Consider the following 55,849-nt stretch of genomic DNA (forward strand, 5'->3'; position numbering starts at 1 on the left):
CGCTCGACTTCCTCGAGCATGATCGCGGAATGGATCGAGCGACGGCCTACGCCTATCTTTCTGCCGCAGCCGATTTCACGGTCTCGCAGGTTGTCGATCGAACCGTTGGCGTCCACGGACAGATTTTCAAATCCCACTTCGAATAGCGGGAAAGGCGATCCGTGTTGTCAGGACGGATCGTCGAAGAGGCTCTGTTGCAAGGGATCGGCAAACAAGCCCATTTGCTCAGGTTGCGGCTTTGCCGGCGTCTCGGTTCGAGAATTGGGTAGGACCACCAGTCGCAAGGCCCCTCGCAGACGGTCGACCATGAGTTCCCACCCGCCGACCTGATCCTCGTATCCCGCAGCCTCTTCGGCGTCTCCGCGACTGTGGGCGTCCACAGCCTGACTACGCAGCTGAATCTGCCATTCGTTGCTGATGTGGAGGAGCTGAAGAATCAGATCGCGATCACGACCACAGACATCGGCTACCGCGTCGAGATCCTCGGCCACGTCCAGATCGAGGTGCAGCAGGGTCTCGAGTTCGGGAGGCAGGTCCTCGGCCGTCAGATCGGGCTGCAGCGAGGAGGAGTCACCGCTCTTGTTCGCGAAGAAGAGGTCTCCGCCGACGCGTGCGGCGAACTCGTCGTCCACGGTACGCAGGAACGACGTCAGGGCGGCGCACGTATCGGTGAGTTGCTTGGGAACGAATGGCGAACCCGTCACCTCGAGGAACACCGACAGACGGTCGTCGATCAAGACGAACTTGATGCGCGACCATTTGCGGTTGAGATCGGCGATGACCTCGGCTGCACGGGTGCGGTTGCTGATGTCCTGAACGAGCGGCGAGAACAACTGCACGTCCATAGACTCGGAAAGTGGACCGACGAACATGACAGTCGAACCGACACGAATGGGTATGTCGCCGTCGCTGTCTCGCTCGGGAAGAGTGCCGAGCATGGGAAGCAAAGCGAGAGTGACCAACTCCTTGAGATGGTCGATGTCGTTGGGCATGTAGGCCGCGGTGGGGTCGAGGGTCGGAAGTTCTGTCGACTCGACGACCGACGGATCGAAATCCGGAGTCTGCTCGTTGCCGGTGAGATCGCTGGATAGAAAAGCCGGGTGCTGCACACCGAACACATCACGGAATGCAGCGACAGTCATCGCTGCAAGCTGATCGGCCCAGTTCTGCGCCTTGTCGACGCAGAAGGCGGGGGAGTTGTTCGGATCCTCGAGATTCTCGGAAGGCGGATTCCAGCCGAGTGCGATCAACTTTTGTTCGTCGGCATCTTCGAGTCGATAGCGTGGATGAAGGAAGTCGTTGGAAGGAACCTCGCAGCGGACTGTGTTCTCGTCCCACACGAGGAACTGAACGCATGGCGCTGCGCCGTCAGCTGGATCGAAGTCGCCGGTGGACGATTCCACGGCAAGCACGTCGCCGTCGACCATGATGGAAATGTGATCGCCGAGGCGACGTTGAAATTCTGCCCACGCCCGGTCGACACTGACATCGAGATCGAAGCCCATTGCGCTCATCAGCCACCTCCTTCCGCAAAAGCTCAGACCTATACGGTATCGCGAGGCTCCGACAATGCTGCTGTCCTTTTCCGGTCGACCGGATTGCAGCGGACCACGAACCGTGACGGCGAGGAAGGTAGTCGCAGGTAGATCGGTTATTCGAGAGCGGCGACTGAAGTGTGCCTGTAACCGCCGTCACGCCAGGCGGTGTGCGGGCGAAAGAGCGAGGGTTATCCGGCGAGAACGGGCGAGACCTCGACGACGGGCGGCGTGGACCCGGTCGTGACAACGGGGGTGGTGCTGGTCTTGGTGGTTGTGGCCGTCGCGGTCGGTGACGAGGTCGCGGTAGCCGACGCAGTTGTGGTGGACGAGACGGGTGTTGTCGTACTGGTGGCCGTCGTAGTCGAGGTGGCGGAGCTCGTGCTTGTCGCGGTCACCACAAGCGGCTGATTGCGAGGAGCGGTCGTCTCGTCGGCGATTCGCCAGGTCGGCGTCGGCGGGATGACAACCGTGGGGACTGCAACCGAGCTGTAGAACGCGGCCGGTTCGATCCCGGCGACGGACTCCACGGAAACCGACGAGACCAGAGTGGGAGGCTTCACCACAGGGCCGCCGGCACCGAATGCGCCGGCTGCTCCGCCGAAAACGAGGCCTGATGTCAGAGAAAGAGCGGCCACTGCGACAGCGCCGATCATGACTGTTCTGTCTTTCATGCACACCTGTCCTTCGGGAGCAGTACGGAAGTACTGTAGGCGAAAAGATGCCGCAATGGAGTATCAGGGCCTGCTGGGCGGGACGCGAATCTGTGTGGCGTAGAACACAAAAGGCCCTGGGTGTCGACGCGGACGTCGGCACCCAGGGCCAGGTCAAGCAGTGAATCAGGCGGGGATCGTCAGTACCTGACCGGCGTTGATGAGATCCGGGTTCGGGATGCCGTTTGCATCCGCGATGCGCTGGTACTGGTTGCCGTCACCGTAGAAACGCTCTGCGATCGCCCACAGGGTGTCGCCGCTTTCGACGGTGTAGCTCTGCGCTGCCGGAGCGGCGGGGGCAGGCTCGGGCTCGGGTGCCGGAGCGGGCTCCGGGGCAGCCTCGGCGGCCGGCGCTGCGATTGCAGTGTCCGAAGACCACAGGGCATTTCCGCCGGCGGACAGAACGACGTTGCGATCGTCCTGAACCGAGAGGGAGGCACCGTCGTTGCCTGCGGTCTGCGATGCCCACACGGCGTCGGAGTCCTTGTAGATGACGAAGTTTCCGTCAGCCTGCACCTCGGCGCGGTTGGCGCCGGATCCGTTGGTGCCTGCGGCCCAAACAGCCTGTCCGCCCTCGGACAGAACCAGGTTGCCGTCGTCCTGCAAGGTGAGGGTGTATGCGCCGTTGTCGGACTTGAGTTCCTGGCCGACTCCGAGGCTCTGACCTGACTGCAGTGTGCTCACGCTGTCCCTTTCCAAATCTGTTGCGATGACTGTGCCTCCACGATTCCGCTTTACCGTCCAGTTACCTTCTGGCCGTTGGTCTCGTAGGCGACCGAGTGTACGTTACCGAAGAGTACAGAGAATTGTGCAGCGTTGACGGATTGCGTGTCGAGCGTTCGGATCATGCTGATATTAAGGCGTTTTGGGCGAACGCGCCGCGACATCCTACGCGAAGTTGCACCGTTGCGATGCACTTTCTCTTGAACGGCAGGTGAAATCGGCGCGCTCTCAGCGCATTGTCAGTAACCGCTAGGGGTGTAGCGACTTGCGCGTCTCGTCGTGGAGAACGGCAAGCAGTTCACGCTCGACGTCGGCGAACTCGGGCGAGGTGATCATGTCCAGTTCGCGTGGCCTCGGCAAGGGAACGTCGACGACGCACCTGACCGTTGCCGGCCTCGCCGACAGAACGACCACGCGATCGGACAGATAGATCGCTTCACGAATATCGTGGGTGATCATCAGCACGGTCCACCGGTACTGCTGCCACACGTCTTGCAGCCAGGCCTGCATCTCGGTGCGGGTCAACGAGTCCAGTGCGCCGAACGGCTCGTCGAGCAGCAGGACAGGTTTGCCCTGAACAACGGTGCGCAGCATCGCCGCTCGCTGGCGCATGCCGCCGGACAGCTGTGACGGCCGGGCGTCCTCGAATCCGGACAGTCCGAACGCCGGGAACAACTCGCGAGCGCGCTCGCGTGCTTCCTTCTTGCCGACTCCCTGCACTTCCAAACCGAGGGCCGTGTTGTCCAGTACCGAGCGCCAAGGGAACAGAAGATCCTTCTGCGGCATGTACGCGGTGTGCACCTCGGCGGCTGCTTCGGATTCCGTTGCGCGCGTGCCCACACGGACCGAACCCGCGGTCGGGGATTCGAGCCCGGCCAGGACGTTGAAGATCGTGCTCTTGCCGCAGCCGCTCGGCCCGATCACCGACACGAATTCGCCCGCGTCGGCGTCAAAGGACACCGAATCGAGCACGAGACGCGATTCTCCGGCCGTGTCGAACCTCTTGGTCAGGTCCTGGATTTCGACCATTGCATCCTCGACCATCGGGTCAGTCATGTCCGCGACCTTTCGTTCATCGCCCATGGTGCAACGATGCGCTCGATGGCGAACGTCAGCAAGTACAGCGTGACACTGATCAACGCGGTCACCAGTACGGCCGCCAACACCAGGTCGGTGCGGAAGGAGTTCTTCTGGGTGCTCATGTAGATACCCAAACCGGAAGTAGCGCCGACGTATTCGGAGAACACCGCACCCACGACCGCATACGTGATGCCGATGCGCAGGGCAGTGAAGAATCGCGGAATTGCCGAAGGAAGGCGAACGTATCGGAACTCCTGCCAGCGAGTGCTGCCCATACTGCGCAGGAGAGCGCCCGCTTCCCGATCGGCCGCGGCAAATCCCTCGATGAGTCCGATGGTCATGGGGAAGAACGTCGCAAGGGCGATCACCAACACCTTCGGCAACAGCCCGAAGCCGAACCAGATGATCATCAGCGGCGCGATGGCGATGATCGGCAGCGTCTGCGAGACGACAAAAAGTGGTACCAGCGCGCGTGACAACCACGGCGAAAAGTCCACGACCACAGCAAGAATCCAGGCCAATACCAATGAAACAGTGAAGCCGACCAACGTGACCTGCAATGTCGACCAGGCGTGGCCGGAGATGATCTCGCGGTTGTCCCACCCCTGGGACAGAACGCGCCCCGGAGACGGAAGTACTTGCGGCCGAATCCCACTGATCTCGACGTAGATCTGCCACGCCGCCACGAGGAGCACCACCACGGCGAGCGCGGGAAGCGCCCGCCGCATGGTCGAGACCAACCGTCCGCTCACGTCAGGACGCGTCGAGATACTCATTGGTGAAGTACTCCGACCAGTCCGGCTTCTGGGTCAACGGCTTCCCGTCGGGTCCGGCGAGCAATCCGTTCTCGAAGAGGAATCCCGAGTAGCCCGACCAGGTTTCGAGATTCTGGGCGCCCACAACACCGTTGGCGTCTTTCATGTAGTCGGCGGCGAGCATCCGCTGACTCTCACGCACGAGGTCTTCGTCGGTGAATGCTCCGGGGTTCGCGTCGATGAGATCCTGCGCGGCCTGGTCCGGGTTGTCGGCAGCAGTCTGATATCCGCGTTGAACGGCTTTGACGAACTTGCGTGCCTCGTCGGGATGGTCCTTCAACCACTGCTGGTTGCCGTTGATCACGATCGAATATGCATCGGGGAAGCCGTAATCGGTGTACTGGAAGTACCGCATCGGAGTTCCGTTTCGCTCCGCTTCGAGGCCTTCCCAAGCAAAGTAGGAGACGGTGAAGTCTGCCTGGCCCGAGTACACGGCTTCGTACGCGGAAGTTCCGAGCGTGACCGTCGTGAAGTTCCCGGTCCCGCCGTCGTTGCGGATGATCTGCTGCAGCGTTTCGACTTCGCCGGGATCGCCGAACCCGGCGTACGTCTTCCCGTCGAGATCACGTGGGCGCGTGATGTCCGCACGATCCGCCTTCACGCCGATGCCGGTGGCGCGGTGCTGAAGTGGCGCGATGACGGACGTCGTGGCGGCGCCGGCTGCACGGGCGAACGTGGCCTGACTCTGTGTGCTGATGCCGAACTCGGCATTGCCGGCATCGACCAGGGTGTCGGGCGAGGTGTTGTTGTACGGCAGGATCGAGACGTCCAGGCCGGCGTCCTCGAAGTAGCCCTCTTGGAGTGCTACGTACAAACCGGTGTGGTTCGTGTTCGGTGTCCAGTCGAGTGCGAACCGAATGGTCCCGTCGGAAGAGCCGGTGTCAGAGGCGCATCCGGTCAGAACTGTGAACGCGGCTGCGATCGCGGCAGACGTGGCAAGCGTGCGGCGCAGCGCCGCAAACGACATCACGACGCCGGCCAAGGCTGCTGGTGGAGTGCGGAATCCCAGAACATCAGCTCATAGCGGCTGGCGATGCGGAATGCTTCACTCATCGCCTCACGCTCTGTCTCGGTGGCAGCTTCGGCCGCAGCATCGACCAGTACGCGGGCCTGCGCCACCGACTCGTGGAATTCGGGTGCGTCGTAGGTCGTGACCCACTGTGCGTACGGATGCGACGGATCGGCGTCGAGTACCTCGCGCGCTGAAGCGGCAAGATCGCGGCCGACCTCGGCGTAGATCCAGAAGCAGGGGAGTACTGCCGCTGCGGAGACCGGGTAAGGCGCAGTTGCTGCAGTCGCCGTCAGATACGAGACGTATCCCAGGCAGGCCTGCGAATGCTCGAGCCTTCCCGATCCCGCTGGAAGAATTCCACCGGTGAGAAGTCCGTCGTGAAGCGCAGATTCCACTGTCGCTGCCGTGGACGCGGAATTCGACCAGAAGCCCGCGGACTGCGGATCCGGGGCATGGGCCGCGACCAGCGACAACGCTTTCGAATACCCCTCGAGATAAAGCTTGTCCTGCTCGATGTACGTGCGGAACGCGTCGAGAGGCAATGTTCCGTCGCCGAGGCGGCGGAGGAACTCCAGTGAGTCGATCGACTCGCGGAGGGCCTTCGTCTCGGCCCAGAGTCGATCTGTGAACCGATCCGTCGACGGCGCTGTGGCCACCGAGTTTTCGGCAGAATTGTATGCAGGCTGCGTAGTAGCCATGACATCCCTTCGTCAGCATTACCTGATCAGGTTCCCGGGTGTGTTCTCAGCCCCGCCCATGCGGAGCACCCCGTGTCAGAACTAGGCGACCTTAACACCGAGGGGTTGTGTACTCGGCGCACACCCGTCCGAGATTGGTAGGTTTGGTCTTGATTGCCACACGCGCGGGTCGGGAGGGGATTCAGACATGGAGACCGACGTTCGACCAAATCTCGGCGAGGACGGAACTCTGGTGATCCGGGCGCGAGGCGGAGAAGCCCGCGGGTATCCGGATGGCGGTGTATTCGCGTGGAAGGGCATGCCCTACGCAGCGGCGCCGGTGGGTGAGCGGAGGTTCCGAGCGCCACAACCCGCACAGCCGTGGGACGGGGTGCGCGACTGTCGTGAGTTCGGGCCGATCGCGCCGCAAGGCCAGAGTCCGGCGGTTCCGATCGATCGGGCCTTCAAAATCGACGAGGACTGCCTGTCGATCAACGTCTGGGCCCCGCGACCCGACGGCACGCCGCGACCGGTGATGGTGTGGATTCACGGCGGCGCCTACTGCCTCGGATCCGCCGCCCAAACGATCTACGACGGCCGTCATCTGGCTGAAACCGGCGACGTCGTTCTCGTCTCCTTCAACTATCGCGTCGGCGCACTCGGATTCCTGGACCTGTCTGCATTCTCCACCGCGGATACTGTTTTCGAATCGAACTGTGGTCTGCGAGACCAGATTGCGGCACTCGAATGGGTTCGAGACAACATCGACGCCTTCGGTGGTGACCCGAGTGCGGTGACCGTGTTCGGGGAGTCCTCCGGCGCAGGATCCATCACGACGCTCATGACCTGTCCGAGCGCCGAAGGTCTGTTCCATCGTGCGATTGCCCAGAGTCCGCCCGCGACCTCCGTCTACGGGACCGAGCGCGCCAAGACCGTGGCGGAGCGGTTTCTCGAACTGCTCTCGATCGACCCCGAAGACGCAGGCGATCTGCTGACCACGGATCTGGAACTGCTCGTCAAGGCAAGCGATGATTTGGTCAACGAAATTCCGACCCGGATTCCGGGAACTTTGGCGATGGCACCCGTTGTCGATCGCGATCTGGTGCCGCACTACCCGGTTGCGGCTTTCCAGAAGGGTTACGCGCACCGAATCCCACTGATCATCGGTTCCAACAAGGACGAGGCGTCGATCTTCAAGTTCATGAAGTCTCCGCTGATGCCGGTGAGTGCGCAGTCCGTCGAGGCAATGCTCCAATTACTGGCCGACGATCACCCCGACATCTCGGCGACCAAACTTGCCGAGATCATGTCGGCTTACCCTGACCATGCGAAACCGAGTGGTGCGCTGGCACTGTCACGGGACGCTGCGTTTCGCATGCCGACCCTCTGGATCGCCGACGCGCACTGCAGGCATTCCCCTACATGGGTCTACCGCTTCGATCACGCGACGCCGATGCTCAAGGCGGCGCGGATCGGCGCGGGCCACGCGACCGAATTACCTTATGTATTCGGCAATTTCGGAACCCTGAACGTCGACCCCACGTTCTGGCTCGGCGGTCGGAAGGCCGCGATGGAGGTGGCCGGCCGTATCCAACGGCGATGGTTGGCCTTCGCCAGGCATGCCGTGCCGGCGGCCCTCGACGGCTCGAAGCACTGGGCGCCGTACGAGGAAGAGAAGCGGTCGACGCTGTTGATCGACTCCGCCGACACCCTCGTCAGCGACCCCGATCACGGATTGCGCGTCGCCTGGGGCAACGACGTGATGGGGTTCAACTGACGTCGGTCGAGTGCCGCGGACGATCCAGTTCGCGAAGCACCGGCAGAGAGGCACAGACTGCGGCGATCAGGATGATCGGAATCGACAGGGCCACAAAGGTCGACGCGATTCCGAGTTGATCGAGCAGCGGGCCGACCGCGAGGTAGCCGAGCGGGCCTGCGGCGTAGGCCGTCGACGTCATGACACCGACGACGCGTCCACGCATGTGCTCCGGGCTGTGCGTCTGCATGGCGTAGTTGGCGATCGGGCCGACCGGTCCGTAGACGAGGCCCTGCAGTCCGGCAAGTACGAGGATCACCCACAGTGGAGGTAGGAGCGCCATGGCCAGCATCGCTATGCCGAGAACGGCGACGGCAAAAATCATGATCAGCCGCCGGGACATGATCGGCGCCAGTGGGGCGTAGGCGAGAGAGCCGATGATGCCGCCGATCGCCAAGGCCATCAACACCGATCCGAGTTGGGCCGGTTGATCCAACTCTGTGAAGTACACCGGGAACACGACACTCTCCACAGGCATGTAGAGCGCGACGACTGCCATGTCGATCAGCGCCAGGGTGCGCAGCAGTTTGTTGTTCCAGACGAACCGAAGACCGTCGAGTGTGCCGTGCCAGATCGATTTCGGACGGTGTTCGTGTTCGGGCACCCCGGCGCCGGGAAGCCGGATGAAGGCGACCACGACTATCGAGAACACAAAACCTGCCGCCGTGACCCAGAGCGTGTTCACCGCTCCGATCGTTGCGATGAGGACACCGCCGATGCCAGGGCCGATCAGATACGCGACGTTGAAGTTGGCCTCGTACACACTGTTGGTTCGATCGAGCTTCCACTTGGCGGTCCGAGTCGCTGCAGGCAGCATGGACTCCCTCGCCGCCATTCCGGCGGGGTCGAACACGGCGCCGAGTGCGGCCAACGCCGCGATCACCGGGATCGTCAAGCCCGCGGTGGCCGCGATGATCGGAATCGCTGCAACGGACATCGCGGAGAGAGCGTCGGAAATCATCGACGTTCGACGGCGTCCGAACTTGTCGACGAATGTCCCCGAAAACAGGCTCGACACGAGTAGCGGAATGGCTGCTGCGCCGGCAACTATCGCCGCGTCGGTAGCCTTACCGGTTCGTTCGAGAACCAGCCAGGGGAGCACGACGATGGCGATACCGTTGCCGATCGCCGAGAACAGCGTCGCGAGATTGACCAGTACGAGAGGGAGATAGCTGGGGATAGCTACGTCCGTGGACGCAGGTGGACGCCGATCTGCTGAGGCGACCACGTTCTTTCCTTCCCCGAGATGGTGCCGCCCAGGATTTCGACGACGGCACCATCGACGCTAGCAGCGGGGTCTGCAGGTTCGCGACTGGTTTTTCGCCGGCCGTTCTCGTTCGGTTATGCCTGGTAGACGGGGTTCTCCGCAACAAACTTCTCGACGTACGAGCACGTCGGAAGGATCTTCAATCCCTCGTTCCGGGTCTGATCGAGCGCTTCACGCACCACGATGGCGGCAAGCCCGCGCCCACGAAACTGCGGATAGGTCACCGTGTGGTGGAAATCACGGACGCCGGAATGGTCCGAGTACTCGGCGAAACCGGCGAGTTCGCCGTCGACTCGGATCTCGAAACGCGTTTCCGCGGGATTGTGCGCCACTGTCTCGGTCATCTTCGGGCTCCGTTTCGAAAGGGCGGCCGGTTGCGCCGCGCCGCGTCTACGTTCTCTGGAGCACGCTACCTGGCAGGCCGTCCGCAATATCGGTTGCCGACGTGGGATCCGTTACTTAGCGCAACTACAACTGGACGACCGTTCAAGGGACCTTCGTCGCCATGGAGAACGAACAAAACTGGTCTGTACGTGCCGATTTGCCCGTACTTTTGTGCCCACAACGGGTGATACATATGCATCACGATCGTAACTATCCCAATATGTGGGACCGGTCACAAAGTTTTTTGTCGTCTGTTCGGATGGATTAAGTGGAGGGCCTGAAACGGGCAAATTGCAGGTCAGCGGCGCGCTGGTTGCGTGTCGATGATGGGTGCGAGTGGCCGGAAACCCCAGGGGTATTGCGTTGGTCATCAGATCGTTTCTCGGACGTGATCCCAAAGACCCCCTCGGGGGGTTAGCGTTTGAATCGTCGGGGATAGAAGAAGCGTTACAACTTCGCCAAAAAAACTTTGGCGTCGCTGCTCAACGGTTCGATTTCGAGTCTTCGTCGGACAACTTCGAGGAAGGAACGCACATGATTTTCGGGCAGCGTGAGTCGAACAGTTACTTTGCCGCAATTTTTTCGTACGACTTCCTTGACGAAGGTCTGGGATACGAGACCATCGCACGGATTCACCGAGGCGAGATCTGCGAATGGATTCGTGATCTCGAGGCTTCCGGGTTGTTCTCGGCTGCGGAAGTCCATGCCGCTGAACTGGCATGGCGCGAAAATCCACGCCTGCTCCTCGACGCCCTTCTCGAGGACGCTGACGAGGTCTCTGTCAAGCGCTGGGAGATCGCGTGGACGAGGCTCGAGCGTCAGTCGCCGGCAGCCGGAACCGCGGTGGCAGAGCACGGCTGATCCGGTCGGGCCGAGTCGACTGCTCAGTCTGCGTCAAGATCAACCGTCTGCGTTACATCAACGGTCGACGAGTATCACCTCGTGATCTGTAAGCACGGTGAATTGCGCGCCCGCCGTGGTCAGGGCCGCAACCGTCCGCGCAGTCACCTGTGGATCTTCGAGTAGCGAATCGCCGCCGTGCGGCACTATCGCGAAGTCGATCAGCGCGAGCCCGGACCAGATCGGGTCGATACCGCACGTTGGCATGACTTCAGCGGGGTCGTCCGACGCGTCCAGCCCGATCAGAGTCGGAGTCGCCAGGCACGCTCCGGCGCTGTATCCCGCATAGGCCACGACGCCTGAACGAACCAGCATCTCGATGACCCTGTCAGCGCCACTTCGAGCTAGCTGAGCTCGCAGGACGAACGTGTTTCCGCCGCGAACCCACAGGCAGTCGAATTCGCGGAGCCGGAGTTCCAGTGCTTCCGATGCACCCAGGAAGTCTCGGACATCCACTTCCTCTGCGGTGAAGCCCGCTGCCCGTAGCGGAGTCAATTCGCTGGTGACTGCTGAACTGCGGGCATTGGCGGGCCACGAATCTGCAGCCGCGGCGATGACCGCGATGCGAGCGCCGCGGCCTACGAGATCGACAAAAGCCTCGCGGTGGTCGCCGAATCGGTAGGACGAGAGAAACAGTTTCACTTCTCAGTACCTTCGCGACCTACCCACCCAGCCCTCAAATCGTGAACGCCAGATTGTCGACGACGCGTGTGCCCACCGTGGTGTCACCGCGAAGCGAGATGTCGGTTCGGTGATCCGACGCGTGGACGCGGCCACCGGCAATTCGGGTGAAGAGCGGTGAGCTCATCGAGATGGTCGTGGTCGCCGGACCGTCCAACTCCGGGACGAGTGTTGCTCGCGCGTCGACCGAGACGTGAAGTGAACGGGCAAGTGGCCCTTCGAGTTCGAAAGTGATCCGTGCTCCCTCTGGCGCCTTTCCTCGTTTTCCGACGACGAATCCGAGCGCGCTGGTGATTTCGCCGAATGCAGTCTCCGCGCGCAATCCGCCTTCCTCACCCGGAATGTCAACTGCATCTCTGATGTCGAGTTCGTGCATCCAACAGTCGAAGGTCCGAATACGCATGAATCGGCCATAGGGCGCAAGACCGACCGGTGTTTGTGTCTCGGCGTCCCAGTCCGCGCTGGTCATCGAGCGCAGCGCTTCGGTTCGTTCGGCGGTGATCTCGCGATATCGGGTCAGCAGGTCCGAGTGCGGTGTCCGCCGCAGGCCTTCGACCCAGCGCTCGTTGAACGCCGCAATCTCGTTGTGGACGTGGGGCAATGCGTGCACGTCCAGATTGATCGACGGCGGATTGATGCCCGAGAGCAGTGATTCCGTACCGATCAGATGGGACACGATGTCGTGAACCGTCCACCCCGGAAGGTTCGACGGTGCCAACCACTGATCGCCGTCGAGTTCGGCCAGCAGTGCGTCGATGACTCTCCATTCCTCGGTCAATGCGTCGACTACTGAGTCCTGGGGCCAACCACTCATGTGGACATCTCCTGTTTCGGACGGTGCGGTTCTCCTCACTGTATGTCCCGGCGGATAAGTGAGCGGGCATTCCCATGCTTCGAGTCGGTGTCGCCAAACCTCCGAGGGTGGCAGAGTTCCTGTGGTAGACCAGGATTGTCGACGCCGAATCAGGCTCACGCGGCGTTGTCGTCACCGACAGAGGAGTCTTCGTGTTTCCAGGAAATTTTGTCCAGTCCACACCGGACAAGCCCGCCGTCATTCGCCCTGCGACGGGTGAGTCCATCACCTATCGGGAACTCGACGAACGGTCGACGCAGTTGGCGCGATACTTCCGAAGTGTCGGTGCCAAGCCTGGGGACCACGTCGCTCTCATCTCGAACAACGATCTCCGGGCGTTCGAGGTGTACTGGGCAGCGTTGAGATCCGGCCTCTACATCACCGCGGTGAACTGGCATCTCACGGCTGCGGAGGCTGCCTACATCGTCGACGACTGCGAGGCGACAATTCTGGTGGCGTCGGGGCAGGCGTCCGCAGCAGTTCCGTTGGACGAGAAGCTGATTCCACGCGTGCGGCACCGATTGGTGTACGGCGGCGCCCTCGAGGGCTTCGACGACTACGAAGACGCGGTCGATGCGCAGTCCACTGCTCCACTCGACTCGCAGCCGCGTGGGGCTGACATGCTGTATTCGTCGGGAACGACCGGCAGGCCGAAGGGGATCAAAGGAGATCTCCCGGAGGGTGAGGTGAACACCACCATGGATCCGTACACCGCGGTGTTCGCACCGATGTACGGGTTCGATTCCGACACAGTCTATTTGTGCCCGGCTCCGGTCTATCACGCGGCGCCCCTGCGTTTTTGCGGCGTGATCAATTCGGTCGGCGGAACCGTGATCTTGATGGATGCATTCGAAGCCGAAACCGCGCTGGAGTTGATCGGTAAATACGCTGTGACGCACAGTCAGTGGGTACCGACGATGTTCGTTCGAATGTTGAAACTTCCGAAGGAGACCCGTGATCGTTACGACGTCTCGACGGTGAAGGTCGCCATTCACGCTGCTGCTCCCTGCCCGCCCGAAGTGAAGACGGCAATGATCGACTGGTGGGGGCCGGTGATCTACGAGTACTACGCCTCGACCGAGGGTTCGGGCGCTACCTTCATCAACAGTGAGCAGGCCTTGTCGCATCCGGGTTCCGTCGGGCGTGACGGAGTGATGGGGGTCGTGCACATCTGTGACGACGCCGGGCGCGATCTTCCGGTCGGCGAGATCGGTACCGTGTTCTGGGAGCGGGAGACTTTGCCGTTCCGGTACCACAATGATCCCGAGAAAACGGCTGCCGCGCAGCATCCGGATCATCCGACGTGGACGACGAGTGGAGATATCGGCTATATCGACTCCGAGCGTTTCCTTTATCTGACCGACCGCGCCGCGTTCACGATTATCTCCGGTGGTGTGAATATCTACCCACAGGAGTCCGAGAACATCCTTACTTTGCACCCGAAGGTGTTCGACGTGGCGGTCATCGGTGTTCCCGACGAGGAAATGGGTGAGCAGGTCAAGGCGGTTGTCCAACTAGCGGAGGGAATCGAGCCTGGTGCCCATGTCGCCGAGGAATTGCTGGAATACGTTCGCAGTCAGGTCGCACATTTCAAAGCTCCGAGAAGCATTGACTTTGCCGACGAATTGCCTAGGACCGCTACAGGAAAGCTCGTCAAGCACAAGTTGCGGTCTCAATATGTGAGCAATTGATGCTCTAGTGAAATACTAGGACATCAGAGTAATTCTGCGAGATAGTCGGCAAGGACCTGCGCGTGACCGTACGGCAGGTCCTTGCTTGCTGTCAGTAGAACAACGGGTCGAGCATCCGAGGACGGTGCGAGGCGTACTGCAGGTTTTCGCGTTTGAGGCCGCGTGGCCGGAGTCGGTCTACGCGGAGTCGGACGGCGTTACATTCGGAAGCCGGTTCGTAAACTCGCTCGACGGTGATTATTCGGCGCGTCATTCTGATGCCTTTACGTCTTTCGGCCGTTTCAAATAGTGGAATAGTCCGCCATTCCGGTGTGATCGGCCTCACAGTAGGCTTCTTCAGGTATGTCCAAACATACTGTTCGGACTCGATTCAGATGGAGAAAGTGCGTCGTCGGTTTCCCTACGCCGCGTTAACTCTGGCTACTATCAGTCACCATTCACCCAAAAGCGGGTCATCTTCCGCTCATCACATGCTGGTTGCCGCTCGTCGCAGCAGGCGAACCACCAACCGCAGAAGGTAATGGAAAATGGAAACATCGAAGAGCGCACAAGTGCGTCCGTCGGTCGGCGTCCCTCGAGAATCGAGTGATGGTGAGCGTCGGGTCGCATTGGTGCCGAAAATTGTGTCCGCTTTGATCGGCAAGGGTGTCGACGTGGTCGTCGAGTCCGGGGCCGGTCTCGGGGCGTTGATTCCCGACGAGTTGTACACCGCTGCCGGCGCGAAGATCGGCGATCCGTGGACTGCTGACGTGGTCGTCAAGGTTGCGCCTCCGTCGACAGAAGAGATCGCCCGGATCAGTACCGGCGCGAAGCTCATCGGTTTCCTGAATCCGCGTAATGCGGACAACCGCATCGCCGAGTTGAAGGCCGCCGGCATCGAGGGATACGCCGTGGAGGCGATTCCTCGTATCTCCCGCGCGCAGGTGATGGACGCGTTGTCCTCGCAGGCGAACGTGTCCGGGTACAAGGCTGTTCTGTTGGCAGCATCGGAGTCGACGCGGTTCTTCCCGATGCTCACCACCGCTGCGGGCACGGTGAAGCCTGCGACGGTTCTGGTCCTCGGAGTGGGTGTGGCAGGTCTGCAGGCGCTGGCGACAGCCAAGCGTCTCGGTGGCCGCGCTACCGGGTACGACGTGCGTCCTGAGGTCGCCGACCAGGTGCGTTCGGTGGGTGCACAGTGGCTCGACCTCGGAATCGATGCGGCGGGCGAGGGTGGATACGCCCGCGAGTTGACCGACGACGAGCGAGCGAAGCAGCAGCAGGCACTCGAAGATGCGATCAAGGGCTTCGACGTTGTGATCACCACAGCTCTGGTTCCGGGTCGTCCCGCGCCGCGCCTGGTGACCGCTGCCGCGGTCGAAGGCATGAAGCCGGGCAGTGTCGTGGTCGACCTCGCGGGTGAAACCGGTGGTAACTGCGAGCTGACCGAGCCGGGTCAAACCGTCGTCAAGCACGGCGTGACCATTTGCTCTCCGCTGAATTTGCCGGCGTCCATGCCGGAGCATGCGTCCGAGTTGTACTCGAAGAACATTTCCGCGCTGATCGAACTCATGTTGGTGGAAGGTGCCTTGGCGCCTGATTTCTCCGACGAGGTTCTGGCCGGTGCGTGCGTCACCCGTGAAGAGAAGGGCGCCTGATGTACACATCACTACTGGCGAACATCGCGATCCTGGTGTTGTCCGGGTTCGTCGGTTTCGCTGTGATCTCCAAAGTTCCGAACACCCTGCACACCCCGTTGATGTCCGGTACGAACGCCATCCACGGCATCGTCGTCCTGGGCGCGTTGGTCGTCCTGGGCAAGGTGCACGATCCCTCGATCGGGCTGCAGATCATCTTGTTCGTCGCGCTCGTCTTCGGAACCGTGAACGTTGTCGGTGGTTTTGTCGTCACGGACCGCATGTTGGCGATGTTCAAGGCCAAGCCGGCCGCCAAGTCTGTGTCGAAGGATGGTGACCAGTAATGGAATACCTGGTCAATGCGCTCTACATTGTCGCGTTCTCGATGTTCATCTACGGCCTCATGGGTCTTACCGGCCCGAAGACCGCAGTCCGCGGCAACCAGATCGCCGCGGTCGGCATGCTCATCGCCGTCGTTGCAACTCTGATCTCCATTCGTGATGCGGAGATGGGGAACTGGATCCTCATCGCTGCCGGCCTTGTCATCGGTGTCGTGCTCGGCGTTCCGCCGGCGCTCCGGACGAAGATGACGGCCATGCCGCAGTTGGTGGCACTGTTCAACGGTGTCGGCGGCGGCACGGTCGCGTTGATCGCGTACGCGGAGTTCCTGGACTCGGACGGTTTCACCGCATTCCAGCACGGCGAGTCGCCGACGGTACACATCGTCATCGCGTCGCTCTTTGCCGCGGTGATCGGATCGATCTCCTTCTGGGGCAGCGTGATCGCGTTTCTGAAGCTGCAGGAAACTCTGCCTGGTCGTCCGATCGGAATCGGCAAGCTCCAGCAGCCGCTCAATGCTCTGCTGCTCATTGCCGCCGTCGCGTTCTCGGTGATCATCGGTATCAAGGCGATCTCACCGGAAGGCCCGACCAGCTCACTGTGGATCGTCGGCGTGCTCGTGCTCTCGGGCATCCTCGGACTGATGGTCGTGCTGCCCATCGGCGGCGCGGACATGCCCGTCGTCATCTCGCTGCTCAACGCTCTGACCGGTTTGTCAGCTGCTGCTGCAGGTTTGGCGCTCAACAACCAGGCGATGATCGTCGCCGGCATGATCGTCGGTGCTTCGGGCACCATCTTGACCAACCTCATGGCCAAGGCCATGAACCGGTCCATCCCGGCCATCGTTGCCGGCGGCTTCGGTGGTGGTGGCGGTGAAGCCGCATCCTCCGACGGTGTCGTGCGCACGGCAAAGGCGACCTCGGCCGCCGACGCGGCCATCCAGATGGCCTACGCCAACCAGGTCATCGTCGTACCCGGATACGGACTTGCCGTCGCGCAGGCTCAGCATGCCGTCAAGGACATGGCGAAACTGCTCGAGTCGAAGGGCGTCGAGGTCAAGTACGCCATTCACCCGGTCGCCGGCCGTATGCCCGGTCACATGAACGTTCTTCTCGCAGAGGCGGATGTCTCGTACGACGCGATGAAGGAAATGGACGACATCAACGACGAGTTCTCTCGTACCGATGTCACCTTGGTGATCGGTGCGAACGACGTCACCAACCCGGCGGCGCGCAACGATCCGAGCTCACCGATTCACGGAATGCCGATCCTCAACGTCGACCAGTCGAAGTCCGTCATCGTGCTCAAGCGCTCGATGAACTCCGGTTTCGCCGGTATCGAGAACCCGCTCTTCTTCGCCGAGGGCACCTCGATGCTCTTCGGTGACGCCAAGAAGTCGGTCTCCGAAGTAACCGAGGAACTCAAGGCGCTCTAGCGCTGGTACTCGGAAGGGGCGTCCACTCGCAGCTGCGAGTGGACGCCTTTTTTCGTGGCCGTGTGTTGCAAAGATGTCGTGTGTTGCAACGACTTCTTGTGCTGAAACGACTTCTTGAAACGACAAAGGCGCCTGGTCCGAGACGAAACTCGGAACAGGCGCCTCTGGCGACGTTTTACGGAACCTCGGGGGTTTCGGGGTCGGAAGAGAAGCCGGAAAGTAGTTCGATCAACTTCTGGATCAGTTCGAGCGGGTTCAGATCTTCGAGGCTCACGGTAAAGACTCCTTCGCTGTGGAACTACTTGATTCGGACATTTCAGAACATACGTCATGTCCAACCGTGGCGGGAGAGCTATCGGCGAAAATCTCTGAATCCCAAAGATTTAGGACTAAAGTCGGATGCTCCGGTGCCTGGAGAACGCGATGGCTGCCGTATCCGGGCGTAGCTCTTCACGTTTCGCGGCGATGGGCGATCGTGCCATCAAAATGGCTGCGGCACAGGCCCATACCAGGGTGATCAGAATGCCAGCTATCACTCCGAAAAGGCCGCTCAGCTCGGCGGCGAGCGCGCTGGCACCGATCGCAGCAACTCCGACGAATCCGAGCCCGGCGACCACCGGACGCCACTGCGGGGCGGAGATCAAGATCGCCGAGCAGTACAGCGCGGTCGCCGCTGCGACGTGACCGCTGGGCAATAGGTCCTGGGGCACATCGGGGAGCCAGGAACCGAATGCCGCGTTGGTGAGATTGGCGCCCATTCCGAGGAGCAGGATCGCGCCGATGCCGTATGGCAGTCCGCGGACCATCGAGACGACGGCCAGAGCGGTAGTGGCTGCGAGTACAGCGGTGACGTCGAATCGGCCTACCGTCCATTCGGCAAGTGCGCGCACCTGTTCCGGGACGCTCAAACCGGGCGAGGTGGGTCGCACGAAATACAAGACGCCCAGCGCTACGACGGCGATCGCGGCAAGGACGAGGAAGCGAGTGGTTGTGGAGGGAGCGGGGTGCTGGGTGGAGGTCGAGACGGTCACGAGTACCAGCATCCCTGTTGAGTCTGTGCCGATCGTGAGGATCAGCTGTGAGGTCTGTAGGCGGTCGGAGAATCGCGCCGAACGACACCCGCACAACCCGCTGCGACCAGGACGCATGCAAACGGGATCAACATTGCTGTGGTGAGAGGCACAAGCTTGGTGACCCAGCCGATGGTTGCCGGACCGGCGAGGAATCCGATGTATCCCATGCCGACGACGCGAGACATGTTGGTGCCGGCCGAACCTGAGCCCAGATTTCCGGCCGTGGTGAAGATCTGCGGAATGCATCCCGACAGGCCGGCGCCGAACAGGGCCCAACCGAGCAACGTCAGTGGTAGCCAGCCGGATACCACGACGGTCAGCATTCCGATGGACGACAGCAACGCACCGTAGCGAACCACTGCCACCGGGCCTACCGCCGCGCTGATCCGATCCGCGGTGAACCGGCCGACGGTCATCATGGCGGAGAATGCGCCGAACGACAGTGCGGCAACGGCATTCGAAACACCGAGATCTTCCTTGACCTGCAGCGCGCTCCAGTCGTTTGCCACTCCCTCGGCCAGCATCAGAACAAAGGCGAGGGTTCCGAGGGCAAGTACGCGAGCCGAGAATCTGCCGTGTGTCTTTCCGGTAGTCGACGCGGTTTCGGCATGCACGTCGACGTGAGGGAGAAGGGGTCGCGAGCACAACCAGACTGCCAGCAAGCCGATTGCCGACGCGATGCTGAGCGTGACGTACGGCGGAAGATCCAGTGCGAGAGTGCCGAATCCGATGACAGAGCCCAATACGCCACCGACCGAGAACATGCCGTGAAAGGCCGCCATGATCGGGCGCCGGTACAACTGTTCGGCCTCGACGGCCTGCGAGTTCATCGACACGTCCAACGCGCCGTTCGCGAAGCCGAACACGACAAGTGCAGCGCCCAGTTGCCAGGTGTTCGTGGCAAACCCCGGGCCGAGAGTGGCGAATGCCAGCCCGCTACCCGCCAGGACGACCATGCGTCTGCTGCCGTATCGATCTGCGAGCGGGCCGCTCAACTGCATGCCGGCAATGGCTCCGACTGCAAGAAGGAGAAGAAGTGAGCCGAGCGTCGAGTGACTGATCCCCACTCGGTGTTCGATGGACGGGATGTGGACGACCCACATCGCGAGGAGAAATCCGTTGATGCCGAAAATGCCGAAGATGCCGGCGCGGGCGCGCACCAGGGCGGAGGTGGGGACTGCGCGGTCGGTGGGGTTGACGCTCACTCGTTCCTTTCTACAGGTGAGTCAGCAACAGGTCCGGGTTCGCGAGCATCTCTGCGACAAATGAGAGGAATCTCGCGGCCTGCTCACCGGTCAGCACGCGGTGGTCGAACGTCAACGTCAGTGTCACGACGCTCCGCACTTCGATCTTGCGCTCGATCACCCACGGACGCTCGCTCACCGAGCCCAGGCAGAGGATGACGGCTTCTCCTGGATTGAGAAGCGGAATGCCGCCGTCGACGCCGAAGACTCCGACATTGGTGATCGTGACGGTGCCACCCGTCAGGTGACGGACGTCCGTCTTTCCCTCACGGGCAGCAACGGTCAGTTCGGTCACCGCGCGTGCGAGTTGGACCAGGCTCAGTGTCTCGGCGCTTTTGATGTTGGGCACGGACAGTCCACGTTCGGAGGCGACGGCGATGCCGAGATTCACGTCATCGTCGACGGCGGCGTCGCCGCGGGCCTCGTCCCAATGCGCGTTCACCATCGGGTGCGAGGCGATGGCGGCCACCATTGCCTTGGCAGCGAGTGTCAGCGGAGTGAGAGACAGTCCGGTGAACGCCTCCGAGGAACGGAGCCTGCCGAGCAGTTCCATCGAAGGCGTGACATCGGCGGTGAGGAAGACGCTGGCCTGCGGAGCACGGGTGCTGGCAACCATCGCCGACGCCATCTGTTTTCGTATGCCGGACGAGGCCAGGCGTGTCGCGTTATCCGAAGGCGCCTGCACGGTAAGCGCGTCTGCGACGTCAGCCGCGGTGACGGCACCGTCGAATCCGCTGCCGGTGATTTCGCTCAGATCGATGCCGGCTTCGCGGGCCGCGCGCCGCGCCGCGGGGGTTGCGGGCCGACGCTCGGTACTCGCCGCGGATTGCGAGTACGGCGTGATCTTGCTCCGTCGGCGGCTCGGTCTCTCGGTCGCGGGTCCGTATCCGACCAGCACGCTCGGAGACTGAGAATTACTTGGAGACGGTGAATTTGAAGACTCCTCGATACGGATGATCGGAGTACCCACCGGAACGGTAGTGCCAGGTTCGACGAGGAGTTCTCTGACAACACCGACGTAGGGCGACGGCAGTTCGACAAGAGCTTTGGCTGTCTCTACCTGGGCGAGAACTTGATTGAGTGCCACAGTGTCGCCGACGCCGACCGCCCACTCGACCAGATCGGCGGAAGTCAGGCCCTCGCCGAGATCCGGTAACCGGAATTCGTGCGCCGTGCTCATGCTGCCAGCGTTCGGTCGAGCGCCGCGAGGATCCGGTCGGCGTCCGGAAGGTGAAAACGCTCGAGCTTGGCGGGCGGGTAGGGGATGTCGAATCCGGTGACCCGCAGGATCGGTGACTCCAACTGATAGAAGCAGTGTTCCGCGACGTGTGCTGCGATTTCGGCGCCGACGCCGAGAAACTTCTGCGCCTCATGGACGACGACAAGCCGGCCTGTCTTGTTCACCGACGCCTCGATCGTGTCGAAGTCGATGGGGGAGAGTGAACGCAGATCCACGACCTCCAGATCGTGGCCTTCTTCTTCGGCAATCCGCGCGGCCTCGAGTGCGGTGGCGACCATGGATCCGTACGCAACCACTGTCGCGTCGTCTCCAGGGCGAGCGACGCGGGCACGGTGGAGCGGAAGCTCGGGCGCGGCATCGGTATCCACGTCGGCGGTGTCCCAGTAGCGCCGTTTGGGTTCGAGGAATATCACCGGGTCGTCGCCGGCAATGGATTGGCGGATCATGTGAAAACCGTCGATCGGATTGCTCGGGTACACCACCCGCAGTCCCGCGGTGTGAGCGAAGTACGCTTCCGGCGACTCCGAATGATGTTCCACCGCACCGATTCCGCCGCCACTGGGAATCCGAATCGTCAGTGGCGCAGAGGCAGCGCCTCGGGTGCGGTACTGGATCTTGGCCACCTGCGAGACGATCTGATCGAAAGCCGGGTAGACAAACCCGTCGAATTGAATTTCGCAGACAGGCCGATATCCGCGCAAGGCAAGACCGAAAGCTGTTCCCACGATCCCTGATTCGGCGAGGGGCATGTCGATCACCCGGGTGTCGCCGAAGTCCTTCTGCAGGGCGTCGGTAACCCGGAATACGCCGCCGAGACGGCCGACGTCCTCGCCCATGATGACAACGCGACGATCGTCTTCGAGTGCGCGTCGAAGGCCGGTGTTGAGCGCGGTCACCAGATTCATGACGGTCATGACGAAGCCCCTTCCAGGCTACGGAGATGCGCGCGATGCTCTTCGCGTTCAGCGTCGATCAGTGGGTGTGCCTCGGCGTAGACGTGATCGAAGAGCGCTGACGGGGGCGGATCGGCGAGCGCGATGGTTGCGCGTCGCAGTCCAGCGGCGACGTCGTCGGCGGCTGCCGCGGTGGTGCTGAGTTCGTTTTCTCCGAGAAGATCGCGACGGCCGAGGAGCAGACGCATTCGCTCGAGCGGATCGCGGCTTCTCCACTCCGACATATCCGTATCGGTGCGGTACCTGCTCGGATCGTCGGAGGTCGTGTGCGGGCCCATTCTGCAGGTGATCGCCTCGATGAACGTCGGGCCGCTGCCTTCGCGTGCGCGATTGAGCGCCGAGCGCGTCACGGCGAGCACGGCAAGGACGTCGTTACCGTCGACGCGGATCGCGGGGATGCCGTAACCGATTGCCCGATGTGAGATGGGCGTGCGTGACTGGAGGGATACCGGTTCACTGATTGCCCACTGGTTGTTCTGGCAGAAGAAGACAACGCCGACACGGAAACTGGCGGCAAATCCCATCGCCTCGGCGATGTCGCCCTGACTTGTGGCGCCGTCGCCGAAGTACGCGATCGTTGCGATCTCGGCGCCGTCCAGGTGTGCGCCGAGTGCGTATCCGGTGGCGTGCAGCCCTTGGGAGCCGACGACGATCGCCGGATTGGTGACGTTGAATTGTTCTGGATCCCAACCGGAATGGGAGATTCCTCGCCACATGGTGGTCAGCAATTCGGGGGGAACACCCCGGCAGTACGCGACGGCATGTTCGCGGTAGCTGGTGAACGCGAAGTCGTCTGGGGCGAGCGCTCTCGCGGAACCGACCTGGGCGGCTTCTTGGCCTAGCATCGGAGCCCACAAACCGATTTCGCCTTGACGCTGCAGGGCAACAGCTTCGGTGTCGATTCGGCGACTCACGACGAGATCGCGATACAACGACAGCAGTTCGTCAGGCCCGATGTCCGTTATCAGGCGGTCGAATTCGGGACGGCACACCCGTGCGCCGTTCGGTTGGATGAGTTGGACCGGATAATCGAGGTTGTCGATCATCTTCGCTCACCTCGGTTTCTGCTCATGCCCGGCGCGCCTCGTGAGTACGCCGCACAATCCCGATGTGTCGTATGCAGTTGTCGCTCTACCATCAGGATCCCCCTGATTGGGAAATCCGCAAGTATTTTCACTGCCGTATCAAGACCTGAACTGCGAACTGGCGAGTAACAAACGTGTCGGTACGGCCAACCGATCGGACTTCAACCGCTAGCATCGGTGCGGTGACTGCAGTCGGTTTGAACGAAGAAGCTGTTTCCGCGTGGATCGCCGAACTGGGGGTCGGCGCCACGACACCACTGACTTTCGAGAGGATCGGTAACGGGCAATCGAACCTGACCTACTCCGTGACGGATGCGGGCGGAGGACGGTGGGTACTGCGCAGACCTCCACTCGGCACGTTGTTGGCGTCCGCGCACGACGTCGTTCGCGAGCACCGCATCCTGTCCTCGCTCCAGGGAACCAAAGTGCCGGTTCCGAAGATCCTCGGCATCACGGAAGATCCGGAGATCACGGACGCTCCGCTGGTCCTCATGAGCTACATCGACGGCGTTGTGATCGACGGCGTTCCGGTGGCTCAGAAGTTGACCGAGGACGAGCGTCGCGCGGTCGGCTTGGCGATGCCCAAAACCCTCGCCAGCATCCACGGAGTTGACCTGGAAGAGACCGGGCTGGACGACCTGGCCAGCCGCAAGCCCTTTGCCGAGCGTCAGCTCAAGCGGTGGTCGGCGCAGTGGGAGAAGTCGAAGACCCGCGATGTTCCGGATGTCGACCGATTGGCCGAGATTCTGCACCGAAACATTCCGGAACAGAACGAAGTGACGTTGGTTCACGGCGACTTCCACCTCAACAACGTCATCACCGATCCGGCCGAGGGGCGCATCGTTGCCGTCGTCGACTGGGAGCTGTGCACGTTGGGGGAGCCGCTCGCGGACCTCGGTGCGCTACTCGCGTACTGGCCGGAAGCCGGTGACAAGGTTGCCGGTCCGTTCATGGCGTCCACGCTGGAAGGCTTCCCGAACCGTGACGAGCTGGTCGCTGCCTACGTCGAGGCGACTGGCCGCGACGTGTCAGCGGTCGGATACTGGCACGTACTCGCTCTGTGGAAGCTCTCGATCATCGCGGAGGGCGTGCTGCGACGTATCCTCGACGATCCGCGCAACAAGGCCGAGCACGGCGGCCCGACGGTCGCGCTGATCGACGGAATCGTTGCACGCGCCGTCTTGACGGCAGATCAGCTCGGTCTGAGCTAGTTTTCGGTCAAGGTCCCGGCTGCAGATCTGATGGCCGCCGGGATCTCCACCGGCTTACGGGTGTCGGCGTCGACGTAGACGTGGACAAAGCGGCCGGTGGCAGCGGGTTCCCAATTGCCACCGTCGACCTCGTGGAATATCGCCAGCGCGTAGACGATGCTCTTGGTGCCCAGCTTCTCGACGGAGATACCCACCTGCAACTGCTCGGGGAACGACAGCTCGCTCAGGTACCGGCACGACGTCTCGGCGACGACGCCGATGGCAGGCAGGGTGCGGATGTCGGTTCCAGTGGAAGACATCAGCCAGGCGTTGACCGCGGTGTCGAAGTACGAGTAGTAGGTCACGTTGTTGACGTGGCCGTAGTGATCGTTGTCGTCCCACCGCGTCGGGACGGGCCAGAGAACGGGAAACTCGCTGATCGACGGGGGCGTCTGCGCTGTGCTCACGGCTTCGACTGTAGTGAGGACTTTCGCGAGAGTGAGGGCAGGGTGGTGCCATGTAGGACTGCACGCACGATCAGCCCCACCAACAGTGCCCAGAATGCCGAACCGATTCCCAGGATACTGACCCCGGATGCGGCGATCAGAAACGTGACCACGGCGCCTTCACGTTCACTCGCCTCGCTCAGCGCCGACGTGAGGGCGCCGGCAAGCGTAGCCAGGAGCGCCAGTCCGGCAACAGTTTCCACGACTCCGGCCGGTGCGGCGGCTACCAGAGCGGCCACCGCGGCCGCGCCGGCAGCGAGAACGAGATACGCCCAGCCTGCGGTGAAGGCAGCGATCCATCGACGTTTGGGATCCGGATGTGCAGTGGGGGCGGCGGCCAGGGCTGCGCTGATCGCCGCGAGGTTGATCGCATGGCCACCGGCCGGTGCGCCGACGATGGTGCCGATACCCGTCACGATCATCGACGGCCGCCAGGGAACGGTGTAGCCGAACGAATTCATCACGGCCACACCGGGAATGTTCTGCGAAGCCATCGTGACGATGTAGAGGGGAATCGCAATGCCGATCATTGCCTGCCAGGTCCACGACGGCGCGGTGAGATCGATGCGGGGAATCATGGCGCCGGCGTCGAGCACTCGATCCGACGTGACGAGGCTGATCCCGATCACGACCGCTGCTGTGAGAAACGCGAGCGGAACCGCCCATCGCTTGGAGAAGCGCTGCGCGGCAAGCCAAACCAGGATGACGGGCGCGACCGCTGCCGGTGCGTCCCGGACGGCGATGATCGGCGCCAGGCACAACGGCATCAGAACCCCGGCGAGCATCGCTTGCGCGAGGGGCGTCGGGATTGCCGAGATGATCCTTCCGAGCGTCGGCCACAGTCCGGTCAGCACGATCGCGATTCCGACGACGATGAATGCTCCGACCGCGGCCGGCCACCCACCCTCGACCGCTCCGGCGCCGGCGAGCAGAGCGGCACCGGGCGTCGACCAGGCCAGGGTGATCGGCATCCGATACCGGCGTGAGAGCCAGAGCATTCCCAACGCTTGGGTCACACACAGAACCAGCAGTCCGGACGCCGCCTCGGTTGTGTCCGCACCGACAGCCGCGAGGCCGGTGAGCACCACCGCGAACGAACTGGTGAAGCCGACGAGGGCCGTGACGATGCCTGCGCTCATCGGTTGCGAGTTGCTGCGAACGGCTTCCGGTTCGGTGGTATCTGTGGAGTCCGACATGGTCAGTGATTCTGCCCGACCCGCCCCAGACCCGATTTACCTGTCCGGTCGGATGGGTGAGGTGACCGCTTTGCCGTAGATGAGGTGCGTTTGGGCGTGCCAGACCTCGGGATGTGCGGCGAGGTGGTCGATCAATACCCGTTGTAGATGAGCGCTGTCACGGACCGCGACGTGGAGGAAGAAGTCCTCGGGCCCCGAGACGTTGAAGAGCGCAAGCGTTTCCGGCAGCGCTAGCGCGTCGGCGGTGAACCGGTCGACGAGGTCGCGGCGGTGTGGTCGCAATTGAACGGCGATGATCGCCTGCATCGACCGGCCAACGGCTGCCGGATCGACAACCGCATGGATGCCGCTGATCGTGCCGTTGGCGCGTAGGCGTCGTACGCGCTCGTGGCACGAGGACGTCGCCAAACCGACTCGATCGGCCAACACCTTGTTGGTGATCGACGCGTCGTTCTGCAATTCGGCCAAAATCTTCCAGTCCACCGGATCCAGAGGCTCATTCTTCGTCATCTGCCGAACTATATCCGGAGTCGTTTTGAACTTCCCGGATCCAGTTGCACACTCCTGGCATGAACATGTGTCTCGAATCAGCTCGGGTGTGAGGTATTTCGGATGAGTGTCGGTCAATGGCTCGCTTTCGGCTCCCTGCTATCCATCGTCCTGTTCACGCCGGGACCGGATTTTGTCCTGATCCTGCGTCATTCTCTAGCAGATCGTCGGACCGGCGCGGTGGTGGCCGCCGGTGTGATTTCCGGGCTCTTCGTTCACACCGCTGCCGCGTCACTGGGTCTCTCCGCACTTGTGGCGACACGGCCACAGTTGCTCTCCGCGCTCACCTACGCCGGGGCGGCATATCTGACCTGGCTCGGCATCTCCGCGATTCGAAGTGCTTTCAAAGCCCGCGCCTCGGACGAGGGAATTCCGGCAGCGAAAGAACCGATCGCGGTCACCACGGCATTTCGCTACGGCTTCCTCTCGAACCTGCTGAACCCGAAGGCGTTGTTGTTCTTTCTCGGGCTACTCCCGCAATTCATCGAGCCGGGTGAAGGCGCAGGGCTGCGGACGTTGATGTTGGCGGGCGCGACGGTGGTCGCCGCGGCACTGTGGTGGGCGATCGTGGTGGTGTTGGCGGCCGGAGCCGGCAAGAAGCTGCGTCGCCCTGGCGTCGGGAAGCGAATCGACGTGGTGACGGGAGTGTTGTTGGTGGGCCTCGGTGCCTTCTTCGGGGTTGCATGAGTGGTCGTGTCAGGATGGGCTCATGACACTTCCCGTGCTGATCGACGTCGAAGAACTGTCCGCTCTCATCGAGGCCGGCGCTGCGCCGCGATTGCTCGATGTCCGATGGGCGCTGGGTGATTCGAACGGCGAGCAGCATTTTCGCGACGGCCATATTCCCGGTGCGGTATTCGTGAACCTCGACGAGGAACTTGCCTCGCCGCCGTCGCCGGACGAGGGGAGGCATCCGCTGCCGAGTCTCGAAGACCTGCAGGCCGCTGCGCGTCGTTGGGGAATCGACGACGGTGATTCGGTGGTGCTCTACGACGCCACCGGCAACACGGCCGCTGCCCGTGGTTGGTGGCTGCTGCGGTGGGCCGGGCTCTCGGATGTCCGACTGCTCGACGGCGGGCTACAGGCCTGGGAGTCCGCGGGACTGCCGTTGGCGGCCGGTATCGGTGAGTCGGTCACTCCGGGCAGCGTGACTTTCACCGGCGGCAACATGCCGACGGTCGACATCGACGGCGTCGGCGACTGGACGCGTGCGGGCGGTGTGCTTCTCGACGCCCGAGCAGGGGAGCGGTACCGCGGCGAGGTCGAGCCGATGGATCCCGTCGCAGGGCACATCCCCGGTGCGGTGAGCGCGCCGACCGCGGAGAACATCACCGGCGACGGGCGGTTCCTGGATGCGACCCGCCTGCGTGAGCGGTTCGCCGGACTGGGCGCCGGAGACAGTGTCGCGGTGTACTGCGGATCCGGAGTAACTGCAGCGCATGAGATTGCGGCACTCGCGATCGCCGGTTACGACGCGACGCTGTTCCCGGGCTCGTGGTCACAGTGGTCCAACGACAGCACTCGCGCCGTCGACACCGGAGCCTGAGTCAGCTCTTGATGCGATCGATGAATGACGGCACGAGAAACCACAGCGCCGTGAACATGATCGCGGCGCACGCTGCCAAAACCTTTGCGGCAACTCCGCCGACGGCGACCTCGGCGATCAACAGGACCGTGCCGGTCATGGAGGCGGCCAGAAAGGCTATGCCGCACAGGGCGAATCGGTTGGCCACGGGCAATATGTTCTCGCGGTGCCCACGGCGGAAAAGCATGCGATGCCAGACCGCGGGTGCCATCAGGAACCCGAACGAGATGGCAACAAGGATCACTGTCACCAAGTGGATGCCGCGGATGTACGCCGACGCTTCCTCGTAGCGTTCGGTGAATGCCACGGCCAGCAGGAAGGCAAACAGGATCTGCACACCAGAGAGCGCGACGCGCAGTTCTTGCAACAACTCGTTGAAGTTCCGCGCGAGTTGTTGAGGTGGAGTCTCCCCGGTCTCGTTCACGGCGACGTGGTTCCTACGCCCGTGAGTATTCCGACGCTCGCTGGATCTGCTCCGCGCTCGGGCGCACACCGGTGTAGAGAACGAACTGCTCGGCGGCCTGAAGGGCAATGACCGACGCTCCTGTGATCGCCGTTTTGCCGAGTTCGGTCGCCAACGCGATCAGTGGCGTCTTCGAAGGCATCGCGACGACGTCGAAGACGACATCGGCTGCGCGCACTGCGTGCTCGGGGAACGACAGTGCATCTGCTTCTGCGCCGCCGGACATACCGATCGGGGTGGCGTTGATCAGCACACCTGGACGAAGCTCACCGAGTTCGGCCTGCCAGTCGAAGCCGTACTGCTTCGCAAGCGATGACCCCACTTGCTGGTTGCGGGCGATCACGGTGACGTCGGTGAATCCGGTGTCGCGCACCGCGGCGACGACTGCTTTTGCCATGCCACCGCTGCCGGCGACAGCGACGGACAGGCTCGTGTCGACGTTGTTGTCACGCAGTAGATCGGCCACCGCCTGATAGTCGGTGTTGTAGGCGTGCAGCACTCCGGACTCGTTGACGATCGTGTTGACGGAGTCGATGGCGCTGGCCGAATCATGCATGACGTCGATGTGCTCGATGACCTGTTCCTTGAACGGCATCGACACCCCGCAGCCTCGAATCCCGAGTGCTCGGATGCCGCCGATCGCGGCTGGCACGTCTTCGGTGGTGAAGGCTTTGTAGACGAAGTTCAGGCCCAATTCCTCGTAGAGGTAATTGTGAAATCTGGTGCCGATGTTGCTCGGTCGCCCGGAGAGCGACATGCACAGGAGCGTGTCCTTGTTGAGGTCGACGGTCATCGTTCCCACTCTAATCGCGAGTTCGGAGTAGTTCTTGATGGAGGAGTGCACCCATCCGGATGGCCCGCAGCGCCGAATGTCGGGTATCCGATCGAAGCACCACTCGCACCGACAGAGCCGAGACGACATGGTCACACAGAACATCGACGAGCACCCGAGCACCGAATCTCGTCCACCGCGTCGTAGATGGGCTGCTCACGCGATCTCCGGGGTCTTGGCCGCGGCTGTCGTCCTGGGCGTCGGTGAACTGGTTGCGTTGCCGATCAACCCGGACGCGTCGCCCTTCTACGCGGTAGGTGCGACTACCGTCGACCGAACGCCGGCGTGGGCTCGCGAGTTCGCGATCGACACTTTCGGTACCAATGACAAGCCGGCGCTGTTCATCGGAATGTCGATCTTGATCGTTCTGCTCGGTGCGGTGGCCGGGCTCCTGGAACGGCGACGCCGCCCGATCGGCAGCGTCATTCTCGTTCTTCTGGGCGCGGTTGGTGTGTATGCGGCGATGCAGCGCCCGACTGCCGATGCGATGTACGTGTTCCCGACGCTGGTCGGTGTGGTGGCGGGCGTCGCAACCTTGCGGTTACTGATCACACAACTCGAAGTGCCGCTCTCGCCGGGCGTCGCCGACTCGTGGTTGCCTCGTCGTCAGTTCCTCCTGCTTGCGGGTGCGGCGTTGGCAGTGGCTGCGGCAGCGGGTGCGGCCGGGAAGTTCGTGGGGCAGAGAATCGCCGGAGCAGTAGCGAATCGTGAAGATTTTGTCGTGCCCACCGCCGCTGACCCGGCGCCGCCGATTCCGGCGGGTGCGGACATCGCGATTGCGGGTGCGTCGACGTACATCACGCCCAACGACGACTTCTACCGAATCGACACTGCACTCCTCGTTCCGCAATTGACGACGGATTCGTGGGAACTGCGGATTCACGGAATGGTGGACCGCGAGATGACGTTGTCGTTCGACGATCTGGTGGCGCGAACGCCCATCGAGCGAGTCATCACGCTGACGTGTGTCTCGAACGAGGTGGGCGGCGTTCTGGCCGGGAACGCGAAGTGGATCGGTTATCCCATGAAGGACCTGCTCGACGAAGTCGGTGTCCATCCCGACGCCGACATGCTCCTCTCGACCAGCGTCGACGGCTTCACAGTCGGCACCCCGGTCGAGATAGTCACCGACGGCCGTGACGCGATTCTCGCTGTGGCGATGAACGGTGAGCCGTTGCCGTTCGAGCACGGCTATCCCGTTCGGCAGGTCGTTCCCGGTCTGTACGGTTTCGTCTCCGCCACCAAGTGGGTGACGGAGTGGGAACTCACGCGTTTCGACAAGGTCGAGGCCTATTGGACCCAGCGCGGTTGGGGTGCGCAGGCACCGATCAAGACGTCCTCGCGTATCGAGGTGCCGGCAGCTCTGGCTCCCATCGAGCCGGGCCAGGTGCTGGTGGCGGGAACGGCCTGGGCGCAGCATCGCGGGATCGAGAAGGTCGAGGTTCGCGTCGACAACGGTGAATGGCAACCGGCGACACTGGCGCAGGAGTACTCGATCGACACCTGGCGTCAATGGTCGTGGATGTGGGATGCAGGCTCGGGTTTGCACACGGTGCAGGTCAGAGCGACGGATCTGGACGGGAACGTTCAGGTGGAAGAGCGCACTCCGCCGATTCCCGGTGGCGCCACGGGATGGCACACCAGGTCGTTCACCGTGAAGTGACGTCGGAATCCGAATGAGGTTCGGTATACAGACGAACAACGCGCTGAGCCATCCATCCGGCGATCAGGGTTCGCAGGCCGAAGTCGAACGTGTCGTCGGTTCGCAGTGGGGTCGTAGCCTCGCGCGTGATCTCGCTCGGGTTGGAGGATTGGGTCCATGCGACATCCGGCGTCGAGAGTTTCACGACTGATCCGAGAACCAGACTGTCCAGCGTGGAGATTGCGTGACGAGTGTCGGCCGAATCGAAACCCCCGTCCGAAAATGCCTGAACCAGTGCAGTATCGATATCAAAAGTTACCTCGGTGCGGACGCTGCGGGTCATGAGTAGCGGGATGAGGCGCCAGTGCTCGACCGCAGCTCGGCGATAGGCCCACCCCCACGCGCTGATCCGTTCGCTCCACCCTGCCGGTGGGTGGGGGACAGAGATCGACGACATCACGCGGATGCGCATGAGTTCGACGATCTCGGATCGACCCGAAATATGTGTGTAGAGCGAAGACGGAGTCACGTTCAATTGCTTGGCGATCCCGGGCATGGTGAAGTCGCCGGTCGCGTCGACAGCATCCAGAGCCGCGTCGGTGATGTTTCGCGTGGACAGTATCGGCTGGGTGGGACGCGGCATCGATTCTCCTGGTGAGGGATTCGTCAGCAATCTCGGACTTCATCGAGTGATGACAACTCCTTGATTTCGGGAGCCGATATGCATCATACTAACCGAACCCTATTCGGTATGTCGGCGGAATCTTCCGGCGATCGGTACACGTCGGAGGAACATTCAATATGTCTGTCGTATGGCTGACCGGTGCAACGATCATCGACGGGACGGGCGCCGACCCGATCGAGAACTGCGCTGTTGCTGTGGAAAACGGGCGCATCAGTGCACTCGGTGGCACGCCACCCACGGGGGCGGAGGTGCTGGACTGCGCTGGGCTGACAATCACGCCCGGCCTCATCGACGCACACGTTCATCTCGGTGGATCGAGCGATCTCGCACCGAGCCTGCGGCGTCAGATCTCGGTAGCCGAGCTCGCTGCAGACATGTTCGCGACCTGCGCATCGACCCTCGACGGGGGATTCACCACTGTTCGTGACTGCGGCGGAATCGACGGTGGACTCGCCGGAGTTGTCGCCTCGGGCAAGATTCCGGGTCCGCGGATCATTCAGTGCGGCCCGATCCAGTGCCAGACCGGTGGACACGGGCACCTGGCGGCCGAATGGGAGCCGACTTCGGACTGGTCCGATCATGACATCCCCGGATTACGTTGTATGTCTCTGCTTTCCGACGGTCCGCACGAAATGCGAAAGAACGTTCGCGAGACGTTCCGCAGGGGTGCGGACTTCCTCAAACTGTGTGTTACCGGGGGAGTGGTATCCACTCATGACAAGCTCACCGATACCCAGTTCACGGTCGACGAGATCGAAGTTGCCGTCGAGGAAGCCAATGCGCGCGGTACCTATGTCACGGTGCATGCTCACAACAACGAGGGAATCCGTAACGCTGTCACTGCCGGGGCAAAATGCGTCGAGCACGGCTCCGATATCGACGACGAGACCGCCAAGTTGATGGCCGAGCACGACGTCGCGTTGGTGCCGACGTTGGCTGTGGTGCAGGCGCTCTCGGACAGCGCGGCGTCAGCAGGTCTACCCGAATCGATTTCGGCTCGGATCGGCCAGATGATGCAGGGTCAGATCGACGGGCTTCTTGCTGCTCGAAATGCCGGCGTCAGAGTGGGATTGGGATCGGACCTCATCGGTACCGATCAAACGGGCCGGGGAATGGAGCTGGTCCTGCGCGCCAAGGTCGAAACCCCGATGGACGCATTGGTTTCCGCTACCCGGATCAACGCCGACATTCTCGGTATCGCCGACGAGGTCGGCACCATCGAAGTCGGCAAGTTCGCCGACCTCGTTGCATTCCGCGGCAATCCGTTGACGGATCCGTCCATCTTCGCCGATCGTGAGCGCATCGCACTCGTCATTCAGAGCGGTCGAGTGGTGAAGGACGGCCGGTAGCTCAACAGCGAGTGGCGAGTTCTGTCAACGCCGAGTGATCCGCCCGGCTGACCGGTAAGCCGTAGGAAATCGCGACGGTCAAGTACTTGCCGGCGTAAAAGCATCGGTACGCAGGATCGGGCGGCAACCACTCACTGGGCGTGCTGTCGCCTTTCGACTGGTTGTCGGGGCCGTTGACGGCCAACAGGTTCAGAGACATGTCGTTCGCGAACCTCATCCGCAACGCAGGAGTCCAGGAGTTCGCGCCGAAGTCCCAGGCCGCGGCGAGCGGGAAGACGTGGTCGATCTGGACGGACTTGGCCTGGCTGCGTTCGAATTCGATGCGATCTCCGGAGTACGGGTCGGTCATCGCGCCCGACAGTACGACGCAGTCACGTGTTCCCGGTTTGAACACCACGTCCGAGAGATCTTGGGCCAGAACGTTGTTGCGGGTATCGCACCCGTCGTGGCCACCAGGTGCGTCCTGGTCGTCGGACCACGCGGGGCCGAAGACGCAGGCCTCGCCGTTACCGCAGCCGCGCTCGTATCCACCCGGATGTGGGCGGTTGTCGACAATCGCGGTCCGGGACAGCAGCGATTCGAGCTCCGATCGTGTCGGGCTGCCCGGGGCCGACTCGAGACGCTCGTCCCCGAACCATCCGCAGGACGCGACGAGACATACGAGCACGAGCGTCGACAGGATCGCAAATAACCGTGCAACCACCTGTGCCCCCGTCCGTCGTAGACGGTGATTCAACGCCGCCCGTCGTAGACGGTGATTCAACGCCGTCCGTCGTAGACGGTGATTGAACCATCGGGGGCCGACAGGAATCAGCCGAACTCGATCACTACTTTGCCGGCGGCATGGCCGTCTTCGACTGCAGCGAGCGCTTCCCCAGCGCGGGAGAATGGGTACCGCCCGGACACGGACGGGTCGAGGATCCCGTCGGCCACGAGCGCCGCGACCTCCGTGAATACTGCTGTAGTTCTTCGGCGTTCGACACCACCGCCGCCGAGTCGGCTCGCAGCCAGAGGATCGGCGATGCTCAGGATCGGTGCGTCCGGTCGGGCGAGCTCAGCGCCGCGAGTGAGAGTGTCCCCGCCGACCAGGTCGAAAACCGCGTCCACTCCGACTGGGGACAACGCGGACACGTCGTCTGCGAAGCCGTCCCCCGACGCAACCCAACGTGCTCCCGCTTCCTCGATCGCGGTTCTCTTGGACTCGCTCGCGACACCGATCACGTTGATACTCCGCGCCAGAGCAAGCGCGATCGTGCTGCGACCAACGCCGCCGCCGGCGCCGAGCAGCAGGAGTGTCGCCCCGGGTTTCAGACCGAGATCGTGGAGTGCGTCGTAGGCCGTTCCTGCCGCAACCGTCAGCACTGCGGCATCGGCCCAGGACACGGTAGGCGGCTTGTGTGCTGTCGAGGAGACGTTGAGCAATGTCGACGCGGCGTAGCCGCCGAAGCCGGTCGCGGTAGCGCCGAACACTTCGTCGCCGACCTCGAACTCGGTGACCCGCGGACCTACTCCGATGACAACACCGGACACTTCGCGGCCCAGAACCGCAGGCAGCGTCACCGGGACAGTATCTTTTCGAGTACCCGCGCGAACTTTCCAGTCAGCGGGGTTGACGCCCGCCGCTCGGACCGACACCAGCAGTTGGCCGGCACCCGGTGGGGGCAAGGTGACGTCGAAGTAGGACTGTGTGTCGGGTCCGCCGTACTCGGTGAAGCCGTATGCCGTCGTCATGCCTGCCAGCCTATTGCCCGGTAGGCGGGAAGTGGTGTCGGTGGCACCTGATTGGATGGTCGGATGCTGCATGGACTCTGGTCACCGGGATCGGGGCTCAAACTGTGGGTCGACGGGCACGACGGTGCCGGGACCGACGATCCCCGTGATCCGGTCAGTGCTGTCCTGCATCGCAAGTTCCGTCATCGTGTGAATGTCGCTATGCCGCCCGTACCTGGCGGGCCTTTGCAGAGTGAGTACGCAGCTGTTGCGTTAGCGCCGCCGGACGCAGTCGATCTCCTGCTGCGGTTCAAGGCCGACGATCAGCGAATTGCGGGAGACCTGCACTTTCTCGTACATGTGGCGCGAGGAATAGACCGTTGGGTGCGCGCCGGACGGGTGGTCCCCGCACTGACGCGGGCTGAAGGAAGTTGGTGGCCACGCTGGCAGTTGTCGGTGGGGGAACGCCAGCGCGCCTGGATCGGCGAATTGGTAGTGGCGATGCCGCCGGTGCAGCGGGCGGTCGGTTCGCCGAGGGCGACGATCGAAGACATCACGAACGAACTCACGGACCCGATCGTCCGTCGTGCTCTCGGGGACTCGCATCCGGTGGTGCAGACCCCGCTGTGGCAGGCCGTGTTGTCCGGGGATGCTTTCGACGACGTGTCGGTACGAGCGGCCGAGGGACTCGCCGAATGGGGGTCGACGTTCACCGCCGGAGAGCCGGACCTGGTTCTGCGGCTGATCGAGCCTGAACTCGACGACAATTCCGATCCCGACGACGATGCGCTGTGGCGTCTGCAAGTGTGTTTGCGTCCTGAAGGTGAAGCGCCCGAACGTGTTCGACTGCACCGGGCCGATCCCAAACGTATCCAGCTCGGCAGCCGCAAACTCGAAGAGGCAATCAAGGCTTACCCACGTTTTCGCGACGTGCCGCGCGACGAGGACAGTCTCGACCTGTTGCTGCCCACTCCTGTAGTGATGGACCTGGTCGGACACGGCGCGATAGTCCTGCGAGAGCGAGGGATCACGCTGCTGCTTCCGCGTGCCTGGAACGTGGTGTCTCCATCCCTGCGTGTGCGGGTGACCTCGGCGGCGTCTCCGATCGTTGCGGAGAATCGTACGGTCGGTATGGACCAATTGCTGGAATACGATTGGGAATTGGCGCTCGGAGACAAGGTACTCACCGCCGAGGAAATGACCCGACTGGTCGATGCGAAGTCCGATCTGGTCCAGTTGCGCGGCGAGTGGGTTCAGGCGGACAAAGACGTCCTGGCCCGCGCGGCTCGTTTTGTCAGTCAGCGGCATTCGAGCGGGGACCGAGCGATCGTCGATCTGATCAAGGACTTGATCGCCGACGACCTCAAAGACCTGCCGGTCGAGGAAGTGAAGGCAACCGGATGGGCCTCTGCACTGCTCGACCAGTCGGTGGCTCCGCGGCAGGTCGCGGTACCGTCGACGGTCAACGCGACTTTGCGTCCGTATCAACGACGCGGTCTCGACTGGTTGGCGTACATGAGTGCTCTCGGGCTCGGCGCTGTTCTGGCCGACGACATGGGTCTGGGTAAGACGCTGCAACTGTTGGCGTTACTTGCGCACGAGAAGTCCAAGACAGCAACCCTTTTGGTGTGCCCGATGTCGGTTGTGGGTAACTGGCAGCGTGAATCGGCGCGATTCGTGCCGAGCTTGCGCGTCTACGTTCATCACGGTTCGGATCGCGCTACCGGGGCGGAGTTGGAACAGGCAGTTCGTGAGAGTGACCTCGTGATCACCACCTACGCGCTCATGACCCGCGACGTCGCGGCCCTCAAGGATCTCGACTGGCGGCGCGTAGTGCTCGACGAGGCTCAACACATCAAGAACGCCAAAACATCTCAGGCGAGAGCTGCTCGCAGCATCCCCGCGGATCATCGCGTTGCTCTGACCGGAACGCCGGTGGAGAACCGACTGGACGAGCTGCGGTCAATCCTCGATTTTGCCAATCGCGGTGTACTCGGCTCGGAGCAGATGTTCCGCAAAAGGTTTGTCGTACCGATCGAGCGGGAAAAAGATCAGCTTGCCGTCTCGCGACTGCGAGCCGTCACGTCCCCCTTTGTGCTGCGGCGCGTGAAGACCGATCCCGCCGTGATCGCGGATCTCCCGGAGAAGTTGGAGATGACGGTTCGAGCGAATCTCAGCGAAGAGCAGGCCGCGTTGTACCGCGCCGTGGTGGACGAGATGATGGCGCAGATCAAGGGGACGGAAGGGATGAAGCGCAAGGGCGCCGTCCTGTCTGCGCTGACCAAACTCAAACAGGTGTGCAATCATCCCGCGCACTTCCTGCGCGACGGTTCGCCGGTGATGCGCCGCGGGCAACACCGTTCGGGAAAGCTCGGACTGGTCGAGGACATCGTCGAGTCGGTCATCGGCGACGACGAGAAGGTTCTGTTGTTCACACAGTTTCGTGAGTTCGGCGAATTGGTGGTGCCGTACCTGGCCGACCGGTTCACCACCGAAGTTCCGTTTCTCCACGGCGGAGTGTCGAAAGCCGGGCGCGACGCAATGGTCGAGGCATTTCAAGGTGAAGGCGGCCCGCCCATCATGGTGCTCTCGCTCAAGGCCGGCGGCACGGGTCTGAATCTCACGGCGGCCAACCATGTGGTTCACCTCGACAGATGGTGGAACCCGGCGGTAGAGAACCAGGCGACGGACCGTGTCTTCCGCATCGGTCAGAGAAAGAACGTTCAGGTACGCAAGATGGTGTGCGTCGGAACCTTGGAAGAGCGAATCGACACGATGATCGCGAGTAAAAGTGAACTCGCCGAACTTGCAGTCGGGACTGGTGAGAACTGGGTGACGGAGATGAGCGTCGAGCAACTGGACGAGTTGTTGCGACTCGGCGACGACGCGGTGGGCGAATGAGTCCGCGCGGTAAAGGCCCCGATTTCAGTGAGTACACCGGGCCTCGACGGCGAGCACCCGCGCCGGTCAAGCCTCGTCCAGCGTTCGGGAGGACATTCTGGGGCAAGGCTTTTGTCCGCGTCGTCGAAGAGATCGGCGACAAACCTCGTGTCACGCGTGGGCGAACGTATGCGCGTTCGGGTCAGGTTTTGGCGCTCGACATCGAACCGGGAGTGGTGACGGCCGAGGTTCAGGGCAGCCAACTTCAACCTTTCGTTTCCACGCTGTCGATCGACACCCTCGATCAATCGGATATCGACGACATCATCACCAAGATCCGCCGAGTGCCGGGAAGTCTTGCCGCACTGGTGTCCGGCGTTGTGCCGGACATGCTTGCTGCTCAACTGATACCGGACGGTCCGTCGGCGTTTCGCTTCGACTGCACCTGCCCCGATGTCGGTTGGCCGTGCAAACACGCTGCGGCCGTGGCGTTCTTGACCGCGGAGCGAATCGACACCGATCCGCTCAGTTTGCTGAGACTTCGCGGGGTCGACCTGGAGCAGTTGATCGGGGGAGTGGAAGACGAGTCGACTGTTTCGGTGGACGTCGAGAATTGGTTCGGAATCGCGGCTGCCCTCCCTGCGCTACCGAAGGTGCCTTTTCGCGCGGCGATCGACGATCTGGATATCAGGCGGTTGCGCGAGGCGGTTGCGGCATTGGGATTGGACATGGCTCAGCAGAACGTCGCCTTGGACGAAATACGGTCCATCTACCGACGGTTGGACGGTTGAAATCGGACAACTCCGGACTGGTGCTAGTTTCCTGTCGTAAATTCCAGTATCGTTAATTGGACCGGTCCGGTCGGGACCTGCCTGCGATTTCAGGTCGTTGTCGTCGGCGAATAGACGACTATTCATTTCTCGGAGGGACAGTCGCTGTGATGCCCGTTCATTTGCGCGACAGCGCAATACCCAAACACGAACAGTTGCGCACCATTCTCCTGCGCAAGTGCACCCAAGAACTCCAGCCTGGCGACTTGATGACCAGCGAGCGAAACCTGATGCAGGACTACGGCGTCAGTCGGATCACCGTTCGCGAGGCAATCGGGCAACTGGTCAATGACGGACACCTCGTTCGCGTGCGTGGCAAGGGAACCTTCGTTGCGCACCGTGCTGTCCAATCCAAGCTGCACCTTGCATCCTTCACCGAGGAAATGCGCGCCCAGGGGCATCACCCCACGACAGTGGTCCTGGTCAGCGAACAGGGGCCGGTCCCCGAAAACACTGCTGCCGCACTGAATATGCGACCGGGTTCCGACGGTTACCACGTCAAGCGCTTGCGCCTTGCCGACGGCGAGCCGGTGAGCGTGGACGACGGCTGGTTCAATCCCGAACTGTTGCCGGGTTTACTCGACATGGACTTGACCGGTTCGATCTATCGGGCAACCGCCGACAAGTACGACAAGCCGATCGATCGGGCAGAGCAGACAGTCAGTGCCGATGGTGCCAGTACGGAGATCGCGACTCTCCTGGGCACTCGTAAGGGCGCTCCGGTTCTGTACTTCGATCGAGTGTCGTTCAGCGAGATCGCACCGGTCGAGCACACTCGCAGTTGGTACCGATCCGACCGCTACCAGTTGCAGATGGAAGTCCAGGGCCAAGCGCGGCCCAAAACGCGCGGCGACCAATAGTCATCGTTCGAAGCGAAAGGGCGAGCACACCTTCCGGTGTGCTCGCCCTTTGCGTTACGCCGACCAGTCGAACAGAGTGTCGCCAGTGGCGACGTCCCCACCGACGGAAGGGGATTCGACGGTGTCCGGTTTGGAATCCATCACGACTACCGGGCAGATCGCCGAGTAACCGGTCGTGTCGATGTGCGCTGGATCGAAGCTGACAATGGGATCACCCGCATCGACGGTGTCACCCTCGGCGGCGATGAGGGTGAATCCGTCGCCTTCGAGCTTGACCGTGTCGATGCCGATATGGACCAGCACGCCGGTGGCTTTCTCGCCGAAGATCACGAACGCGTGGGGGTGAAGTTTCAGGATCTTTCCGCTGATCGGCGCCACGACCGTGAGTGGGCCCTGACCGCGAGCGGGTTCGATCGCGACGCCCGAGCCGACCATCTGCTGAGCGAACACCGGGTCCGGTACGTCAGCGAGTGCGACGACCCGACCGGGGAGCGGGGCGAGGACGACCGTCACAGGATGTCCTCGATGTCCTCGGCAAGGGTGTCGGCCTCGGGCCCGACGATGACCTGGACAACCGTTCCGGCCTTGAGTACGCCGTGTGCGCCGGCAGCCTTGAGAGCGGACTCGTTCACCTTCGCTCCGTCCTTGACCTCGGTACGCAGGCGGGTGATGCAAGCCTCGATCTCGACGATGTTCTCTGCGCCGCCGAGGCCCTTGATGATTGCTTCCGCTTTCGACATTTGCTGCTCCTGATTGTCGGGTTGGTCGTGATCGTTGAACGGTCGTGCAGGTGGGCTGACTAGTTGCTGGTCAAGGCTATCCCGGTTACGTATGTCACATTTGGGTGTTGACAACTCGCCTCCACCAGGTAAAACTACAACTGGTTATGACCGGACAGTACCCGTTGGAAGTCCGGCTCCACAACAGTTTCGACAAAACGGTTTCGGCCTCACTTCCGAGCAAGAACCGTGACCTGCATTTTCACGAAACCTGCACGTGTACGACACCCGAATTTCCAGAACCAGCGGCCGATCGCGACGCGGCCCGGCGAACGAAGAAGGTCCTTGATGACTCTCGAAGACACCCCGAAGAAGGAATCGAAAGTGTTCGCCGGGGTTCAACGCCTCGGCCGAAGCTTGATGCTTCCGATCGCCGTTCTGCCGGCTGCGGGAATCTTGCTCCGCCTCGGCCAGGACGACCTGCTCGGGCGATTCAGTTCGATGCACAGTGCTGCTGCAGTGATCTCTGCGGCAGGACAAGCAGTCTTCACGTGGCTGCCGCTGATCTTCGCCGTCGGTATCGCGATCGGCTGGGCCAAGAAGGCCGACGGATCGACTGCCTTGGCAGCCGTCGTCGGCTACATGGTGATCGACGGCGTGTTCAAGGCGATGTCGCCGATCGTCCTCGAAGGGAAGACGGACCCGAACGGGGATCAATCCCTGATCAACTACGGTGTGCTCGCCGGTATCGTGATGGGCTTGCTGTCGGCGATCCTGTGGCAGCGGTTCTATCGAACGAAGCTTCCCGATTATCTCGGGTTCTTCAACGGGCGCAGGCTCGTTCCCATCCTGACAGCGATCACCGGTCTTGTGGTCGGTGTCCTGATGGCATTCGTGTACCCCTTGTTCAACTCCGGCCTCAACTGGGTCGGTGAAGCAGTTGCTTCCAATACCGTTGTGGGCGGCGGCATTTACGGCGCAGCGAACCGCCTCCTGATCCCCACGGGCCTGCACCACATCTTGAACTCCGCCGTGTGGTTCCTGATCGGCGACTACCAGGACGCGAGCGGTCAGATCGTTCGCGGTGACCTCAACCGGTTCTTCGCCGGCGACCCCTCCGCCGGTACGTTCATGACCGGCTTCTTCCCGATCATGATGTTCGCCCTCCCCGCTGCAGCCTTCGCAATCTGGCGCAACGCCAAGCCTTCTCAGAAGAAGCTCGTCGGCGGCATCATGCTCTCCACCGGCCTGACCGCATTCCTCACCGGTATCACCGAGCCGCTCGAATTCTCCTTCATGTTCGTCGCATGGCCCCTGTACGTCATCCACTCGCTCCTGACCGGAACGTCGATGGCCTTGGTCAATGCGCTGGGGATTCACGACGGATTCACGTTCTCCGCAGGCTTCTTCGACTACGTGTTGAACTTCGGCAAGGCAACCAACGCATGGATGTTGATCCCGATCGGACTCGGCTACGCCGTGATCTACTACTTCCTTTTCAGCTTCGTCATCAAGAAGTGGAATCTGCGCACGCCAGGACGAGAAGAAGAGGTCGAGGTGGCTGCAGGTGAGCCCGACCCAGCGCTGCTCGAGGCCGAACTGGCACTGGCTGCCGAAGGTGACAGCCGCACCGACGCCCCGCTCGTCGCCGAACTGGAAAACAAGCTCGACAAGGAACTGGAAGGACGCTGAACATGGCGATCGCAACCACGACAATCGGATCCCGCGTCGGACTCCACGCACGACCCGCAGCGCTCTTCGCGCGCGCCGCAGCCGATCTACCGGTAGACGTCACCATCGCGCTCGGCGACGGCGAACCCGTCGATGCCTCCAGCATGTTGTCTGTCATGACTCTCGGTGCAGCATTCGGGGATTCGGTGACCTTGCGTGCTGACGGTGACGGCGCCGACGCTGCGGTCGGTTCGCTCGCAGAGCTTCTCGCATCCGAACTGGACGAAGCCTGATGACGGCGAGTGTGGACAACCGCATCGCGGGTATCGGAGTGAGCGCGGGTTCGGTCTGCGCGCCGTGGTTGCGATTCTCCACGCCTGAGCCGACCTCGGCGTCGGATCCGATCACAGGCAGTCCCGAGGCGGAGCTGATCAGGATCCGTGAGGCACTGGACGCCGTCGCGGAGGACTTGCTCTCGCGTGCAAAGACAGTCGAGGGCGTCTCCGCGGAGATCCTGACGACGTCGGCTGCGATGGCGCGCGACGCGGGCATCGTGAAGGCGGCCAAGGCGAACCTGGAATCGGGGCTGCCGACCGCACACGCCGTCGCAGTCGCCTTCGACGCCTTCTGTGAAAAGCTCACGGCGCTCGGCGGGTACATGGCCGAACGGGCAACCGATCTGCGCGATCTCGGGCAGCGAGCTGTGGCCGTTCTTCGAGGGGAGCCGATGCCCGGAATCCCCACTCCCGGTTACCCGTACATACTGGTGGCGCGCGATCTCGCTCCGGCGGATACGGCGACGCTGGGCACCAGTGACGTGGTCGGATTGTTGACTGCCGAAGGAGGTCCGACCAGCCATACGGCTATCTTGGCGAAGTCGCTCGGAATCCCGGCCGTGGTCAACTGCTCGGGAACCGATCTGCTGGCGGAGGGGAAACTTCTCATCCTCGACGGCACCACCGGGACGGTCACCATCGATCCCTCGGCAGAAACGCGCGAGCGCGCAGTCCTCGAAGCATCGTTCGTGGCAGAGCAGTCGGCTTCGGCACAGGGTCCAGGACGCACGCGTGACGGGTTCGCGGTGAGGTTGTCGGCCAACATCGGAACCCTCGAGGACGCCGCGCGGGCCGGAGCGGCGGATTGCGAGGGCGTCGGACTGTTTCGTACCGAATTCTCGTATCTCGGGCGTCACGACGCACCGTCGGTGGAGGAGCAAGCACAGACGTACGCGTCGGTGCTCGGGCACTTCGCCGGACAGAAGGTGGTGGTCCGCACTCTCGATTCAGGTTCGGACAAGCCGTTGCCGTTTCTCGATCTCGGGGTCGAGGAGAATCCGGCCCTTGGTATCCGCGGGCTCCGTGTCGGCACGGTTTATCCCGACACACTCATCAGCCAGCTCGACGCCCTCGCGGCGGCAGGCAATGCGACGGGCGCCGATCTGTGGGTCATGGCGCCGATGGTAGCTACGGCCGACGAGGCGAAAGACTTTGCAGAACTTGCGCGTTCGCGGGGGATCGGCAAGGTCGGAGCGATGATCGAGGTTCCAGCTGCAGCGTTGCGGGCGAAGGATATCCTCGAGCACCTCGATTTTGTCAGTATCGGTACCAATGATCTGAGCCAGTACACCTGCGCCGTGGATCGTATGGCCGGAGGCCTGGCGCAACTGCTCGATCCGTGGCAGCCGGCGGTCCTCGATCTGATCGCGATGGTCGGTCAGGCGGGCGCCGATGCCGGAAAACCAGTTGGTGTGTGCGGAGAATCCGCGTCGGACCCGCTGTTGGCTCCGGTTCTGGTCGGTTTGGGCGTGACGAGTCTGTCGATGTCGGTCCCGGCATTGGGCGCAGTTCGCGCGCAACTGGCCTCTCTCGATCTGGCGGTGTGCAAGGACATGGCCGCTGCGGCGCGGGGCGCGCGAAACCCGATCGAGGGTAGAGCGGCCGTCGCGCGGATTCGCGAGTCGGCATGAGTACATCAGGCTCGGCTACTGCCGGCGATCCGATCGTATTGCGGGGAACTGTGATCGGATCTCCGGCCGGGAAGATTCACGACGGAGTCGTCGTCGTGGACGGCGAAAAGATCAGTTGGGTCGGCTCGGCTGCGGACTATGTGGCGTCCACACCCGTCGTCGTCATTCCGGAACGCACCGACGCGGTGATCATGCCCGGCTTGATCGATGTCCACAGCCACGGCGCCGCGGGTGCTGGTTTCCCGAACACCGACGCCGGTGGAGCGAGCCGCGCGGCGGCGCACCATTGTGAGCACGGCACGACCGGAATGCTGGCCAGCCTGGTCTCCGCACCGCGCGCAGATCTGGTGCGACAAGCAACGATGCTCGCCGATCTGGTCGAACGCGGAGAACTTCTGGGTATCCACCTCGAGGGTCCGTTCATCAACGGCGTCCGCTGCGGTGCCCAGGATCCGGCGGCGATCATTCCCGGTGATCCGGATCTGCTCGAAGCCGTGTGTGACGCCGCGCGTGGGACCGTGCGGTCCATGACCTTGGCGCCCGAGACCGAGAATTTCGAAGAGTTGCTCGCGATCATGCGTCATCGCAACATCGTGCCGAGTTTCGGTCACACCGATGCCGACGCGGCAACGACGTCGGCGCGGATCGATGCTGCGGTGCACGGGGATTGGGCCGGACAGATCAGCGCGACCCACCTCTTCAACGGGATGCCGCCCCTGCACCATCGATCTCCGGGTCCCGTCGCGGCGTGCCTGGCGGCTGCCGCGAGAGGCGAGATGGTGGTGGAACTGATCGCAGACGGTGTGCATCTTGCACCCGAGACCGTGTCGATGGTCTTCGATGCTGTCGGACCGGACCAGATCGCCTTGGTCAGCGATTCGATGGCCGCTGCGGGAATGGACGACGGCGACTACCAACTCGGTGCGCTCGACGTCACCGTACAGGCGGGCGTCGCACGGCTCGCGACGACCGACGGCTCGGTCGGCGCGATCGCCGGAGGGACCGCGAGGTTGCTCGACGTGCTGCGCAGCACCGTCTTCAACGGCGGCGTCGCGCTGGAAGACGCTGTCGCAGCGGCAACTCGGAGCCCAGCGCATCTGCTGGGGCTCGGCGACCTGATCGGATCGCTGGCCGTGGGCTGCCGAGCCGACATCCTGATCACCGATCGTCACTTGCGCCTGGGGCGTGTACTACTCGGCGGAAAAGTCGCCGGAAAGGAAAAATCATGGAAATCGTAATTCAGCCGACACCCGCGGAGGTCGGCTCGACCGTCGCGGACATCGTCGAAGGCTACGTCAGAGCCGGGGCGACGACGCTCGGTCTCGCAACGGGGTCGTCGCCGATCGGAACCTATCGTGAACTGGCAGCGAGGCATCGCGACGCCGAACTCGACTTCTCGCTGGCTCGGGCATTCCTGCTCGACGAGTACCTGGGATTGCCGAAACGCCATCCGCAGTCGTACTACTCGGTGATTCGGTCGGAGTTCGTCGATCACGTCAACCTGGATCCCGCGATGGTGTCCAGTCCCAACGGTGAAGCGCCGTGCCCGGAGCAGGAGATCGCCCGGTACGACCAGAGCATCGCGGCGGCCGGGGGAGTGGACGTGCAGTTGCTCGGCATCGGTACCGACGGCCACATCGGCTTCAACGAGCCCGGATCGTCGTTGACCTCGAGAACCCGCGTGAAGACGCTGACCGAGCAGACCCGGATCGACAACGCACGCTTCTTCGACGGTGTGGACGACGTCCCACATCACGTGCTCACCCAGGGGCTCGGAACCATCAGCGATGCAAGGCATCTGGTGATGATCGCGACCGGAGAAGGCAAGGCTGACGCGATCGCCGCTGCCGTCGAAGGTCCGTTGTCTGCTTTCTGCCCGGCTTCGGTGATGCAATTGCATCGCCATGTCACCGTCGTCATCGACGAAGCTGCGGCCAGTTCACTCAAACTTGCCGACTACTACCGGTATGCGCTCGAACACAAGCCGTCGTGGCAGTCCTTCTGACATGACGGTTCTGGAGCTGGCTGTGCAGGACGTGCGGGGGGCGAGGATCGCGCGTTCGGTGGGAGCGACTCGAGTCGAGTTGTGTGCGGCACTCGGCCCGACGGGGGGATTGACGCCCAGCATCGGAGTGATCGAGGCTGCGACGGAGGTGGGGATCGCGGTTCACCCGCTGATCCGTCCGCGCGCTGGAGGTTTTGTGTTCTCACCCGACGAAGTGTGGGTGATGGAGCACGACGTACATGCTGCTGTGGCCGGTGGAGCTTCCGGCATCGTGATCGGCGCGTTGACAGAAGACAATTCGATCGACACCGTCGTGCTGCGCCGCATCATCGGATGCGTGGACCGTGCGCGGGTCGAGGTGACAGTACATCGTGCGATGGACGTGGTGACCGACCGTCTGACCGCGCTGGACGAACTGATCGACCTGGGCGTGACCCGCGTGCTGACGTCCGGGGGTGCGGACACTTGCAACGAGGGACTCGACGAGATCGGTCGAATGGTCGAACATGCCGCGGGCCGGATCCAGATCATGGCCGGTGGCGGAATAACCGTCGACGACATCCCGGCAATCGCTGCCGTCGGCGTCGATGCGCTGCATCTCTCGGCGCGCAAGGTTGTCGCAGTTTCCGGCGGACCTGGTGGGGGATCGGACGGATACGACGTCACAGATGCAGTAGTCGCGCAGGAAGCGGCGGCCGCGCTCCGCGCTGTGCGCCTTTATTAACCCCCCGCGGTTAATAAAGGCGCACAGCCCTTGGGCTCTAGACATACATGGACATCCAACTATAGGATGGTAGACATATTCACTGCTGCCTCCTGGGCGGTCCATACGAGCAAGGAACGGGTTAGCACAATGGTTGAAAATGCGACGGTTCACGAGTTGACGCACTTCGTGGGTGGCAAGCGTGTTCCCGGGACATCTGATCGATTTGCGGACGTGTTCGATCCCAACACCGGCAAGGTGCAGGCCCGCGTTCCCCTCGCGAGCAAGGCCGAGACCGAAGCCATCATCGCCAATGCCGAAGAGGCGCAGCAGGTGTGGGCAGCGTTCAACCCGCAGAAGCGTGCCCGCGTGCTGATGAAGTTCCTGCAGCTCGCTCAGGCCGAGATGGATTCTCTGGCCCGCCTCCTCTCGTCCGAGCACGGCAAGACCGTCGCCGACGCCAAGGGTGACATCCAGCGCGGCCTCGAGGTCATCGAGTTCGCCGTCGGCGCTCCGCACCTGCTCAAGGGTGAATTCACCGAGAGTGCCGGCACCGGCATCGACGTGTACTCCATGCGTCAGCCGCTCGGCGTCGTCGCCGGCATCACGCCCTTCAACTTCCCCGCGATGATCCCGCTGTGGAAGGCCGGCCCCGCCCTCGCCGCCGGTAACGCCTTCATCCTCAAGCCCTCCGAGCGTGACCCTTCCGTCCCGCTGCGCCTGGCCGAGCTGTTCCTCGAAGCAGGACTGCCCGCAGGTGTGTTCAACGTGGTCAACGGTGACAAGGAAGTTGTCGACGTCCTGCTCACCGACGATCGCATCAAGGCCGTCGGCTTCGTCGGCTCCACGCCGATCGCTCAGTACATCTACGAGACGGCCGCAGCTCACGGCAAGCGCGCACAGTGCTTCGGTGGCGCCAAGAACCACGCGATCGTCATGCCGGACGCGGACCTCGACGAGGTTGCCGACGCCCTGATCGGTGCGGGCTACGGCAGCGCCGGCGAGCGTTGCATGGCCATCTCGGTTGCCGTTCCCGTCGGCGAGGAGACCGCGGACGCTCTTGTCGCGAAGCTGAAGGAGCGCGTCGCGAAGCTCAAGATCGGTCGCAGTGACGACGAAGGCGTCGATTTCGGACCGCTCGTTTGCCAGGATGCCCTCGACCGCGTCAACAACTACGTGCAGATCGGCATCGACGAGGGCGCAACGGCAGTCGTCGACGGCCGCGGCTTCACCCTCGAAGGCCACGAAGGTGGATTCTTCGCCGGCGCAACTCTGTTCGACAACGTCACCTCGGACATGCGCATCTACAAGGAAGAGATCTTCGGACCCGTCCTTCAGGTGGTCCGCGCTGCCGATTACGAAGAGGCACTGCGTCTTCCGACCGAACACGAGTACGGCAACGGCGTCTCCATCTTCACCCGCGACGGCGACACCGCGCGTGACTTCACCGCTCGCGTCAACGTCGGCATGGTCGGCGTGAACGTGCCGATCCCGGTCCCGATCGCGTACCACACCTTCGGTGGCTGGAAGCGCTCCGGATTCGGTGACCTGAACCAGCACGGTCCCGACTCCTTCCGCTTCTACACCAAGACCAAGACCGTGACGCAGCGCTGGCCTTCCGGCAAGAAGGAAGAGACCAACCACTTCGTCATCCCCACGATGAACTGATCGGAACACTTTCCATGTTTACTCTGACCGATGACGAGCGGGCGATTCGTGACACTGCCCGCGACTTCGCGGCCGAGCATCTGGCGCCCAACGCAGTGGAGTGGGATCAGACCAAGCATTTCCCGGTGGACGTCCTCCGTAAGGCGGCGTCCCTGGGAATGGGCGGTATCTACATTCGTGAAGACGTGGGTGGCAGTGAGCTGAGTCGCGTCGACGCTGCCCGGATCTTCGAAGAGCTGGCCAAGGGCGATCCGTCGATCGCCGCGTACATCTCCATCCACAACATGGTCACGTGGATGATCGACCAGTTCGGCAACGACGAACAGCGCCACAAGTGGGTTCCCGGACTCTGCTCGATGGATCAACTGGGCAGCTACTGCCTCACCGAACCCGGCGCTGGCTCCGATGCTGCGGGCTTGAGCACCAAGGCCGTTCGTGACGGCGACGACTACATCCTCAACGGCGTCAAGCAGTTCATTTCCGGCGCAGGCACTTCCGACGTGTACGTCGTGATGGCGCGCACCGGATCTGCCGGTGCCAAGGGGATCTCGGCGTTCATCGTGCCCAAGGATTCGCCCGGACTGTCGTTCGGTGCCAACGAGGTCAAGATGGGCTGGAACGCGCAGCCCACCCGTCAGGTGATCTTCGAAGACGTGCGAGTTCCTGCCGCCAACATGCTCGGTGAAGAGGGCAGCGGCTTCCGCATCGCTATGAAGGGTCTCAACGGCGGCCGGCTGAACATCGCCGCCTGTTCGGTTGGTGGGGCCCAGGCGGCGCTGGAGAAGGCAGTCGCATATCTGGTGGACCGCAAAGCTTTCGGTTCGGCACTGATCGAGTCGCAGGCCCTGCAGTTCCAGCTCGCCGACATGCGTACCGAACTCGAAGCGGCCAGGACGTTGCTGTGGCGCGCCGCTGCCGCACTCGAAGACGGAGCGTCCGACGTCGTGGAGTTGTGTGCGATGGCCAAGCGCTTTGCCACCGACACCGGGTTCGACGTAGCCAACAAGGCTCTCCAGCTTCACGGCGGGTACGGCTATCTTGCTGAGTACGGGATCGAGAAGATCGTCCGCGATCTTCGGGTTCATCAGATCCTCGAAGGCAGCAACGAGATCATGAGGGTGGTCATCGCGCGCAGCGTGGTCGCATCAGGTCAGGGAAAGCAGGGAGCAGCATGAGCGACGAGCTCGAGGTATTGATCGAAAAGCGTGACGGGCTGGGGCTCATCACTCTCAACCGTCCCAAGGCGATCAATGCCCTCAACCACTCGATGGTCAAGGCGATGGCCAAGGCCCTCGAGGAATGGAAGTCCGACGACGACGTCAAGGCAGTCGTACTCACGGGCGCCGGCGAGCGTGGTCTGTGCGCCGGCGGCGACATCGTCTCGATCTACCATGACGCCAAGGACGGCAAGACCGGTTCGCTCGACTTCTGGCGTGAGGAGTACATCCTCAACTCCGAGATCGCGAACTACCCGAAGCCGTACGTCGCGATCATGGACGGGATCGTCATGGGCGGTGGCGTCGGAGTGTCCGCACACGGCGACATTCGCATCGTGACCGAGCGCTCGATGATCGGAATGCCCGAGACCGGAATCGGTTTCATTCCAGACGTGGGCGGAACTTACCTGCTCTCGCGTGCTCCCGGTGAACTCGGGACGCACATCGCGCTCACCACGGCGCGACTGAGCGCCGGCGATGCCATCGCAGCAGGTTTCGCTGACCACTTCATCCCGTCGGAGAACATCGAGACGTTCATCGCCGCACTCGCGTCGTCTTCGGTTGCCGACGCCGTGGCGCAGTACGCGGAGCCGGCTCCGGTGTCGGAACTGTTGGCCCAGCAGAGCTGGATCGACGCCGCGTACTCCGCCGACGACGTATCCACCATCGTCGAGCGTCTTCGCGCAAGTGGAATCCCCGAAGCTGAGAAGGCAGCGGAGCAGATTCTCGGCAAGTCCCCGATTGCACTGTCGGTGACCCTGCGATCTCTGCGGCATGCCAAGGAAGCAGCAAGCTTGGAAGAAGTCCTCAACGAGGAGTTCCGGGTCTCGACCGCTGCGCTCGCCTCACACGATCTGGTCGAGGGCATTCGCGCCCAGGTCGTGGAGAAGGACCGAAACCCGAAGTGGTTGCCGGCAACTCTCGACGACGTCACGGCAGAATCCGTCGACGCCTACTTCGCCCCGCTGGGCGACAACGAGCTCGGACTCGCCCCTCAACCGCAAGGCAACTGATCACCGCCGAAGGAGCATCACTAATGAGCACCATTGGATTTATCGGACTCGGTCACATGGGTGGCCCGATGGCGGCCAATCTTGTCAAGGCCGGACACAAGGTCGTCGGTTTCGACCTGGCACCTGCGGCGCTGGAGCAGGCAGTCAAAGACGGTGCATCGGTGGCGGATTCGGCGGTCGACGCCGTTCGCGGTGCCGACGTCGTGATCACGATGCTGCCGAGCGGTAAGCACGTTCTGGGTCTGTACGAAGAGCTGCTGCCGGTGGCAACACCGGGCACGCTGTTCATCGACTGTTCCACCATCGACGTCGCCGACGCCCGCGAGGCACACGACAAGGCCGAAGCAGCCGGTCACCGCAGCGTCGACGCACCGGTCTCCGGTGGAGTCGTCGGGGCTACCGCAGGCACGCTGGCATTCATGGTCGGCGGTTCCGAGGCTGACTTCCAAGCCGCGTCACCGTTGCTGGACGTGATGGGCCGCAAGGTCGTTCACTGCGGCGACGCCGGTGTCGGCCAGGCAGCCAAGATCTGCAACAACATGATCCTCGGCATTTCGATGATCGCGATCAGTGAGGCGTTCGTGTTGGGCGAAAAGCTCGGCCTGAGCAACCAGGCGCTCTTCGACGTGGCGTCCAACGCCTCGGGACAGTGCTGGGCACTGACCACCAACTGCCCGGTTCCGGGACCTGTGCCCACCAGCCCGGCCAACAACGACTACCAGCCTGGCTTTGCTGTTGCACTGATGGACAAGGACCTCGGTCTGGCAGCAAATGCGCTGCGCAACAACGGCGTCGATGCGGAGATCGGACTCAAGGCCGCCGAGCTCTACAGTCGCTTCCATGCCGCGGGCGGTGGCGGTCAGGACTTCTCTGCCATCATCAACGACATCCGTGACCGTTCGACCGAAGGACAGTAGTGACCGACTTCAATACCATCATCCTCGAGCGTAAGGGTCGCGTCGGCGTCATCACGCTCAACCGCCCGAAGGCTCTCAACGCGCTGAACTCCGAGCTGATGAACGAGGTCGTCGCCGCGGTTGCCGACCTCGAAGCGGACAACGGCATCGGAGCCATCCTGATCACCGGTTCCGAGCGCGCCTTCGCCGCCGGTGCCGACATCAAGGAAATGCAGTCCAAGACGTACATGGACGCATACGTCGAGGATTTCTTCACCCCGTGGGATCGCGTCGCAGCAGCTCGTAAGCCGCTGATCGCCGCCGTCTCCGGATACGCGCTCGGTGGTGGCTGCGAGCTTGCGATGCTCTGCGATTTCATCATCGCTTCGGATACCGCGAAGTTCGGCCAGCCCGAGATCAAGCTCGGTGTCATTCCGGGTATCGGTGGCTCGCAGCGCCTTACGCGCGCCGTGGGCAAGGCCAAGGCCATGGAGCTGTGCCTCACCGGCCGCAACATGGACGCAGAAGAAGCCGAACGTGCAGGCCTGGTTGCCCGGATCGTTCCGGCCGCCGATCTGCTCGACGATGCCCTGAAGACCGCAACCACCATCGCCGAGATGTCGCTGCCGATTGCGATGATGGCCAAGGAAGCAGTCAACCGCTCCTTCGAGACCACCCTCGCCGAGGGCGTCCGCTTCGAGCGTCGGGTGTTCCACTCGACCTTCGCGACGGAGGATCAGAAGGAAGGCATGACCGCGTTCGTAGAGAAGCGGTCGGCAGAATTCAAGCATCGCTGAATTTCAACAGCGCTGAATTTCAACAGCGCTGAAACTGCCCTCACACTCGTCGAGAGTGTGAGGGCAGTTTCTTTGTGTGTACGGGTGGTCGGTTCACCACTTGGTCGGTGCGCCGCCGGTGTCGAAGTCACCCGCAGTCTTGCGAAGTTCAGTGAGGATCGTCACCAATTGCTCGAGCTTGTCCTGCTGGAGTCCGGGGTGAGCGAACACCTTGCTGTTGAGCATTTCGGTGGCTTCGAGGGCCAGCGCGCGACCCGCGTCAGAGATCTCGATGAGCGTCGCACGGCGATCGCTGGGATGCGGGACCCGACTGACCAACTCCGCTTTCTCCAAACGGTCGACGGCATTGGTGACGCTGGTGGGGTGGACCTGGAGTCGGGCGCTCGCCTTGGCCATCGGGAGTGCGCCCGACCTGGTGAAGGTGAGAAGCGTCAGCAGTTCGTAGCGAGCGAAGGTCAACCCGAGCGGCTTGAGTACCTCTTCGACCCGCGCCATCATGATCTGCTGCGCACGCATCACCGACGTGACCGCAGCCATACCGTCGGCGACGTCGCTCCACCCGTGCTCCGTCCACTGACGATGCGCCTCTTCGATGGGGTCGAGGGGGAGCGGCGCGGGGGGAGACATAGGTTCGATCATCCCATGTTGGCAAGCGGTCGGGTGCCTTGTCTGATTGTGTGTCGCAGCCGCTTACGTCTGTAGAGTCCCACGGGTGATTTCAATCCTCGTAGCGGGTGGCGTCTCGTTGTTCGTCGCGCTCTTCCTGACTCCGTTTCTCATTCGTGTGCTTTCGCGGCAGGGGCTCGGGCACGAGATTCGGATCGAGGGTCCGCAGAGCCATCAGGGCAAGCGTGGCACCCCGTCGATGGGCGGCATCGCGATCATCGCCGGCATGTGGGCGGGCTACCTGGCGGCACACATCATCGGATTCGGCTCGCGGCTACCGCGGCTGTCTGCATCCGGTTGGCTGGTTCTCGCGCTCGCCACGTCACTGGGAATCGTCGGCTTTCTCGACGACTTCATCAAGATCCGTAAGAAGCGCAATCTCGGGCTCAACAAGACAGCGAAGACCGTCGGTCAGCTCGCGAGCGCCATCATCTTCGGCATTCTCTTCCTGCAGTTCTCCAACAACAACGGAGTCACCCCCGGAAGCCAGTACCTGTCCCATGTACGAGATATCTCGGTGTTCTCCATGGGTGCCATCGGCTTTGTGGTCTTCTTCTGCATTCTGGTGTTCGCCTGGTCCAACGCCGTCAATTTCACCGACGGTCTCGACGGTCTCGCGGCCGGCTCGATGGGCATGATCCTGGGGACCTACGTCGTCATCGCCGGTTGGCAGTACCGGAACTCATGTGTCCTCGAGCCTGCCGCCGGTTGCTACGACGTTCGTGACCCCCTGGATCTCGCGATCGTCGCTGCCGCCGCAGGCGGGGCGTGCCTCGGCTTCCTCTGGTGGAACGCCGCCCCGGCTCAGATCTTCATGGGTGACACCGGCTCCTTGGCGCTGGGCGGCCTGGTTGTCGGCCTGTCCGTCACGACGCACACCGAGCTGCTGATGGTCATCATCGGCGCCCTGTTCGTCGCTGAGATCCTGTCGGTGATCATCCAGGTTCTGGTCTTCCGATCGTCCGGTCGACGCGTATTCAAGATGGCCCCGATCCATCATCACTTCGAGTTACTCGGTTGGCCGGAAACCGTCGTGATCGCAAGATTCTGGATCTTCGTCGCGATCTCGTGCGTCCTGGGACTTGCCACCTTCTACAGCGAGTGGTTCTCCGCTGCCGGTTAGACCGATTCACTCTTTCGGGTCGTAGCCAGAAGAGCGATCAGACCGAGCGACACACACGCCGTCATTGTGACGGCCAGGGCTGTGCTCGTGTTTCCCAGTAGACCGACTGCCGGCGCGATGGCCGCACCGACGCCGAACTGGAATGCACCGAGCATTGCCGCGGCAGTACCGGCCGCTTCGCCGTGACGAGCGAGGGCCAGTGCCGGGGCGTTGGGCAGAACGAACCCGATGGCGCCGGCCATGACCCACAGTGCGATCACGAATCCGGCGAGTCCGCCGAGTTCCAGGACCGCGACAGCAATGACGACGGCCCCGGAGACAACCGCAGCCACGAGGGCCCACTTGGTGATCTGCTGAGGAGTCCACCGGTCGAGCAGTCGGACGTTTACCTGCGAAGCGCCGATCAACGCAATCGCGCCCGCACTGAAGAGCAGTGCGAACTCCTGCTGGTTGAGGCCGTACTGATCCTGATAGACGAACGACGCGCCCGAGACATACGCGAACAACGACGCCATGCCGACGCTGGAGACGAGCGTCAGGACCATGAACGTGCGGTCGCCGAGCAGCGAACCGTAGGTGCGGAGAACCGACGTCAATCCGCTCGGGCGACGCTTTTCCTTCGGCAATGTTTCGGACAGTCCGAACGCACCGATCATCGCTGTGCCGACGCCGATCAGTGCCAGTACGACGAAGATCCCGCGCCAGTCGAGGGCGACGAGGAGGGCGCCACCGATGCTGGGCGCCAGGATCGGCGCAACGCCGAGCACGAGCATCAGCCGGCTCATCACAACGGCAACGGTGTTACCGCTGTAGAGGTCGCGGACGATCGCCATGGTGACCACTGCCGCGGCCGCCGCGCCCATGCCCTGGAAAACCCGCAGGATGCCGAGGACAGCGATGCTCGGTGCGAAGACCGCCAGCAGCGAAGCCAGGATATGGACGCCGATTCCGGCAAGCAGCGGCTTTTTGCGGCCGAGAGTGTCCGAGAGCGGCCCGACCAACAGCTGGCCGAGTGCGAGGCCGATGAGAGTTCCGGTGATGGTCAGCTGAACCGTTGACGACGAGACCCCGAGATCGGCACCGATATCCGGCAGCGCGGGCAGGTACATGTCGATGGTGAAGGGCCCGAGCGCAGTCATGGAACCGAGGGCAAGAATCTTCCCGACGCTGGGCTTACGGTCGACACTGCTCATTTCCAGCGGGGCTGCCTCCAAGGGCGGAGCTGCCTTCACGGGCGGGGCAACGGCGGTGTTCTCGGCACTCATGAAACCTTCTGGGTTGTCTGGGTCTGGCGAACTGCTCGGTCGTTCGGGCGAAATTCGTATGATCTGCGCCCGCCGAGGGAGTCAGCATCGAGACTGACCGATTTGTTCCCGAAGGGCTCGCAGTTTTCCCAGAGACTGGAACGGCGGGTGGGATCGCACTCGAATCATGCTGAGCGGAACTGTGGTTCGACGCCGTGACTCAGGGCAGAGTTACTCACTGACGCGGGTGTGGCTGAGTGGCTAGGCACCGGCCTGCAAAGCCGTTCACACGGGTTCGAGTCCCGTCATCCGCTCGTGTCGGAGACCGGCAGGCATATCGCCTGCCGGTCTCTCTTGTGTGGTCCCGGTTCGCGGGGTCGGCTGCGATAGTCTGGGCTGCCGGAGCGAGCGGACCACATGAGTGAGGCACAGAATTGATTTCGGGACAGGACCTGCGATCGCGGCGCTTGCACGTGGGGATCAGTCAGTTCCAGTTCGCCCGCCAGGCGGGAGTCTCGTCAGCAGTCGTCTCCGCGTGGGAACTCGACAAGGCATATCCGAAGCCACCGGTTGAGCGAGCAGTCCTCACGGCCCTCTCCGCGTTGGAAGCGGCCAAGCGTGAGGGCACGTACGCGGCCCCCCGGAAGCGATCGAGCGGTAGTACCCGTGCGCGTCGAGCGACACCGGTCAACGACCCCGCCTCGGTGGCCAGGCGTGCGGTCGCGGGGGCAGGAAACGGTGGCCCCACCGTA

Annotated in this window: 56 protein-coding genes, 1 tRNA gene and 1 riboswitch (2 of these 58 cut by a window edge); of the genes, 29 read left to right on the top strand and 28 right to left on the bottom strand. The window is 62.7% G+C overall.

All coding sequences use genetic code 11. The annotated features are described in order from the left end of the window. On the top strand, positions 1-146 hold the 3' end of the coding sequence (locus tag ABIE52_RS32160; RefSeq protein ID WP_192713376.1) for an acetamidase/formamidase family protein. 1,222 nt of this gene lie to the left of the window's left edge; the window shows 146 of its 1,368 coding nt (coding positions 1,223-1,368); the start codon falls outside the window, past its left edge; the stop codon is at positions 144-146. Positions 147-167: 21 nt separating this feature from the next. Here the strand turns inward: ABIE52_RS32160 and ABIE52_RS32165 are convergent, their stop codons facing one another. The 7 genes from ABIE52_RS32165 to ABIE52_RS32195 all read right to left on the bottom strand — a co-directional run bounded on the left by ABIE52_RS32165 (position 168) and on the right by ABIE52_RS32195 (position 6,576). Beyond that, on the bottom strand, positions 168-1,514 hold the full coding sequence (locus tag ABIE52_RS32165) for a T3SS (YopN, CesT) and YbjN peptide-binding chaperone 1 (RefSeq protein ID WP_192713375.1): 1,347 nt from the start codon (positions 1,512-1,514) through the stop codon (positions 168-170). A 212-nt stretch (positions 1,515-1,726) separates the two neighbouring features. Next, positions 1,727-2,209 (bottom strand): hypothetical protein, encoded by a 483-nt coding sequence (locus ABIE52_RS32170; RefSeq protein WP_003941346.1) that lies wholly within the window; start codon positions 2,207-2,209, stop codon positions 1,727-1,729. Between the two features lie 165 nt (positions 2,210-2,374). Then, a complete protein-coding gene (locus tag ABIE52_RS32175) occupies positions 2,375-2,932 on the bottom strand; it encodes a LysM peptidoglycan-binding domain-containing protein (protein WP_003941373.1) in 558 nt (185 codons plus the stop codon). A 288-nt stretch (positions 2,933-3,220) separates the two neighbouring features. After that, positions 3,221-4,015, bottom strand: a complete 795-nt coding sequence (locus tag ABIE52_RS32180; protein ID WP_192713384.1) for an ABC transporter ATP-binding protein — start codon at positions 4,013-4,015, stop codon at positions 3,221-3,223. An 8-nt stretch (positions 4,016-4,023) separates the two neighbouring features. Then, positions 4,024-4,827, bottom strand: coding sequence for an ABC transporter permease (locus ABIE52_RS32185; RefSeq protein WP_003941393.1), 804 nt, complete (start codon positions 4,825-4,827; stop codon positions 4,024-4,026). Then, a complete protein-coding gene (locus ABIE52_RS32190) occupies positions 4,805-5,833 on the bottom strand; it encodes an ABC transporter substrate-binding protein (protein WP_030536827.1) in 1,029 nt (342 codons plus the stop codon). Before ABIE52_RS32190 ends, ABIE52_RS32185 begins: the two co-directional genes overlap by 23 nt. After that, on the bottom strand, positions 5,833-6,576 hold the full coding sequence (locus ABIE52_RS32195; protein WP_007726090.1) for a TenA family protein: 744 nt from the start codon (positions 6,574-6,576) through the stop codon (positions 5,833-5,835). Before ABIE52_RS32195 ends, ABIE52_RS32190 begins: the two co-directional genes overlap by 1 nt. Next, a riboswitch (TPP riboswitch) is annotated at positions 6,564-6,659 on the bottom strand. Its footprint overlaps the gene before it by 13 nt. Positions 6,660-6,763: 104 nt before the next feature. On the opposite strand from ABIE52_RS32195, the gene ABIE52_RS32200 reads away from it, so the two are divergent. Continuing rightward, a complete protein-coding gene (locus tag ABIE52_RS32200; protein ID WP_192713374.1) occupies positions 6,764-8,332 on the top strand; it encodes a carboxylesterase/lipase family protein in 1,569 nt (522 codons plus the stop codon). Here ABIE52_RS32200 and ABIE52_RS32205 read toward each other — a convergent pair. Both ABIE52_RS32205 and ABIE52_RS32210 read right to left on the bottom strand, forming a co-directional pair. After that, positions 8,325-9,551, bottom strand: coding sequence for an MFS transporter (locus ABIE52_RS32205; RefSeq protein WP_039972654.1), 1,227 nt, complete (start codon positions 9,549-9,551; stop codon positions 8,325-8,327). The genes ABIE52_RS32200 and ABIE52_RS32205 overlap by 8 nt on opposite strands. Before the next feature lie 161 nt (positions 9,552-9,712). After that, a complete protein-coding gene (locus ABIE52_RS32210) occupies positions 9,713-9,982 on the bottom strand; it encodes a GNAT family N-acetyltransferase (RefSeq protein ID WP_007726096.1) in 270 nt (89 codons plus the stop codon). A gap of 574 nt (positions 9,983-10,556) precedes the next feature. On the opposite strand from ABIE52_RS32210, the gene ABIE52_RS32215 reads away from it, so the two are divergent. Further along, the gene (locus ABIE52_RS32215) at positions 10,557-10,883 is read left to right on the top strand and encodes a hypothetical protein (RefSeq protein ID WP_003941297.1); all 327 of its coding nucleotides are present in this window, start codon (positions 10,557-10,559) and stop codon (positions 10,881-10,883) included. Positions 10,884-10,940: 57 nt separating this feature from the next. Here ABIE52_RS32215 and ABIE52_RS32220 read toward each other — a convergent pair whose 3' ends face one another. Together ABIE52_RS32220 and ABIE52_RS32225 are read right to left on the bottom strand one after the other, a co-directional pair. Next, complete coding sequence (locus ABIE52_RS32220) at positions 10,941-11,564, bottom strand: Type 1 glutamine amidotransferase-like domain-containing protein (RefSeq protein ID WP_042447910.1); 624 nt, start codon at positions 11,562-11,564, stop codon at positions 10,941-10,943. Positions 11,565-11,598: 34 nt separating this feature from the next. Next, positions 11,599-12,417, bottom strand: coding sequence for a maleylpyruvate isomerase family mycothiol-dependent enzyme (locus tag ABIE52_RS32225; RefSeq protein ID WP_192713373.1), 819 nt, complete (start codon positions 12,415-12,417; stop codon positions 11,599-11,601). A gap of 191 nt (positions 12,418-12,608) precedes the next feature. On the opposite strand from ABIE52_RS32225, the gene ABIE52_RS32230 reads away from it, so the two are divergent. From ABIE52_RS32230 to ABIE52_RS32245, 4 genes are all read left to right on the top strand, one after another. Beyond that, entirely contained in the window at positions 12,609-14,147 is a 1,539-nt protein-coding gene (locus tag ABIE52_RS32230; protein WP_192713372.1) for an AMP-binding protein, read from the top strand. A gap of 527 nt (positions 14,148-14,674) precedes the next feature. Beyond that, positions 14,675-15,784 (top strand): Re/Si-specific NAD(P)(+) transhydrogenase subunit alpha, encoded by a 1,110-nt coding sequence (locus ABIE52_RS32235; protein ID WP_003941381.1) that lies wholly within the window; start codon positions 14,675-14,677, stop codon positions 15,782-15,784. After that, complete coding sequence (locus tag ABIE52_RS32240) at positions 15,784-16,107, top strand: NAD(P) transhydrogenase subunit alpha part 2 (RefSeq protein WP_003941319.1); 324 nt, start codon at positions 15,784-15,786, stop codon at positions 16,105-16,107. The genes ABIE52_RS32235 and ABIE52_RS32240 overlap by 1 nt, the downstream gene beginning before the upstream one ends. Next, a complete protein-coding gene (locus tag ABIE52_RS32245; RefSeq protein ID WP_003941368.1) occupies positions 16,107-17,537 on the top strand; it encodes an NAD(P)(+) transhydrogenase (Re/Si-specific) subunit beta in 1,431 nt (476 codons plus the stop codon). Before ABIE52_RS32240 ends, ABIE52_RS32245 begins: the two co-directional genes overlap by 1 nt. Positions 17,538-17,926: 389 nt before the next feature. Here ABIE52_RS32245 and ABIE52_RS32250 read toward each other — a convergent pair whose 3' ends face one another. Genes ABIE52_RS32250 through pdhA form a run of 5 tightly spaced genes read right to left on the bottom strand, consistent with a single transcriptional unit; the run spans position 17,927 to position 23,093 of the window. Then, positions 17,927-18,580 carry a hypothetical protein gene (locus ABIE52_RS32250; RefSeq protein WP_007726101.1) on the bottom strand — a complete coding sequence of 218 codons (654 nt, stop codon included), beginning with the start codon at positions 18,578-18,580 and terminating at the stop codon, positions 17,927-17,929. A 29-nt stretch (positions 18,581-18,609) separates the two neighbouring features. Beyond that, positions 18,610-19,815, bottom strand: a complete 1,206-nt coding sequence (locus ABIE52_RS32255; protein ID WP_042447902.1) for an MFS transporter — start codon at positions 19,813-19,815, stop codon at positions 18,610-18,612. A 10-nt stretch (positions 19,816-19,825) separates the two neighbouring features. Next, positions 19,826-21,034: a dihydrolipoamide acetyltransferase family protein gene (locus ABIE52_RS32260; protein WP_058227697.1), complete on the bottom strand. Its 1,209-nt coding sequence runs from the start codon at positions 21,032-21,034 to the stop codon at positions 19,826-19,828. Beyond that, a complete protein-coding gene (locus ABIE52_RS32265; protein WP_058227696.1) occupies positions 21,031-22,008 on the bottom strand; it encodes an alpha-ketoacid dehydrogenase subunit beta in 978 nt (325 codons plus the stop codon). The genes ABIE52_RS32260 and ABIE52_RS32265 overlap by 4 nt, the downstream gene beginning before the upstream one ends. After that, positions 22,005-23,093, bottom strand: coding sequence for a pyruvate dehydrogenase (acetyl-transferring) E1 component subunit alpha (gene pdhA / locus ABIE52_RS32270; protein WP_192713371.1), 1,089 nt, complete (start codon positions 23,091-23,093; stop codon positions 22,005-22,007). Before pdhA ends, ABIE52_RS32265 begins: the two co-directional genes overlap by 4 nt. A gap of 221 nt (positions 23,094-23,314) precedes the next feature. Between pdhA and ABIE52_RS32275 the strand changes: the two genes are divergently transcribed. Then, positions 23,315-24,343, top strand: coding sequence for a phosphotransferase family protein (locus ABIE52_RS32275; protein ID WP_003941376.1), 1,029 nt, complete (start codon positions 23,315-23,317; stop codon positions 24,341-24,343). Here ABIE52_RS32275 and ABIE52_RS32280 read toward each other — a convergent pair. The 3 genes from ABIE52_RS32280 to ABIE52_RS32290 are packed head-to-tail and all read right to left on the bottom strand — an operon-like array spanning position 24,340 to position 26,534. Continuing rightward, positions 24,340-24,789 carry an acyl-CoA thioesterase gene (locus tag ABIE52_RS32280; protein ID WP_042447890.1) on the bottom strand — a complete coding sequence of 150 codons (450 nt, stop codon included), beginning with the start codon at positions 24,787-24,789 and terminating at the stop codon, positions 24,340-24,342. The genes ABIE52_RS32275 and ABIE52_RS32280 overlap by 4 nt on opposite strands. Continuing rightward, positions 24,786-26,024: a benzoate/H(+) symporter BenE family transporter gene (locus ABIE52_RS32285; RefSeq protein WP_192713370.1), complete on the bottom strand. Its 1,239-nt coding sequence runs from the start codon at positions 26,022-26,024 to the stop codon at positions 24,786-24,788. Before ABIE52_RS32285 ends, ABIE52_RS32280 begins: the two co-directional genes overlap by 4 nt. A 36-nt stretch (positions 26,025-26,060) precedes the next feature. After that, on the bottom strand, positions 26,061-26,534 hold the full coding sequence (locus ABIE52_RS32290; protein WP_003941284.1) for an Lrp/AsnC family transcriptional regulator: 474 nt from the start codon (positions 26,532-26,534) through the stop codon (positions 26,061-26,063). Between the two features lie 102 nt (positions 26,535-26,636). Here ABIE52_RS32290 and ABIE52_RS32295 point away from each other — a divergent pair, with 102 nt between their 5' ends. Then, complete coding sequence (locus ABIE52_RS32295; protein WP_003941342.1) at positions 26,637-27,260, top strand: LysE family translocator; 624 nt, start codon at positions 26,637-26,639, stop codon at positions 27,258-27,260. 22 nt (positions 27,261-27,282) lie between these two features. Continuing rightward, positions 27,283-28,119, top strand: coding sequence for a sulfurtransferase (locus ABIE52_RS32300; protein WP_042447884.1), 837 nt, complete (start codon positions 27,283-27,285; stop codon positions 28,117-28,119). A gap of 1 nt (position 28,120) precedes the next feature. Here ABIE52_RS32300 and ABIE52_RS32305 read toward each other — a convergent pair whose 3' ends face one another. Both ABIE52_RS32305 and ABIE52_RS32310 read right to left on the bottom strand, forming a co-directional pair. Further along, complete coding sequence (locus tag ABIE52_RS32305) at positions 28,121-28,582, bottom strand: DUF6328 family protein (protein WP_042447880.1); 462 nt, start codon at positions 28,580-28,582, stop codon at positions 28,121-28,123. 13 nt (positions 28,583-28,595) lie between these two features. Continuing rightward, positions 28,596-29,414 (bottom strand): shikimate 5-dehydrogenase, encoded by an 819-nt coding sequence (locus ABIE52_RS32310; RefSeq protein ID WP_007726117.1) that lies wholly within the window; start codon positions 29,412-29,414, stop codon positions 28,596-28,598. A gap of 127 nt (positions 29,415-29,541) precedes the next feature. On the opposite strand from ABIE52_RS32310, the gene ABIE52_RS32315 reads away from it, so the two are divergent. After that, entirely contained in the window at positions 29,542-31,116 is a 1,575-nt protein-coding gene (locus ABIE52_RS32315) for a molybdopterin-dependent oxidoreductase (protein WP_020908339.1), read from the top strand. On the opposite strand, the gene ABIE52_RS32320 is transcribed toward ABIE52_RS32315, so the two are convergent. Next, positions 31,103-31,738, bottom strand: coding sequence for a TetR/AcrR family transcriptional regulator C-terminal domain-containing protein (locus ABIE52_RS32320; protein WP_007726121.1), 636 nt, complete (start codon positions 31,736-31,738; stop codon positions 31,103-31,105). The two genes, ABIE52_RS32315 and ABIE52_RS32320, sit on opposite strands and share 14 nt — an antisense overlap. A 158-nt stretch (positions 31,739-31,896) precedes the next feature. Here ABIE52_RS32320 and ABIE52_RS32325 point away from each other — a divergent pair, with 158 nt between their 5' ends. Next, on the top strand, positions 31,897-33,129 hold the full coding sequence (locus tag ABIE52_RS32325) for a metal-dependent hydrolase family protein (RefSeq protein WP_192713369.1): 1,233 nt from the start codon (positions 31,897-31,899) through the stop codon (positions 33,127-33,129). Position 33,130: 1 nt separating this feature from the next. Here ABIE52_RS32325 and ABIE52_RS32330 read toward each other — a convergent pair whose 3' ends face one another. Together ABIE52_RS32330 and ABIE52_RS32335 are read right to left on the bottom strand one after the other, a co-directional pair. Continuing rightward, on the bottom strand, positions 33,131-33,832 hold the full coding sequence (locus tag ABIE52_RS32330; protein ID WP_136471231.1) for an HNH endonuclease family protein: 702 nt from the start codon (positions 33,830-33,832) through the stop codon (positions 33,131-33,133). 107 nt (positions 33,833-33,939) lie between these two features. After that, positions 33,940-34,860 carry an NADP-dependent oxidoreductase gene (locus ABIE52_RS32335; RefSeq protein ID WP_054827462.1) on the bottom strand — a complete coding sequence of 307 codons (921 nt, stop codon included), beginning with the start codon at positions 34,858-34,860 and terminating at the stop codon, positions 33,940-33,942. 63 nt (positions 34,861-34,923) lie between these two features. On the opposite strand from ABIE52_RS32335, the gene ABIE52_RS32340 reads away from it, so the two are divergent. The 3 genes from ABIE52_RS32340 to ABIE52_RS32350 all read left to right on the top strand — a co-directional run bounded on the left by ABIE52_RS32340 (position 34,924) and on the right by ABIE52_RS32350 (position 39,409). Then, positions 34,924-37,740, top strand: a complete 2,817-nt coding sequence (locus tag ABIE52_RS32340; RefSeq protein ID WP_058227690.1) for a DEAD/DEAH box helicase — start codon at positions 34,924-34,926, stop codon at positions 37,738-37,740. After that, the gene (locus ABIE52_RS32345; protein WP_192713368.1) at positions 37,737-38,510 is read left to right on the top strand and encodes an SWIM zinc finger family protein; all 774 of its coding nucleotides are present in this window, start codon (positions 37,737-37,739) and stop codon (positions 38,508-38,510) included. The genes ABIE52_RS32340 and ABIE52_RS32345 overlap by 4 nt, the downstream gene beginning before the upstream one ends. A gap of 149 nt (positions 38,511-38,659) precedes the next feature. Further along, positions 38,660-39,409 (top strand): GntR family transcriptional regulator, encoded by a 750-nt coding sequence (locus ABIE52_RS32350; RefSeq protein ID WP_007726130.1) that lies wholly within the window; start codon positions 38,660-38,662, stop codon positions 39,407-39,409. 54 nt (positions 39,410-39,463) lie between these two features. On the opposite strand, the gene ABIE52_RS32355 is transcribed toward ABIE52_RS32350, so the two are convergent. Together ABIE52_RS32355 and ABIE52_RS32360 are read right to left on the bottom strand one after the other, a co-directional pair. After that, the gene (locus ABIE52_RS32355) at positions 39,464-39,922 is read right to left on the bottom strand and encodes a PTS sugar transporter subunit IIA (protein WP_019749215.1); all 459 of its coding nucleotides are present in this window, start codon (positions 39,920-39,922) and stop codon (positions 39,464-39,466) included. Next, the gene (locus ABIE52_RS32360) at positions 39,919-40,149 is read right to left on the bottom strand and encodes a PTS sugar transporter subunit IIB (protein ID WP_003941324.1); all 231 of its coding nucleotides are present in this window, start codon (positions 40,147-40,149) and stop codon (positions 39,919-39,921) included. The genes ABIE52_RS32355 and ABIE52_RS32360 overlap by 4 nt, the downstream gene beginning before the upstream one ends. 327 nt (positions 40,150-40,476) lie before the next feature. Between ABIE52_RS32360 and ABIE52_RS32365 the strand changes: the two genes are divergently transcribed. From ABIE52_RS32365 to ABIE52_RS32415, 11 genes are all read left to right on the top strand, one after another. Next, positions 40,477-41,820, top strand: a complete 1,344-nt coding sequence (locus tag ABIE52_RS32365; protein ID WP_003941307.1) for a PTS transporter subunit EIIC — start codon at positions 40,477-40,479, stop codon at positions 41,818-41,820. A 2-nt stretch (positions 41,821-41,822) separates the two neighbouring features. Continuing rightward, complete coding sequence (locus tag ABIE52_RS32370; protein ID WP_003941322.1) at positions 41,823-42,092, top strand: HPr family phosphocarrier protein; 270 nt, start codon at positions 41,823-41,825, stop codon at positions 42,090-42,092. After that, positions 42,092-43,765 carry a phosphoenolpyruvate--protein phosphotransferase gene (gene ptsP / locus ABIE52_RS32375; protein ID WP_192713367.1) on the top strand — a complete coding sequence of 558 codons (1,674 nt, stop codon included), beginning with the start codon at positions 42,092-42,094 and terminating at the stop codon, positions 43,763-43,765. The genes ABIE52_RS32370 and ptsP overlap by 1 nt, the downstream gene beginning before the upstream one ends. Further along, positions 43,762-45,003, top strand: coding sequence for an N-acetylglucosamine-6-phosphate deacetylase (locus ABIE52_RS32380; RefSeq protein WP_192713366.1), 1,242 nt, complete (start codon positions 43,762-43,764; stop codon positions 45,001-45,003). Before ptsP ends, ABIE52_RS32380 begins: the two co-directional genes overlap by 4 nt. Next, the gene (gene nagB, locus ABIE52_RS32385; RefSeq protein WP_192713365.1) at positions 44,991-45,770 is read left to right on the top strand and encodes a glucosamine-6-phosphate deaminase; all 780 of its coding nucleotides are present in this window, start codon (positions 44,991-44,993) and stop codon (positions 45,768-45,770) included. Before ABIE52_RS32380 ends, nagB begins: the two co-directional genes overlap by 13 nt. 1 nt (position 45,771) lies before the next feature. After that, entirely contained in the window at positions 45,772-46,494 is a 723-nt protein-coding gene (locus tag ABIE52_RS32390; RefSeq protein WP_192713364.1) for a copper homeostasis protein CutC, read from the top strand. A 129-nt stretch (positions 46,495-46,623) separates the two neighbouring features. Continuing rightward, on the top strand, positions 46,624-48,141 hold the full coding sequence (locus ABIE52_RS32395) for a CoA-acylating methylmalonate-semialdehyde dehydrogenase (protein ID WP_003941275.1): 1,518 nt from the start codon (positions 46,624-46,626) through the stop codon (positions 48,139-48,141). A gap of 14 nt (positions 48,142-48,155) precedes the next feature. After that, positions 48,156-49,316, top strand: a complete 1,161-nt coding sequence (locus ABIE52_RS32400; protein ID WP_007726145.1) for an isobutyryl-CoA dehydrogenase — start codon at positions 48,156-48,158, stop codon at positions 49,314-49,316. Next, positions 49,313-50,371 (top strand): enoyl-CoA hydratase/isomerase family protein, encoded by a 1,059-nt coding sequence (locus ABIE52_RS32405; RefSeq protein ID WP_042923165.1) that lies wholly within the window; start codon positions 49,313-49,315, stop codon positions 50,369-50,371. The genes ABIE52_RS32400 and ABIE52_RS32405 overlap by 4 nt, the downstream gene beginning before the upstream one ends. 23 nt (positions 50,372-50,394) lie before the next feature. Then, on the top strand, positions 50,395-51,288 hold the full coding sequence (gene mmsB, locus ABIE52_RS32410) for a 3-hydroxyisobutyrate dehydrogenase (protein ID WP_003941308.1): 894 nt from the start codon (positions 50,395-50,397) through the stop codon (positions 51,286-51,288). Next, positions 51,288-52,064, top strand: a complete 777-nt coding sequence (locus ABIE52_RS32415) for an enoyl-CoA hydratase (protein WP_003941374.1) — start codon at positions 51,288-51,290, stop codon at positions 52,062-52,064. The genes mmsB and ABIE52_RS32415 overlap by 1 nt, the downstream gene beginning before the upstream one ends. Positions 52,065-52,157: 93 nt before the next feature. Here ABIE52_RS32415 and ABIE52_RS32420 read toward each other — a convergent pair whose 3' ends face one another. Continuing rightward, positions 52,158-52,691, bottom strand: coding sequence for a MarR family winged helix-turn-helix transcriptional regulator (locus tag ABIE52_RS32420; protein ID WP_042445520.1), 534 nt, complete (start codon positions 52,689-52,691; stop codon positions 52,158-52,160). A gap of 85 nt (positions 52,692-52,776) precedes the next feature. Between ABIE52_RS32420 and mraY the strand changes: the two genes are divergently transcribed. Next, a complete protein-coding gene (gene mraY / locus ABIE52_RS32425) occupies positions 52,777-53,853 on the top strand; it encodes a phospho-N-acetylmuramoyl-pentapeptide-transferase (RefSeq protein ID WP_003941316.1) in 1,077 nt (358 codons plus the stop codon). Here mraY and ABIE52_RS32430 read toward each other — a convergent pair. Beyond that, a complete protein-coding gene (locus ABIE52_RS32430) occupies positions 53,850-55,118 on the bottom strand; it encodes a multidrug effflux MFS transporter (RefSeq protein ID WP_141751406.1) in 1,269 nt (422 codons plus the stop codon). The two genes, mraY and ABIE52_RS32430, sit on opposite strands and share 4 nt — an antisense overlap. 222 nt (positions 55,119-55,340) lie before the next feature. Here ABIE52_RS32430 and ABIE52_RS32435 point away from each other — a divergent pair. Then, a tRNA-Cys gene (locus tag ABIE52_RS32435) sits at positions 55,341-55,411 on the top strand. Positions 55,412-55,570: 159 nt separating this feature from the next. Further along, on the top strand, positions 55,571-55,849 hold the 5' portion of the coding sequence (gene dcm / locus ABIE52_RS32440) for a DNA (cytosine-5-)-methyltransferase (protein ID WP_054187334.1). The gene runs 1,017 nt beyond the window's last position; the window shows 279 of its 1,296 coding nt (coding positions 1-279); it begins with the start codon at positions 55,571-55,573; the stop codon falls past the right edge of the window.

The organism is Rhodococcus sp. OAS809, from assembly GCF_040546695.1.
GTDB lineage: Bacteria > Actinomycetota > Actinomycetes > Mycobacteriales > Mycobacteriaceae > Rhodococcus_F > Rhodococcus_F qingshengii.

Excerpts from the sequence above, each read along its gene's own strand:
- ABIE52_RS32395 (WP_003941275.1), top strand. The coding sequence starts at position 46,624 with ATGGTTGAAAATGCGACGGTTCACGAGTTGACGCACTTCGTGGGTGGC.
- ABIE52_RS32390 (WP_192713364.1), top strand. The coding sequence starts at position 45,772 with ATGACGGTTCTGGAGCTGGCTGTGCAGGACGTGCGGGGGGCGAGGATC.
- ABIE52_RS32365 (WP_003941307.1), top strand. The coding sequence starts at position 40,477 with ATGACTCTCGAAGACACCCCGAAGAAGGAATCGAAAGTGTTCGCCGGG.
- ABIE52_RS32370 (WP_003941322.1), top strand. The coding sequence starts at position 41,823 with ATGGCGATCGCAACCACGACAATCGGATCCCGCGTCGGACTCCACGCA.
- ABIE52_RS32345 (WP_192713368.1), top strand. The coding sequence starts at position 37,737 with ATGAGTCCGCGCGGTAAAGGCCCCGATTTCAGTGAGTACACCGGGCCT.
- ABIE52_RS32350 (WP_007726130.1), top strand. The coding sequence starts at position 38,660 with ATGCCCGTTCATTTGCGCGACAGCGCAATACCCAAACACGAACAGTTG.
- ABIE52_RS32245 (WP_003941368.1), top strand. The coding sequence starts at position 16,107 with ATGGAATACCTGGTCAATGCGCTCTACATTGTCGCGTTCTCGATGTTC.
- ABIE52_RS32420 (WP_042445520.1), bottom strand. The coding sequence starts at position 52,691 with ATGTCTCCCCCCGCGCCGCTCCCCCTCGACCCCATCGAAGAGGCGCAT.
- ABIE52_RS32340 (WP_058227690.1), top strand. The coding sequence starts at position 34,924 with ATGCTGCATGGACTCTGGTCACCGGGATCGGGGCTCAAACTGTGGGTC.
- ABIE52_RS32335 (WP_054827462.1), bottom strand. The coding sequence starts at position 34,860 with ATGACGACGGCATACGGCTTCACCGAGTACGGCGGACCCGACACACAG.
- ABIE52_RS32210 (WP_007726096.1), bottom strand. The coding sequence starts at position 9,982 with ATGACCGAGACAGTGGCGCACAATCCCGCGGAAACGCGTTTCGAGATC.
- ABIE52_RS32300 (WP_042447884.1), top strand. The coding sequence starts at position 27,283 with ATGACACTTCCCGTGCTGATCGACGTCGAAGAACTGTCCGCTCTCATC.
- ABIE52_RS32295 (WP_003941342.1), top strand. The coding sequence starts at position 26,637 with ATGAGTGTCGGTCAATGGCTCGCTTTCGGCTCCCTGCTATCCATCGTC.
- ptsP (WP_192713367.1), top strand. The coding sequence starts at position 42,092 with ATGACGGCGAGTGTGGACAACCGCATCGCGGGTATCGGAGTGAGCGCG.
- ABIE52_RS32180 (WP_192713384.1), bottom strand. The coding sequence starts at position 4,015 with ATGGTCGAGGATGCAATGGTCGAAATCCAGGACCTGACCAAGAGGTTC.
- ABIE52_RS32185 (WP_003941393.1), bottom strand. The coding sequence starts at position 4,827 with ATGAGTATCTCGACGCGTCCTGACGTGAGCGGACGGTTGGTCTCGACC.
- ABIE52_RS32320 (WP_007726121.1), bottom strand. The coding sequence starts at position 31,738 with ATGCCGCGTCCCACCCAGCCGATACTGTCCACGCGAAACATCACCGAC.
- ABIE52_RS32285 (WP_192713370.1), bottom strand. The coding sequence starts at position 26,024 with ATGTCGGACTCCACAGATACCACCGAACCGGAAGCCGTTCGCAGCAAC.
- ABIE52_RS32265 (WP_058227696.1), bottom strand. The coding sequence starts at position 22,008 with ATGACCGTCATGAATCTGGTGACCGCGCTCAACACCGGCCTTCGACGC.
- ABIE52_RS32250 (WP_007726101.1), bottom strand. The coding sequence starts at position 18,580 with ATGCTGGTACTCGTGACCGTCTCGACCTCCACCCAGCACCCCGCTCCC.
- ABIE52_RS32260 (WP_058227697.1), bottom strand. The coding sequence starts at position 21,034 with ATGAGCACGGCGCACGAATTCCGGTTACCGGATCTCGGCGAGGGCCTG.
- ABIE52_RS32165 (WP_192713375.1), bottom strand. The coding sequence starts at position 1,514 with ATGAGCGCAATGGGCTTCGATCTCGATGTCAGTGTCGACCGGGCGTGG.
- ABIE52_RS32315 (WP_020908339.1), top strand. The coding sequence starts at position 29,542 with ATGGTCACACAGAACATCGACGAGCACCCGAGCACCGAATCTCGTCCA.
- ABIE52_RS32430 (WP_141751406.1), bottom strand. The coding sequence starts at position 55,118 with ATGAGTGCCGAGAACACCGCCGTTGCCCCGCCCGTGAAGGCAGCTCCG.
- ABIE52_RS32170 (WP_003941346.1), bottom strand. The coding sequence starts at position 2,209 with ATGAAAGACAGAACAGTCATGATCGGCGCTGTCGCAGTGGCCGCTCTT.
- pdhA (WP_192713371.1), bottom strand. The coding sequence starts at position 23,093 with ATGATCGACAACCTCGATTATCCGGTCCAACTCATCCAACCGAACGGC.
- ABIE52_RS32325 (WP_192713369.1), top strand. The coding sequence starts at position 31,897 with ATGTCTGTCGTATGGCTGACCGGTGCAACGATCATCGACGGGACGGGC.
- ABIE52_RS32310 (WP_007726117.1), bottom strand. The coding sequence starts at position 29,414 with ATGACCGTCGACCTCAACAAGGACACGCTCCTGTGCATGTCGCTCTCC.
- ABIE52_RS32190 (WP_030536827.1), bottom strand. The coding sequence starts at position 5,833 with ATGTCGTTTGCGGCGCTGCGCCGCACGCTTGCCACGTCTGCCGCGATC.
- ABIE52_RS32225 (WP_192713373.1), bottom strand. The coding sequence starts at position 12,417 with ATGAGTGGTTGGCCCCAGGACTCAGTAGTCGACGCATTGACCGAGGAA.
- ABIE52_RS32360 (WP_003941324.1), bottom strand. The coding sequence starts at position 40,149 with ATGTCGAAAGCGGAAGCAATCATCAAGGGCCTCGGCGGCGCAGAGAAC.
- ABIE52_RS32235 (WP_003941381.1), top strand. The coding sequence starts at position 14,675 with ATGGAAACATCGAAGAGCGCACAAGTGCGTCCGTCGGTCGGCGTCCCT.
- ABIE52_RS32290 (WP_003941284.1), bottom strand. The coding sequence starts at position 26,534 with ATGACGAAGAATGAGCCTCTGGATCCGGTGGACTGGAAGATTTTGGCC.
- ABIE52_RS32380 (WP_192713366.1), top strand. The coding sequence starts at position 43,762 with ATGAGTACATCAGGCTCGGCTACTGCCGGCGATCCGATCGTATTGCGG.
- ABIE52_RS32200 (WP_192713374.1), top strand. The coding sequence starts at position 6,764 with ATGGAGACCGACGTTCGACCAAATCTCGGCGAGGACGGAACTCTGGTG.
- ABIE52_RS32195 (WP_007726090.1), bottom strand. The coding sequence starts at position 6,576 with ATGGCTACTACGCAGCCTGCATACAATTCTGCCGAAAACTCGGTGGCC.
- ABIE52_RS32215 (WP_003941297.1), top strand. The coding sequence starts at position 10,557 with ATGATTTTCGGGCAGCGTGAGTCGAACAGTTACTTTGCCGCAATTTTT.
- nagB (WP_192713365.1), top strand. The coding sequence starts at position 44,991 with ATGGAAATCGTAATTCAGCCGACACCCGCGGAGGTCGGCTCGACCGTC.
- ABIE52_RS32405 (WP_042923165.1), top strand. The coding sequence starts at position 49,313 with ATGAGCGACGAGCTCGAGGTATTGATCGAAAAGCGTGACGGGCTGGGG.
- ABIE52_RS32400 (WP_007726145.1), top strand. The coding sequence starts at position 48,156 with ATGTTTACTCTGACCGATGACGAGCGGGCGATTCGTGACACTGCCCGC.
- mmsB (WP_003941308.1), top strand. The coding sequence starts at position 50,395 with ATGAGCACCATTGGATTTATCGGACTCGGTCACATGGGTGGCCCGATG.
- ABIE52_RS32240 (WP_003941319.1), top strand. The coding sequence starts at position 15,784 with ATGTACACATCACTACTGGCGAACATCGCGATCCTGGTGTTGTCCGGG.